Below are 56,605 nucleotides of genomic sequence, written 5' to 3'. Positions count from 1 at the left end.
CTTGTTTCACCTTACCGGTGGAAGTTTGGTACAACTCGAGTCGTTAAAGCTTTTATTGGAGGGGTCGGAAGAGGGACTTAAAGGTGTAGAAGAGTTGATCTTTGTAGTGCAGACAATCCAAAAGCTAGGACTGAAATCCGCCAGTCTGGCCATTGATGTGACCTTGGCCCGGGGACTCAATTATTACACCGGTGCCATCTTTGAGGTCAGTGCTCCTGAAGGGGTAGCGATGGGTTCTATAGGGGGAGGTGGTCGATATGATGATCTGACCGGAATTTTCGGTATGAAAAATACGAGTGGTGTGGGTATTTCATTTGGCCTTGATCGTATCTATTTGGTATTAGAGGAATTGGCCCTTTTTCCCGAGGACATTAAAGAGTCTATTCAGGTACTCTGTGTAAATTTTGGAAATCGAGAATCCATGGCTGCTCTTCAGTTAGTGAGCCAATTAAGGGAAAAGGGAGTGAAAGCAGATCTATATCCATCATCGGCGAAAATGCAAAAACAAATGAAGTATGCCCATAACCGAAATGTACCCTACGTTATTTTGATCGGTGCCCAAGAATTGGAGCAGGGCTCTTTTGTTGTCAAGGATATGAAACAAGGAAATCAAAAAAGTTATTTGCTTCAAGCACCAGAGGAGTTTCTGAAGACCCTATAGCCTTTTTTTAATGGCCTTACTGATAGTCGCGAAATATTCCACGCCATGGGGCACGTAATTCTGGAGTTTGGCCATGCCCCAAGTTTCTTCGGAAAATTGGGTCAATGAGATTAATTTCAAAGCCGCCACTTCACTTTTTTGCAGCGTGAGCTCACCGAAAGGCACTTCCAATTTACATAGGAATACATTATGGAACTCACAATCGATGAGTTGTGCGTGGTGTTCGTGGACTGATTTGAAAACCCCTATTTTTTCAAGATTGTTTGTTGTTATCTTTAGTCCTACCTCTTCCTCTACCTCGCGAAGTGCTGCATCTATAGTCTTTTCTCCGGCCCCAATATGCCCTGCCACGGAAACATCCCATAGCAACGGATGCGTATCTTTTTGACTTCCCCTTTGTTGCAGTAAGATATTGCCATCCGTAGTATACAACCAAATATGTACTGTGGGATGGAACCAACCCTCTCGATGTGCTTTTGATTTTAAGGCCGTCTTCCCGGTAAACTCCCCGTTGGTGTCCAATATGTCGATCAATTCATCCATATAAAAAAACCTCCCAATAGGGAGGTTCTATTTTTTAATCGAAATAACTGAAGGTTTCCCCGGCTTTGATATTGAGTACCGTTTCATAAATCAATCGAATGACATTTTCCACGTCGTCTTGATGCACCGTTTCGACGGTAGTATGCATGTAGCGCAGGGGTAGCGAAATCAATGCTGAGGCGACCCCGCCATTACTATATGCAAAAGCATCGGTATCGGTGCCCGTCGATCTAGAGGCAGCCATGCGCTGAAAAGGTATATTCTTAGCTTCGGCCGTTTCGATAATGCGCTCTCGAAGTTTGTTTTGAACCGCCGGAGCATATGAAATTACAGGGCCAGCCCCGATTTCAGTATGACCTTGTTTCTTTTTGTCGATCATCGGCGTGGTCGTATCATGACATACATCGGTAATGATAGCGACATTCGGTTTAATGGTCTGTGTAATCATTTCTGCGCCACGCAAACCTATCTCTTCTTGCACTGCATTGGTAATATATAATCCGAAAGGAAGCTTCTTTTTATTTTCATGAAGTAGACGAGCTACTTCCGCGATCATGAAGCCGCCGGCACGATTGTCGATTGCACGACACACGAATTTATCTTTGTTCAAAATTTTGAATTCATCAGGATACGTAATTACGCAACCCACATGTACCCCCATTTTTTCTACTTCGGCCTTGTCTTTTGCACCGATATCGATGCAGATATTATCAGGTTTGGGCGGTTCTTCTTTAGCCCGGTTTCTGGTATGAATGGCCGGCCAACCGAAAAGACCCTCTACAATCCCGTTCTTGGTGTGTATGTTCACCCATTTTGAAGGGGCGATTTGATGGTCGCTTCCTCCGTTGCGAATGACATAAAGCAAACCGTTATCGGAAATATAATTGACATACCAAGAAATTTCATCGGAATGCCCTTCAATAACCACTTTGTAGTCCGACTCCGGATTGATGACACCGACTGCGGAACCATAGGTGTCCGTAATAAAAGTATCAACATAGGGTCTGAGATAGTCCATCCAGATTTTTTGACCTTCCCATTCATAACCGGTGGGGGAGGCATTGTTAAGATATTTTTCGAAAAATGTTAAGGACTTTTTAGTGATGATTTTCTTCTTTGCCATGTATTATCGTTTGATAGCGAAGTTAAGAATATTCACTTTTAATTAATAATAAGGAGATTTATTTATCGTTAATTTTGGCAAGGCTTTTGTTTTATGAACCTGATGAAAAAAATCATTCCATTACTTTTTATAGCGCTGATCGGATTTGTCGGTTTTGCACAAATCGAGGACAAACCATTGGATTCGATTACCGAAAAAATGATTATGATAGAGGGTGATTCGGTTTTCAAATCCTCTATTGCCTTGGATGAAGTCTATCTTTTTGGAAAACTTAAATTTCCCGATTACAAGTCTAAGCTGCGTTACTATGTTTTGAGACGAAAGACTTTAAAGGTGTATCCCTATGCGAAGTTGGCCGCAGAACGTTTGGTTGAGCTAAACGATAGTATTGATAAGATTAAGCGGAAATCAAAACGCAAACGGTACACCAAAAAAGTGCAAAAATATATCGAGGAAGAGTTTTCCGAGGAATTGAAAAAATTGACCCGTACCGAGGGGCAGATTTTGGTCAAGCTCATTTACAGGCAAACAGGGTCGACTGCATTTGCGTTGGTGAAAGAACTTCGAAGTGGTTGGCGTGCTTTCTGGTACAGTACCACGGCTAAAATGTTCAAAATAAGTTTAAAGGAAGAGTTCAATCCGAGAATGGTTCATGAAGACTATTTGATCGAGGATATCCTACAGCGCGCTTTCGCCGCAAATCGTCTGGAGCGCCAAGCAACGGTCTTGGACTATGACTATGCAGCTTTGAACAATAAGTGGGGCAATGTTGACAAGAAACGGAAAAGATAATACCATGCTACCGATACTCAGGAAGCCTTTTTCTTGGTGTTAAAAAGCGCATCCATGAGCAGCTTTATGCTGTAGAAGCCGAAACCAATAGCTAGGATGGCCAATAGAAAGCCGAAGATCAAAACAGGCCAAAACCACTGATGTGTTTCATTTTTAAAGGCTTGGTATAGCACTACAGGTGCCGTGAACATCAATGCAACGGTATACGCAATGAATTTTAGTCCTTTTAGCAATAACTTTTTATCCGTGTGCATGTTAATGTCCCTTTTTGGCAATCGAGTATTCAGGTTTGTATGCGGGGTTCAATTTACATTTTCCTGAGTAAGATAGGCGGATATTCGCCCAAACCTATTCCTCCAAAATAATAGTACTTTCAAAAGTTTCGCAAACGGCAAAGTAACCTAAAGCGAAATTATCCGAGTTTTCGACATTGTCAAAGGAATCGATATTATCGATATCCGTGACATTGATGATGTTTCCACGCACTGTGGCCGCAGGGGTCTGAAAGGGGCCTTGATCCCCACCGGCCTGCACAATCAGCTGATTCATGTAATTGTAAAATGGCTCATCGACCCCTAAGAGCGCGATGTCAACCTTTCTACCAGCTCCATCTTCAATGAAATAGGAGAAGTTAAACGACTGTCCCTGATAAAATTCGTCTTCGGTAACCAAGTAATCGCCCCTTCCGAAATCGAATAGGTAAAAGTTATCAATAGCACCATCGTCTGAGAAAGAAATCTTGATTTCCTTATCATTTTCAGAGAATAGGCTGTTATCACCCTGTTCTATAGAGTCGATTCGTGCTGATGGGGCATAGCGCGTCAGCGCTAAATATCTTTGCCCTTCATGCTCAATGACCAATTGCAATTCACCTTCAGTGAAAAATGTCGTGTTCTTTGTACCTTCATAAACTCCAGGAGCTACTTCGGTCAAGGGAATTGATCGTTCATCTAAAGGGGAAGTCGGTACATAATCAGGATTAATTAAGAAGATTTGGTTTAAATCGGTCGGTTCTACTTCTACAAAAAATGAACTCGTGACCCCTGCCTTCACGGATATCGTAGTAGTAGGTTGGCTAGAATCGATTCTGACCAAAGCGTCAATGGTCAATCTTGGGGGGGAACTAGGGGTATCTACTTCAATGACATCTTCACAGGAAAATATCAGACCCGCAAGGAAACAAAAGAGAAGTTTTCTTAAATCATTCATGTGTATATCTTATTGAATGGTAATCGTCTTTTTAAATTCTTGTACTATGCCAAAATAGCCCAAAGGAAAATCATTTGGGCGTTCGGCATTGTCTACGATATTGATATTGTCTAAGCCAGTGATATCAAATACATTTCCTCGAACCGTCGATACCGGGGTTTGAAAAGGTCCTTGCGGTTGCTCGCTCTGCGTAATGAGTTCATCCATATAATTGTAAAAGGTTCTATCGGCTCCTAGAATACTGATGGTAACTTCTTGCCCCGAATTTAGATTCTTATCGTAGAAATAGGAGAATTGAAATTCCTGCCCATTGTAAAACGCATCTTCAGAGACCAGAAACTTATTAAAATCAAGATCGAAAATGTAAAAATTATCGATTGCCGAATCATCTTTAAACGTAATGACAACTTCGGTTTCCTCATCATCGAATAACGTATCTGAGCCCTGAACCACATCTAGTATCTCCGCAGCGGGCACATAGCGTGTCTGTGCAGCATATTTTCGACCCTTGTGCTCCAAAATCAAGGTGAACAGAACGTCATCTTCGCCCAATACCGTTGCGGTCTCAATACCAGGTTCTAAAACATAGACCCCTGAACCCGGATTTACTTCCATTAATGGGACCACGCCAGTTCCGAGCACTAACCCGTCTTTCCTTGTTGTTGTGAATATCATTGTTGCTTCCTCTAGGGTTGTGACCGCTATTTCTTCAAAAAAGTTGGTGGTTTCGCTAACTTTGACCGCTACGTCGAAGAATTGTTGCGTAGTATCGACCCGCATTAATGCATCAACGATCAACCGAGGTTTGGTAGTGGGAACCGCCACTTCAATGACATCTTCACAGGCAAGCACAATGCCTGAAAGGATGAGCAGAAAGAAGAACGGTCTTGACTTTATCATAATGTTAAGCGCTACTCGATGGTAAGCGTACGTTTAAATTCTTGGACAATGGCGAAGTATCCCAATGGAAAATCATTGGGACGTTCAGCATTATCGACGATATCAATATTATCGAGCCCCGTAATGTCAAATACATTACCGCGTACGGTGGTCACTGGTGTCTGAAATGGCCCTTGGGGTTCCTCACTTTGCGTAATGAGTTCATCCATATAGTTGTAAAAGGTACGGTCTGCCCCAAGTATACTCACGGTAATCTCTTGGCCCGCATCGATGTTTTTATCGTAGAAATACGAGAATTCAAATTCCTGTCCATTGTAAAACGTGTCTTCCGTTACAAGAAATTGGTCAAAATCAAAATCGAACACATAAAAATTATCGATATCCGGATCGTCTTCAAAGGCCACGATTACCTCCGTTTCGTCTTCACTGAAAAGAGTTTTATCGCCTTGTGCAAGGCTAATGATCGGTGAAGAAGGTGCATATCTTGTTTGCCCTGCATATTTTCGTCCTTTATGCTCAATAATCAGCGTGAAAAGTACATCCTCCTCTTGTAATAAAACACCTGTTCTAATTCGCTGTTCTGTACTGAAATTAGGATTGGGTACATAGACTCCTGAACCTTCGTCAAGATCAATAAGACTAGAAGTTCCAGTACTTAAAACCAGCCCATCGTCTCTAGTAGTCGAGTAAATGATGGTAATATTTTCAAGGGAAGTAACAGGTAATTCCTCAAAAAAATTATTGGTTTCGGTGACTTTGACTTTAACTCCGATAAATTCTTGAGTGATGTCTACCCGCATCAGTGCATCAATGATCAAGCGGGTTTCCCCCGTAGGCACTTCGACCTCGATAACATCTTGACAAGAGGTGACAAGAATGATAAATCCTAGTAGTATGAAATACAATAATCTCATTCCTAAAATTTAAAATTATAGGTGACGGCAGGCACAATACCGAAGATGGATGTGCGCACTGCTTCATTAACGCCGGTATCTTGATCACGTCTGAAGTTTATAGAGGCCGCATTTCTTCTGTTATAGACATTATAGACGCTAAAGACCCATTCGCCTTGTACCTTTCGGTTTTTGTTTTTGCGAGGAGTCATGGTAGCCGAGAGGTCGATTCTGTGATAATCGGGCAATCGTTCTTGATTTCGTAGTCCGTAATACGGTACTGCCAAGCCTTGAAATTCAAATTGACCTACAGGATAATTCGTAGGCTGGCCGGTCTGATAAACGAAGTTGGTATTGAAGCTCCATTTATCATTGAGTTCATAAGAACCGAATAACGAAATATCATGGGTTTTGTCATAAGGCGTATTGTACCATTCACCAAAATTGATACCCGTTTCTATATTTGAGCGGCCATTATCAACATTCGAAATGCGCCCCGGAGTCCGTTGTTCCGATTTGGAAAGCGTGTACGCCAACCAGCCTTGAAACTTCCCTTCATTTTTTCGAAGCAAGAGTTCGAGTCCATAAGCGCGTGCCTCACCATTCAATATTACGGTTTCAATGGCATCATTCGCAATAAGGTTCGCCCCATCGATATAGTCGATTCGGTTTTGTATGTCTTTATAAAAAACCTCGGTTTCAAGGGAATAGGCTCCCTGATTGAAGTTTTTGAAGAACCCTAAGGCGTATTGATCTAGCAACTGGGGTTCCACAAACGGTCCGCTAGGCGTCCAAACATCAAGTGGGGTCGGCGAGTTGGTATTGGACAACAAATGTAAATATTGGGCCAGTCTAGTATAACTAGCTTTCATCGAACTGTTATTGTTGAAGGTATAAGCCAAAGAGACCCTAGGTTCAAAATTACTGAAGGTCGCCAGACTACCTGATCGCCCGGGTTCACTGACCGCTATAGGATCTGCTTCTTGATAGACCAGTAAAAAGGGGTCGAAAACTACAGGATTATCATTTTCATAGATGTTCAATTCATCTTGGCCCAATCGTATAAAGTTGCTGAAGCGCAAACCGTACCCTAAGCTCAGGTTTTCCGTAATATCATGTTCAACATCAATGTAAGCGGCAAATTCGTTGGCGTACTTTTTTGTTAGGCGTTCCTCGACAATGCCCGATTCGGCATTACTGGGTTCGATTTCGCCCGGATTGAAACTATAGTAAATGTTATTTATGCCATAGTTGATCTGCAGTTTGTCACTTATATAGTGTTTTAGATCGTACTTGACGTTGAAGTTCTGAATCCCTGAATTCCAATTAAACCCTACAAAATCAAGTTTAAGTCCGTAGTAGTAGTCAGAATAAATTAAGGAAAGGTTGGAAAAGAGTTTATCGGAAAACAAGTGGTTCCATCTAAAATTACCTACTGAATTCCCGTAGGTATTTACAAAACTATCACTGATTCCGAAGACATCCCTACCGAAATAGCCCGATAAATAGATGCTATTCTTATCATTGATATTATAGTTTAATTTGGTATTTAAATCATAGAAATAGGCTGTATTGTCCTGGTCGAACAACGGAAGAAAGAGATGTGCGTAAGAACCTCTACCACCTACCAAGAACGCGGCTTTATCCTTAACAATGGGCCCTTCGACCAACAATCGGCTTGCCACCGCTCCGATACCCCCGTTGATCTTTAGTTGTTTACTATTCCCTTCTTTCTGAAAAATATCGAGAACAGACGAAACCCGACCTCCGTATCGCGCAGGTATACCACCTTTGTACAACTTGATATCTTTGATGGCATCTGGATTAAAAACCGAGAAAAAGCCGAAAAGGTGCGACGAATTAAAGATAATGGCCTCATCAAGTAAAATAAGGTTTTGATCAACCGCGCCACCACGGACATTGAAACCAGAAGCACCCTCGCCTGCGTTAGTAACGCCGGGTAGTAGCAGAATAGATTTGATAACATCGGCTTCACCTAGAATGACCGGAATCTTTTTGATGGTCTCCACGGACATGGTGTTGACGCTCATCTGCGGTTTACGGATATCCAAACGCTCTACATCTTCGGTGACGATAACCTCTTCTAACTGTTCGGCTGCCTCAACCATTTGTACATTCAACTTCAAATTGCGATCTAGTGTAATGGTTTGTGTGACATCCTTGAAACCCAAATAACTGATTTGAATGCGGTAATCACCTTCGGGCAGCGTAATCGAATAAAAACCGTATTCGTTGGTCACTACACCTGTTTTCAGTTCAGGAACGGCAATAGTAACGCCAATTAAGGTCTCATTACTAGAGGCTTCGGAAATGGTGCCGCTAAGGGTATATTTTTGTTGTGAAAAACCAAATACTGAGCAGAAAATCAGGCAGAGGAGGAACGTTTGGTTACGGTGGTTCATAAAAGCGATTTTTTATAAAAATAATGAGAAAAAAAAGGATTTATCGGCGGGTTAACATTTATTTAAACGAATGAGGCCCGTAAGCAATGTACGGGCCTGTTATAATCATTCTGATAGCAAAATTTATACCCCCGCTAAGATGTCGTTGAATATTGTACTGGGTCTCATAGCGGTGGCCGCCATTTTCGAATCGGGTAGATAATATCCGCCAATTTCTTGTGTAGCCCCCTGCGCATCACTAAGTTCTGCAATGATTTCCGTCTCATTGGCCTCCATTTTGGAAAAAATCTTTGCAAAGATACGTTGTAGTTCCACATCGGATTCTTGTTGGGCCAAAGCCTCTGCCCAATAAAGTGCCAAGTAGAAATGACTTCCTCGCGTATCCAATTCCTTTACCTTTCTGGAGGGAGATCGGTCGTTGTCAAGAAATTTTTCGGTTGCAGTATCAAGTGCATCCCCTAATACTTTGGCTTTACTATTGTTGTATTTTTCCCCATAGAACTCCAATGATACCCCTAAGGCCAAGAACTCACCTAGCGAGTCCCATCGGAGGTGGCCTTCTTCCAAGAATTGCTCAACGTGTTTTGGTGCGGATCCACCGGCACCTGTTTCAAAAAGACCACCACCGTTCATCAACGGAACAATGGATAGCATTTTAGCACTGGTACCCACTTCCAGAATTGGAAAAAGGTCGGTTAAATAGTCCCGTAAGACATTCCCCGAGACTGATATGGTATCCTTTCCTGCCTTAATCCGTTCCAAAGTAAACAACGTAGCTTCAATGGGAGACAGAATTCTAATGTCTAATCCCGATGTATCGTGATTAGGTAGGTATTCGTTTACTTTTTTGATCAATTCAGCATCGTGGGCACGATTTTTATCCAACCAGAACACCGCTGGGGTCTGAGAAGCTCTTGCTCTGGAAACGGCAAGTTTTATCCAGTCTTGAATGGGTGCATCTTTAACTTGGCACATGCGCCAAATGTCACCCGTTTCTACCTGATGCTCTAATAGCACCGCTCCAGAATTGGAATCGACAACGCGGACCGTTCCATTTGAGGGAATTTCAAAAGTTTTGTCATGTGAACCATATTCTTCCGCCTTTTGGGCCATAAGGCCAACATTGGGCACCGTACCCATGGTAGTGGGGTCGAAGGCTCCGTTGACTTTGCAAAAATCAATAGTTGCCGTATAGATACCGGCGTAACTACTATCGGGAATGACCGCTTTGGTGTCTTGTGCTTTTCCGTCGGCGTTCCACATTTGGCCTGAATTTCGAATCATGGCAGGCATAGAGGCATCGATAATGATGTCACTAGGTACATGAAGATTCGTGATACCCTTGTCAGAATTGACCATGGCCAAATCCGGACCGTCTTCCAGTGCCTTTCGGATATCCAGTTCCACTTCTTTCTTTTTGTCCTCAGGAAGTTCCTCCAATTTGTTGAAGAGACTCTCTAAACCGTTATTGGAGTTGATTCCGACCGCTTCGAACGTTTCGGCGTGCTTTTGAAATACTTCCGGAAAGTATGCTTCCATAGCGTGACCGAAGATAATAGGGTCCGAAACTTTCATCATGGTCGCTTTCATATGCAGGGAAAACAATATTCCTTTTTCTTTGGCATCAGCGATTTGCTCAAGTAAGAAAGCAACAAGGGCTTTTTTGTTCATCACTGTGGCATCGATAATCTCACCTTTCAACAAACCGACCTTTTCCTTTAATACCGTGTTAGAACCATCTGCCTTTTCTAGTTCGATCCGTACTTCCGTGGCGACTTCGATTGTTGTCGATCGTTCATTGGATTTAAAATCACCATGGGTCATGGTCGCAACATGGGTCTTTGAGTCTTCTCGCCAAGCGCCCATAGTGTGCGGGTTTTTCTTCGCATAGTTCTTGATGGCCCGTGGGGCACGTCGATCTGAATTTCCTTCACGGAGCACAGGATTTACGGCACTACCCTTGATTTTATCATAGCGTGATTTGAGTTCCTTTTCTTCGGCAGTGGAGGGTTCATCGGGATAAGAGGGGAGTGGGTATCCTTTTTGTTGCAGTTCTTCTATCGCTTCCTTTAGTTGAGGAATGGAAGCACTGATGTTCGGAAGTTTTATGATATTGGCGTCCGGATCTTTGGCCATGGCCCCTAGTTCTTCGAGGTCATTTGAAATACGTTGGTCTTCCTCAAGATATTCGGGAAATGTTGCTATGATCCTACCTGCAAGGGAAATATCCTTAGTTTCAATAGTAATTCCCGATGGTTTGGTAAAGGCTTTTACAATGGGTAAAAAGGATTGGGTTGCCAGGGCTGGCGCTTCATCTGTTTTCGTATATAAAATCTTCGGCATCTGAACTTTTGGTTTTATTTAAAGCGGTGCAAATATACGATTTTATACCTGTGAAAGGAGGCCGGGGATAGATTTCATTAGAGGCCGATTGAGAAACAATACGCCCTGAAATAACAAAACCCATATCACTGTACAAGTACATTGATATGGGTTTTTAGAAAAAGTTTACAAACTTTTTGTTTTGTTCTGCAACAAAACGGCAACCATTGATTGCATTTGCGTTACTTTTTCAACGTTTGAACCACGGTATAGCTCTTCATTATCAAACCAAGCAGCTATGGTGTGGTTCTTCTTATTGTCTTAATTTTATTTTCGAATCGCCACTGGCCGAAGCCAAATTGCAATCGAAGAATCCATCCACAGGAACGAATGAAAAGCGACAGCCTTTCTCTTTCCTACTCATTAATTCGTTCAGGTAATTGACACGTCAACTACCATACGCCTTAACTGAACAATAATATAAAGAACGTAAACTTTATAGGCGCAATCTAGAGTCTCCATCGGGATACCTCCTTCATAACGTTAGTCTAATATAGAAAATAATCAGGTACTTTAAAAGGTTTGTAACCAATTAATAATCAACCGGATATGAACAATTGAAGTTAACAATTGTTCATAAAAAAACCGTTGCTAGATGAAAATCTAGGAACGGTTTTTGATGCTGATTATTTGGAATTCCGTTATTTTCGGACTTCTTTGATTCTCGCCTTCTTACCGGTAAGTTCCCTAAAGTAGAAAATACGGGATCTTCGAACTTTACCTTTTTTATTGACTTCAATTTTCTGTAAGGCTGGCATGTTTATCGGAAATATTCGTTCTACTCCGATAGTTCCTGACATTTTTCGAATAGTAAAAGTTTCGGTTGCACCGCTTCCTCTTCTTTGTAAGACGACACCTTTGAAAAACTGTGTACGTGTTTTTTCACCTTCTTTAATTTCGTAGTATACGGTTATCGTATCACCTGATGAAAAACTCGGAAATTCTTTTTTAGAAACAAACTCGTTTTCTACGAAGTTTATCAATGAATCCATGTTGCATGATTTTGGATGATGTTTCGACCAACATTCACGATTTTCGTCAGAGGTTGATTTAACAGTGTGCAAAAATAGCCCATAAATTAATATCCACAAGATATTTAATGGAAATTTTTATATCGGAAAAGGAGGCGGTACCGCTATAAGAGGTCGGGTCTTAGTCTTTCCGTTCGCTTTTGCGCCTCTTCTTCCCGCCACTGCTCAATTTTAGGAAAATTACCGCTCAACAGCACTTCAGGCACCTTCATGCCCTTATATTCGGCTGGCCTCGTATATACTGGAGGTGCTAGAAGATTGTCTTGAAATGTGTCTGTCAACGCCGAGGTTTCGTTATTCAGAACCCCGGGAATCAGTCGTATGACCGCATCACATAGAATGGCCGCGCCCAACTCGCCACCAGAAAGTACGTAGTCACCCACGGAAATTTCCTTGGTAATATAGGCTTCCCTTACGCGGTGATCTACACCTTTATAGTGGCCGCATAGAATGATGATATTGTTCAACAGGGATATTCGGTTGGCCATTTTCTGATTCAGGGTCGCTCCATCGGGAGTCATGTAAATCACTTCATCATACGATCGTTGTTCCTTTAAAGCGTTAATACACCTATCAATGGGCTCTATCATGAGTACCATACCAGCCCCGCCCCCAAACTGATAATCGTCCACTTGGTTATAGCTTTTATCAGTATAATCACGGAGGTTATGAAAATGTACTTCTACCAATCCCTTTTCTATTGACCTCTTTAAAATAGATGCTTCAAAAGGGCTTTTTAAAAGCTCAGGAAGTACGGTAATGATATCGATGCGCATGTAAGGATGAATTCTTTAAGGTTCAATCGCACGACCAAAAGTAATGAAAACAAGCGGTATCTTTTGCCCAACCGAGCTTTTCATATAGTCTTTGTGCAGGATTATCAATAGCGGTTTCGAGCAATAGTCCTTTGTATTTGGACGCTCTACAACATTCCTTAGTCCTGTTCAAAAGTGCTGCTCCAATACCATGTCCTCTGACTTTCGATTGAACGAATAAATCGTTTAATATATATACGGGCTGTAGCGATACTGAGGAGTAGGAGGTATATAATTGGGTAAACCCCACAGGCTTTTCTTTGTGATAGGCCAAGAAGATAACTGATTCCCCATTTAGGAGTCTTTGTTCCAAGAAATGCCTTGCTGCGGCTATGTCGGAAACTTGTCCGTAAAAGATGCGATACTCATCGAGTAGGGGAGCGATTTGCGGAATATGTTCGCTAGTAGCCCTGATGATTTCGTACATAGTGAAACTAAAAAAAGCTCCGTGTGGAGCTTTTGGGTTTATTTTGCTTTTTTGTATTTGTTGATCTCGTCTTGCAGTTGCCTGCTGATTTTTTGTTCGCGTTCCAATGCCCTTCTTCTATGATCTTCATATTCTTCCTCTACTTCAGAAAGGGAAGTTTTCGCCTCTTGGGTGAGTATATTGCTTCTCCTGAACTTATATATGAAGAAGAGAAGTAACCCTAGTAGTCCGGCAATGATGGTCCATAATATCGTATTATAGGTACCTTTGGAAACCAAAATTCCTAAGAAGGACATACTATCCTTTTCTTCGGTGACACCCGCTAGATTTTTTGTGGTCTCATCAAGTTTTTCATTCAAGGAAGTGATGGTCGTTTCATGACCCGAAATGGTAGCCTTGAGCTCATTCTCTTTTTTTGCGTAGACCTCTAAGGTATCCAAGACATTTTGACGAAGCTTGTCAAGCGAAATAACTCGGACGACTTCATACCTTTTTCCTTCGGAACGATAATTACCCGATTTTTTATAAATGAAATCGAATTGATTCGTGATAGCCCCCTTGTCAAGGGATAACTCCTCTGATTCGTCTTGTGCATTGGCAAAATGTAGGTTCAATGCCAAGGCTGAAAGTACCAATAGTAGTATTCTAAAACCTTTCATATGTAAGTCTTGTCGTTAAAAATGATTTAGAGGGAACTAAAGTAATTCAATATTGTCAATTACGGAAAAAAAAACTTAGAACGTTGCATTTGTAATTGATGAAGCATCTCCGACATATGGCATTCGACATAGCTCCTCGTTCTGTTAATAATAGGTAAAGCGTCTCACCTTGGCAATATATTTAGCCAAACGAATGACCTGATGCGAATACCCATATTCATTATCATACCAAATATACAAAACTATATTCTTTCCGTTAGGGGATACAATGGTGGCCTTACTATCGTAAATAGATGGGGCAGAGGTGCCTACAATGTCAGAGGAGACCATTTCTTTACTTAGGGAATACTTGATCTGCTCGACCAAATCGCCCTCTAAGGCATACTTTTTCAAAATGGTATTCACACCGCTTAGCGAGGTCTTGTTCTTGATTTCTAGATTCAGAATCGCCAATGAACCGTTTGGAACAGGCACACGAATAGCATTGGAGGTCAGCTTGCCTTCTAGAATGGGTAAGGCTTTAGCGACGGCTACCCCGGCACCGGTTTCGGTAATGACCATATTCAAAGCGGCCGCTCTTCCCCGACGGTATTTGGAATGCATGTTATCTACAAGATTTTGATCATTAGTGTAGGCATGAATGGTTTCCAGATGTCCTTTTCGGATACCCAAAGAGTCTTCGATTACCTTCAAAATAGGGGTAATCGCGTTTGTAGTACAAGAAGCCGCCGAAAAAATCGCAGTATCGTCAGGATCATATGCGGTATGATTGACCCCGTGAACGATGTTGGGTACCTCTTTTCCAGGCGCGGTTAACAGTACTTTGGACGCTCCCTTTGATTTCAAATGACGCTCTAGTTCTACTTTTGTTCGAAATGCCCCTGAATTGTCGATAACAAGCGCATCGGAAATTCCGTATTGGGTATAATCCACGTTTTCGGGCGCATCGGTACTGATGACATGAACCGTAGTTCCATTGATGGTCAATGCGTTTTTTTTCTTGTCTACCTCCACCGTGCCCATAAATTTACCGTGTACGGAGTCGGTGCGGAGTAAGTTCGCTCTCTTTTCCAGTATTTCCATATTGGCCTCTCCCCGGGTGACGATGGCCCTAAGGCGCAGTTGATTTCCTTTGCCCGTCTTTGCCATTAATTCTCTTGCCAGTAAACGACCTATTCTCCCGAAACCATAAAGAACAACATCTCTGGGCGTAATTTCCATGGCATTATCAGCGTCCTTTAATTTTGAAATGACAAAGGCCTTGACATTGTTGAAATTGGCATCGTCTGAATGGTATTCGTAGGTGAGTTTGCCAATATCCAATTTAGAAGGGGGCAATTTGATATCGTTGATGGCCCTTAGGATTTCCACGGAGTCAAAAATGGAAATAGGCTTCTGGACGAATTCTCCAGCATATTCGTGTAAGTGGATGATGTCACCGACATTTTTATCGATAATCTGGTTCTTGAAAAGTACTACTTCAATGGCTTTGTCATACCAGAGATCACTGGTAATCTTAATAAACTCGGTGGTGGCCTTTCTTCTATCTGCCTGAAAAGCTAGCTCTTTTTCGTAAGATTTCATGGTACTCATTGGAATATATCGGTTGTTTTAGAGTGCAAAAATAACAGTTTCCAACGTTTTCGTTACAGAATTAAACAACAAAAAACGCCCCAAAATGGGGCGTTTAATTTGTATGGAGTGTTTTCTACTGAAAAATGAGACGTTCGCGTTCGCCGTCCTCGTCTAACATGGTAATGCTGGTTTTCCCATATCTTGATATTTTACCAAAAACAGTACGTGCCTCTTCGATGTCGTTGATTTCCTCATCGTCTACCGATAGTAATACCTTCCCGTAAAGCCCATAACCGCGATAGGTTTCAGGAACTCCCACGATTTTGACACCTTTTTTGGTTTTGAATTTCTTCTTGTCCTTATCGGTCAAGTTTTTGACTTCCAATCCCAAATGCGGTATGATGGTGGTCTGCCTTTTTTTCAGAACTACAGGTACGGTTATTTCTGCACCCTCTCTGATAAAAGTCACCTCCACCTTATCATCAGGTCGCTTTGTAGCAAGATAACCACTGAGGTCGGGAAACTTTTTGATTTTGATATTATCTACCCTTTTAATGATGTCCCCTTCCCTAAGATCGGCCTCTTCTGCGCCCATGCCTTCTTCAACTTTGGAAACATATACACCCTCTATTTCATCAAGGCCTTTTTCTATTGCCAATGGGGTCTTAGTATTTAAATATTGTATTCCTAAAAGCCCTTTCTGCACATTACCGTATTCCATGATATCCTCCACCACTTTTTTCGCAATATTGCTCGGTACGGCAAATGAGTAGCCCACATAACTTCCTGTCTGTGATGAAATGGCCGTATTGATTCCTACTAAATCTCCATTGGTATTTACCAAAGCACCACCGCTATTGCCCGGATTTACAGCGGCATCGGTTTGTATGAACGATTGGTTTCTCCCCAAATCACGAGCTTTGGCACTTACTATTCCTGCCGTAACCGTTGACGTTAAATTGAATGGATTGCCTACTGCAAGCACCCATTCCCCGATCTTGGTGTTATCGGAATCACCAAAAGCCAGATACGGTAGTTGGCCATCGACTTCAATTTTAATAAGCGCGATATCGGTATTGGGATCCCGGCCTACTATTTCTGCTTCATAACTTTTATTGTTGTTCAGGGTTACCTGAAGCTCATCGGCTTTCTCGATGACATGATTGTTGGTCACGATGTATCCGTCAGAAGAGATAATTACGCCCGAGCCCGTGCCCAATTGCGCCCGTTGACTGTCTCCGCCTGAACCATAGAAAAAATCAAAAATACTTGAGGATTGTCGGCCCTTGACCACACTTGTGACATTGACAACAGCGTTCACCGTGTTTTCGGCCGCAATGGTGAAATCGACATCATTCAAGCCCGAACCTCTAGGTGAGGTAGGGGTCATGCTCGTATCGAAGACTTTGGCCTCATCTTTACCGGCTACAACCGCATACTTCGTGTTTTCAAAAAAAAGCTTGTAAGCCCCAAGGGTAATGGCTCCTGCAAAAAGTGCCACTAACAATAAATTTCCAATCTGCTTCATATAAATTCCAATTTTAATTCTACTATTACAAACGTAAAATTATAGATTTTAACAGGTTTGCACATGAGTTTAACGTCTTTTTAACTGCTAAAAAACGGTTAAATATATCCTATCTTTGCGGTCAATGAAACTATCATTTTATAAATATCAAGGAACTGGCAATGACTTTGTCATCATCGATAACCGAGAACTTTTTTTTCCAAAAGCCAATACCGATTTGATAGCTGGGCTTTGTGACCGACGTTATGGGGTGGGTGCGGACGGACTCATTCTTCTAGAAAAACATGCCTATTCGGATTTCAAGATGGTATATTACAATGCCGACGGAAATGAAAGCACCATGTGCGGGAACGGAGGGCGCTGCTTAGTGGCTTTTGCGAAGTTTCTGGGAATTATTGAAGATAAGACGAGGTTCAATGCTATCGACGGGATGCACCACGCGACTATTGAACATGATGTTGTCAGTTTGCAAATGATCGATGTTGCCGAAATAAAGGTCAAGCCCAATTCGGTTTTTCTCGACACGGGATCTCCCCATCATGTTCAGTTGGTACAGGGGCTCAAAGACTTTTCCGTTCAAAAGGAAGGTGCAAAGTTGCGCTACGGAATCTATGGGGAAACTGGGAGTAATATCAATTTTGTGGAGCAACTGAATGACGACACATTTTCGGTCAGAACCTATGAAAGGGGTGTTGAAGATGAAACCTTGTCTTGTGGCACTGGGGTGACGGCCGTGGCCATCGCCATGCATAAAACCGGTATGACATCAAGTGAAAAAATTACGGTTGAGGCCGTAGGCGGTACTTTGGAAATCGAATTTAAAACCGATGATGTCTATTCCGACGTATATTTAAAAGGTCCGGCCAAGCAGGTTTTTAAAGGGGAATTCGACTATTGAACTTAAAGGGAAAACATATCTATCTCAGGGCAATTGAGCCCAAAGACCTGCAATTTCTGTATGAGTTGGAGAACAATCCCGATATTTGGGAGATTAGCGGCACTACCGCACCATACTCTAGACATGTTCTCGGTAAATATCTCGAAAACGCCCATCGCGATATTTACGAGATGAAACAAGTACGGTTATGTATGTGCACCCATGAACATGAGTTACTTGGACTCATCGACCTTTTTGACTTCGACCCTAAAAACCATAGGGCAGGGGTCGGCATTATTGTATTACAAGGTGAACATAGAAACAAGGGTATAGGCACGGAAGCAATCTCACTATTGTGCGAATACGCTTTTTCGACCTTACAGATGCGACAGTTGTATGCCAATATTCTTGAAGACAATACCGCGAGCATTCATTTGTTCGAGAAATTGGGCTTTCAATTGGTGGGGTCGAAAAAAGATTGGATTTTCGCTGATGGCGCCTATAAAAATGAATTGTTATACCAAAAGATCACAACCTGATGTACATTAAAAAAATTATTCTTTTCATTGTTTTGGCCGGACTTGTTGGTGGTGGATTGTTCGCGTACAAAGTTTATAACGCCATATTTACCCCAAATACCAGTTTCAATAATGAAGAAGCTTTCGTATATGTAGCCTCTGATGCAACTTTTGAGGATGTAAAGGGTTCCCTCGACCCGTTATTGACCGATATGGAAACATTTGAACAGATTGCGGAACGAAAAGGCTATTCAGCAAATGTGAAAGCCGGTAAGTATGCTATCAAAAAGGGAATGAACAATAATGAGATCATCAACACCCTTCGCAGCAGAAATCTACCCATTAAATTGGCTTTTAACAATCAGGAAAGAGTTCACGATCTAGCAGGGCGCATTGCAAGCCAAATCGAAGCGGACAGTCTTTCGCTTTTGCAAGCTTTTCAAGATGAAAAGTTCTTGAGCGATAACGGATTCAATGATGATACCAAATTATCGATGTACCTACCGAATAGCTATGAGTTTTTCTGGAACACCTCCGCAGCAGAATTCAGGGATAGAATGCTCAAGGAGTACAAGGCGTTCTGGAATGCATCTCGTTTGGAAAAAGCGAAGCGTCTAAATCTGAGTCCTAACGAAGTGAGTGCTCTGGCCTCGATAGTCCATAAAGAAACGGCCAAAGTGGATGAAAGACCTAAGGTGGCAGGGCTTTACCTAAACAGAGTGCGCAAGAGGATGTTTTTGCAGGCCGACCCAACGGTTATTTATGCCATTAAGAAAAGTACGGGCAATTACGATACGATAATTAAAAGGGTACTGTACAAAGATTTGGAGGTTGATTCCCCTTATAATACCTATAAATATATAGGCATACCCCCTGGCCCGATTACAATGCCCGATATTTCGGCCATTGATGGTGTTTTGAACGCCGAAAAGCATAATTACCTATATATGGTGGCCAACGTTCAGAATTTCGGGTATCACAAGTTTGCCGAGTCTTTGGCGCAACACAACCAGAATAAGGTGCAGTATATCCGTTGGATCAATGAACAAAATATAACCAGATAGTGCAGTCGTCTTGATTTTAGAACATCTTAACCAAAATCGGGCTATTTTAACAAAATCTTCAAATAGTAGCATAAATTCAGCCCTATCTTTGTCTCTTGTAAAATTTAAGCGAGCCCCAAATTAGCTGTAAGTCTTAAGAAAACGAATGTATGGAAAAGTGGATGCGTTATGCGGGTCCCCTGATCTTTACCTTTATTTTATTGAGTTTCGCATTCAAGCCTGCAGAGGTAAGAGTGCCCGAAGCTCTTAAAATGACAGAACCTACTGAAGTCTTATTCCCCCAGAATGAGGCTGAAAAACGGTCAACCGCCGTTTTTCCAACTGCTATTGTAGCGCCCCCTTTTTTAGGGAGCTCTTTTATTGGTTTCAGGGAGGCCTTGGCCTTCAAGGAATCACAAGGAAATTATTTTACCACCAATACCTTAGGGTATTTGGGTAAATACCAATTCGGTATCGGTACCTTGGAGCTTATGGGTGTCTATAATGCCAGTCATTTCTTAAATGATCCTGTTTTACAAGAGCGGGTCTTTCAAACCAATGTAGCCCGAAATAAATGGATTTTGCGTCGGGATATCAATCGATTTGTTGGAAAACGAATTGCTGGTGTTGAGATTACCGAATCTGGAATGTTGGCTGCCGCCCACTTGGCCGGAGCGGGAAATGTAAAGAAATACTTGCGTACCTATGGCGCGCACAACGTCGCCGATGAATACGGCACGGACATTGCAAATTATATGAAGAAGTTTTCCGGTTACGATGTATCACATGTAATGCCGAAAAGAAATCCGAAAGTATCAAGATAGTGTTCCCAAAGGGGAAATAATTATGAAAATGGCATAAACCCTGGCGCGAGAACCAGGGTTTATTTGTTTAGCCCTGTATGATAAAGATCGCCGGTCTTTTGTGCAGTTCGGGTACTTCTTTCTTCCAATCCGAAACCGTTTTGGTCGCAATGTATTCCGTGTTCAAGGTGATATCACAGGCGATACAGATTTGGGTACCTGGCGCTAGTGATTTTAGCATATCAGCCAGCAGTTTGTCGTTTCTATAAGGGGTTTCAATGCAAAGTTGTGACTGTTGCTGTTCTATAGAATGCCTTTCCATTTTTTTTATAGCCTTTCTCCGTTCGACCGAATCAATGGGCAAATATCCATTAAAGGCGAAGCTCTGCCCATTGAAGCCACTGGCCATCAGTGCGAGTACAATTGATGAGGGACCTACCAAAGGAACCACTCGTATTCTTTTTTCATGTGCCAACTTAACGACTTCAGATCCGGGGTCGGCAATAGCAGGGCAACCGGCTTCCGAAAGTATCCCCACATCAAAACCTTCTAGACAGGGTCGGAGAAAACCGGGTAGCGAAGCGGCTTCCGTATATTTATTCAATGTTTCGATATGAAGGTTGGGCTGTGACTTGCGAGGACTTATTTTTTTAATGAATCTACGAGCGGTCTTCTCATTTTCAACAATATAGTAATCGATGTCCTCAATCGCCCTTTTTATCGAGATCGGTAGTACTTCCAAAGGCTCGTTGTTGCCTAAGGTTGTGGGAATCAAAACTAACTTGCCTCTGGGTTTGTCCTCAGACATATCTTATGTTCTTATAGTGTCAAGTTGGTGACGATGGCTTCACAAGCTTGATCGATTAGATGGTATACCAGTTCAAAACCATCTTCGGAGTTATAATATGGGTCTGGCACCTCGGTCTCGATGGTATTGCCTTCGCTCAATAATAGTTTGACCTTAGCAGAATCCGATGGGTCTCGCGCTTTTTGAACTACATTGATGTAGTTGCTTTGATCCATGACGTATATCATATCGAACTGATCAAAGTCAGCTACCGTGAATTGCCGACACCTTTGAAAGCCGATATCGAGTCCGTATTTTCGGGCTACCGCAGTGCTTCTCGGGTCAGGAGGGTTGCCGACATGCCAGCTACCTGTACCTGCCGAATCTACCAAGACCTTATCTGGGTCTACTTTGCTTTGGAGAATACCTTCGGCCAATGGGGACCGGCAGATATTTCCCAAGCATACCATTAAAACCTTGATTTGCATGGAATGTTAAGAAAACTTTTTGGTCAAATCGTCAATATACTTTCGAAACTGTTTATCAGTTTCGGCAAGATTATCTACGGTCTTACAGGCATGTAATACCGTTGCATGATCTCGTTTTCCTATTTGTGAGCCAATACTGGCCAAAGAGGCCTTAGTGAATTTTTTGGCAAAGAACATCGCCAACTGCCTTGCTTGTACAATATGTCGTTTTCTCGTTTTTGATTGCAAGGTAGCGACGTCCATTTCAAAGTAATCGGAGACTACCTTTTGAATATAATCTATAGAGACTTCACGCTTGGTATTTTTCACGAATTTTTCAACGACACTCTGGGCCAGTTCGAGGGTGACCTCCTTTTTATTGAACGATGATTGGGCAATCAGTGAAATAATGGCTCCTTCGAGTTCACGAATATTGGTTTTGATATGCTTCGCAACATATTCGACAATGTCATTGGGCATTTCGACCCCATCGCGATACAGTTTGTTTTTTAGAATGGAAATTCGTGTCTCGTAATCAGGGTTCTGTAATTCGGCCGATAATCCCCACTTGAATCGTGATAAGAGACGCTGCTCGATATCCTGCATATCTACCGGTGCTTTATCAGATGTTAGAATAACCTGTTTCCCATTCTGATGCAAGTGATTGAAAATATGGAAAAAGACATCTTGTGTACCGGATTTTCCTGAAAGGAACTGTACATCGTCTATAATGAGTACATCGATCAGTTGATAGAAATGGATAAAATCGTTTCTTGTATTCTTTTTGACCGATTCGATATACTGTTGCGTGAATTTTTCGGCAGAGATATATAGTACGGTTCTTTCGGGATATTTGTCCTTTATTTCAACGCCAATAGCATGTGCCAAATGGGTTTTTCCTAAACCTACGCCTCCAAATACCAAAAGCGGGTTGAAGGAGGTACCTCCAGGCTTATTGGCCACGGCCATTCCTGCGGAGCGCGCTAACCGATTGGAATCGCCCTCCAAAAAATTATCAAAGTTGTAATTCGGGTTTAATTGCGACTCGATCTTTATATTTCGAATGCCCGGAATAACAAATGGATTGCGCAATTCTGGGTTTTTCGATTTGATGGGCACATCCATTTCTTGAGGTGTCATTCCTCCGCGGTTGGCACTTGGGATCTTTTCCGTGAAGGGTTCACGATTGCCATACGTATTTTCCATACGGATAATATAGACCAACTTGGCTTTTTCACCCAATTCCTTGGTCAAGGCTACCTTCAATAGTTTGACATAGTGTTCCTCGAGCCACTCGTAGAAAAATTTGCTGGGCACCTGGATGCTCAAGGCATTCTCCGATAGTTTTATCGGCTTGATAGGCTCGAACCATGTTTTGAATGCCTGCGGTTGGATATTATCTTTGATAAAGGCCAAACAATTTTTCCATACGGAACTAGCAGTAACACTCATCCTAAAATTTCTGTTATTCTTTCGGTTAGTTATTTTACACGTAGGTAGGAAATGTAGCTGGAGCGAGCCTTACTTCCTGAGTGGGACAAATATGTGAACAAATTATCTAAAAAAAAAATCAAACAGTCTTGAATTTCCCCTTTTTTTTTCCCATGTTCACCATCCATTTTTCGATCCTCTTTAAATGTATCGTTTTTACTTGATAAATCATGAACTTTAACGAAATTTCTTTTCGAGTTCGCTACAGCGAAACTGACCAGATGGGAGTCGTGTATCACGGCAACTACGCCCAGTATTTTGAAATGGGAAGAGTTGAGTGGCTCCGACAGCTCGGAACATCATATAAAGAGATGGAAAGCACTGGTATCATGCTTCCCGTGATTTCATTGCATGTTGATTTCAAGAAATCAGCGGTCTATGACGATCTGCTCACCGTACGAACCACCTTAAAAAAAATGCCCTCGGTACGCATTGAATTCGACTTCGAAATCAGAAATGAAATAGGTGATGTTTTGGTAACGGCGAACACTGTTTTGGTTTTTATGGATATGGCTAAAAAACGTCCGGTAAAATGCCCGGATTACCTCCTTGAAAAAATCGCTGAAGCCCAATGATCGACCTTGCTAGTCAGCGCTCTTTTTTATGTTGACATCATGCATCGCATCGAACAATTCCCTAATCGTTTCTTCCTCACTTTTTCGTACCGCGAAGGTTACCCAACATGACGTTTCCATATGTTGTGAAACAACCACTAGCTGCTGTTGCTTTATGAAGCGCATCACTTTGTTCAAGACGGCATATTCGAAACGTAGCTCATATTCGATTTTCTGTATTTTTTCGATGATTTTCGATTCGCTTAAGGCCATGTGTGCAGCCGTGCGATAGGCGGTGATTAGTCCGCCGACCCCCAGTTTCGTTCCTCCAAAAATTCGGACTATGGCCACCAATACGTTGGTCACCCCAAAAGATTGAACCTGTCCATAGATCGGCATGCCCGCTGAATTGTTCGGCTCACCGTCGTCATTCGCGCGATACGTTATGTTATCTACTCCAAGTTGCCATGCGTAGCATACATGACCGGCTGTATGGTGTTGTTTTTTGAGTGCCTCAATGATGGGTTTTACTTCCGTACGGTCTTGAATTGGGAAAGCATATCCAAAGAATTTACTCTTTTTATCCTTGAAGAGTATCTGCTTGGATGGACGTACTAGTGTTTTATAGGTATCGTTTGATTTATCCATTTGAACGGGCTACTAGAAGGATGCTTATCACAGCGAGTGCGATGCCAAACCAATTTTTAGGGCTCAGTTTTTCTTTAAAGAGCAAAATACCCAAGAGTGTTGAAAACATAACGATGGCTACATTGTTTATCGTAAAAATTGCCGCACTGCTCAGTGCTTTGTTCTGTAATGCACGCAATAGAAAATAGATAGAAAAATAATTCGGTACGCCTAAGGCGATTCCAGCAATACAGTTTTTTAGGTTGATTTTCAGTGGCTGCTTCAAACTTTTAATGGAGATGTAACCTAGGCCGATGACCGCAGCTGATGCAAAAATAGTAGCGGAAAAAATAGGCACTTCTTTCGGGGCAACGAACTCTTTTTGAAAATAGGCCAAACTAATGTCGATGAACCCCGAACCCAGAAATACCAAAAAGGGTAGTAAAAGAGCACTGAGCTTGAAAATGGCCGTTCTTTCCTTTACGGAAGCGAAGTAGACTGCCGCTAGGGCCATAAGAATACCCATGACCGTAATCGGCCCAAGTACTTCTTGATAGCTATAGACACCGAACAGTACCGGAAGTACCAAAGACATTTTGGTCGCCACGGAGGCTACCGAAACACCTAATCTTTGAGAAGTGGCTGCCATCAAATTAAACACGATTATAAATAGTAGGCCGAGGGCGAAGGATCCCCAAAACCAGGCTTTATTGGGAATTTGTACAACTTCTACAGAACCGCGATAGAGCAGAAGCCCCATGGTACAAGCGACTACATAGTTCGTTATAATCGCATAGAAGGTCTCGATTTTGTATACCGCGAAAAGCTTGAAAATCACAAAAATAAGGCTCGAACAAAGAACGCTTAGGACGAGGTCGAACATATCACAATTTGTCCTTTAAATGGATAATGTCATCGGTGCCCACACGTAAATTCCAACACGAAATTCCCAATTTTTCGGCGGCATCAGTATTCTCTTTGGTATCATCGATAAAAAAGGTTTCCTCTGCAATCAATTCGTTTTCGTTCAGCACATACTCGTAAATCTCTCGATTGGGTTTGCGCAATTGAATTTCATGGGATAAATAGAATCTCTCGAAGAGATTTTTGAATCGCATGAACTTTTGAGTGCCTATTTTCCGTTCAAAATGAGGAATATGCAAGGCATTGGTATTGCTCAGTAAAAAGAGGCGGTATCGGTTTTCGGCAGCTAGGTTTTCGAGAAATTCCAGACGATAATCGGGCAAATCCAAAAGCATGGCATTCCAAGTATGCACTATTTCTTTCGAACTTGCATACGGGTATACTTTTACCAATTGATCGATGAAAGTCTCTGAATCGATGGCACCAATTTCGTACGATTCATTCAGTGCGATCAGCTCTGGCGCCAATTCAAGACGGCCGCCGAACTTTTCGATTTGCCTGAAAATAACTTCCTTGTCCAAATTGATGAAGACGTCGCCAAAGTCGAAAATGATGTTTTTTATCATGGTCTATATAGTTTAAGCCTGTCGTTTTCAATTGTACGTTCCGAGCAAAGTGTTCCGGTAAATCGAGGGGCCTTTAGTCCTTTTTCAAAAGAACTGTTTCCAGTAAATACCCTCGCTTCGTCCCATAAATCGGCATCGATGAATGTTTGAAGCGTTTGAGTGCCACCCTCTACGATCAAACTGGTAATAGATCGTTCAAATAGAAGCTGACACAGTTGTTCGGCCAAATTACGTGAAAAATCCAATCGCACGTATTCCACATTTTTTAACTTTTCCTCCGGTTTTTTCTCAGTGGCTACCAAGCAAGGGGTACTGCCATCCAACACCTTAAAATCACTGGATATTTTCAGGTTCTTATCTAGAAGCACTCGCAACGGGTTCTTTCCTGTCCAATGTCGGATATCCAATTTCGGGTTATCGGCCAAAACAGTGGTCGTTCCAACCAAAATGGCCTGTTCTTGAGCACGCCACTGGTGTACCACTTGACGTGCGTATGTACCTGTGATCCAGTATGGTTGGGCATCCGTATGTCTTTTGTTTTCATCCGGGGCTATAAAGCCATCCGAAGTTTCTGCCCATTTCAAAATGATATAGGGACGTTGTTGTTCGTGAAAAGTCAAAAAACGGCAGTGGTGTTCGCGGCATTCCTGCTCTAAAACTCCCACGGTAACTTGGCAACCAGCGTCCTTCAACCGTTCTATGCCTTTACCCGCTACTTTCTCGTGGGGATCCAGAATGCCAATGACTACCTCCGGTATGCCGTGAGATATAATCAAATCTGCACAGGGCGGGGTATTTCCATAATGTGAACAAGGTTCGAGGGTGACGTATAAAACGGATTCTTTCAGCAGTGCACTATCGGATACGGCCTTGATGGCGTTTACCTCGGCATGATTCCCACCGTATCGGCTTGTATACCCCTCCCCAATAATCTTCCCTTTGTGAACCACAACTGCCCCTACCATTGGATTAGGGGCTGTTGAACCCAATCCGTTCCGTGCGATTTCGATACACCGCTGCATGTAAATTCTATGTATCTTCACCAAGCAAAAATCGGCTTTTTTCAGTGAAATCAGGTGGCCGACCCGAAACTTATTTTAAGACATGCTTTTACGGGAGGTAAAATCAGTATTCCACCGAGAATTGGATGCTAGTTACGGAAGGGACGAGGTGAACAGCTTCTTCGGTATGTTAATCGAACAGCATCTGAATTTACAACGTTTCGTACTGGCACTAACACCGGAACTGACCATAGATAAAGAATCCGAAACCTTTTTTTTTCAAGCATTAAGCCGGTTGCGATTACATGAACCGATCCAATATATTTTAGGGTCCACCCATTTTATGGATTTGGAGTTTCTGGTCAATGAACATGTGCTCATTCCAAGGCCTGAAACGGAAGACCTTGTACGATGGATTCTTTCGGAAACATCACGTCTTAATGATCAGCTGTCGAATGGCGAGCCTATAAAGATTTTAGATTTAGGTACAGGTTCTGGCTGTATCGCGATTGCCCTGGCGAAGCACTTACCAAGAACAATGGTGTACGGGATCGATGTTTCTAAAAAGGCCCTTGAAATGGCTAAAAAGAACGCGAAGAGAAATGGTGTTAAAGTGACCTTTTTTGAGCAGGATATTTTCAAACTTCAGTTGGAAGATCACTTCGACATCATTGTTTCGAACCCACCTTATGTAAGGGAATCGGAGAAAGAAGGCATGAATGCGAACGTATTGCAAAACGAACCGGAAATGGCACTTTTCGTACCGGACGGGAATCCACTTCTATTTTATAGGGCGATTGCCGAATTTGCGGTAGAACGGTTAAAACCCTTTGGCAGCTTATTTTTTGAAATCAATCAATATCTGGCGGTCGAAACCGAACAACTTTTGCATGATCATAATTTTTCGGAAATTGAACACCGAAAAGATTTGTTCGGGAATGATCGCATGTTAAAGGGGACGTTCACCAGGCCCGACTAAAATGACCAACGTTACATGGATATCAAAAAGAAAATAGAAACGCTCAGAACTGCGCTTCGCGAGCACAACTACCAGTATTATGTTTTGGATCAACCCACCATATCGGATTATGAATTCGATATGCAATTGAAGCAATTGCAAGAATTGGAAGGGCAACATCCTGAATTTCATGACCCTACGTCACCTACTTTACGGGTAGGGGGGATGGTCACCAAGAACTTTGAGACCGTTGTTCATGACTTCCGTATGTATTCTTTGGACAATTCGTATTCTAAGGAAGATCTTGAAGATTGGGAAAAACGGATTCAAAGGGTTTTGGGTGACGTTGAAGTTGAATTTACTTGTGAACTCAAATACGATGGGGCCTCGATCAGTCTCACTTATGAGGATGGACAACTAGTTAAGGCGGTAACCCGCGGTGATGGTTTTCAAGGAGATAATGTGACTACAAATATCAAAACAATCAAATCGGTACCCTTAAAATTAAAGGGCGACTATCCTTCGAAATTTGATATTCGGGGTGAGATCGTCTTGCCTTTCGATGGCTTTGCTAAAATGAATGCAGAACGTGTAGCTAATGGGGAAGAACCCTATATGAACCCGAGAAACACCGCCTCTGGAAGTTTGAAATTGCAAGATAGTTCATTGGTCGCCCAGCGACCCTTAGATTGCCTACTCTATGGTATAGTCGGGCGAAACACGGGGATAGAAACGCAATGGCAAATGTTGGACAAAGCGCGTGAATGGGGGTTTAAGGTTCCCACTGTGGCCAAACTTTGCAAATCAACGGATCAAGTCATGGAATTCGTAACCTATTGGGATGAGCATCGCCACGACCTCCCTTACGAGACCGATGGGGTCGTTATCAAGGTCAACGGGTTGCAACAACAAGAGGAACTCGGGCACACGTCAAAATCACCCCGATGGGCCATGGCCTACAAATTCAAGGCAGAACAGGTATCGACCTTATTGAACGAAATCACCTATCAGGTGGGACGTACCGGTGCCATCACACCAGTAGCCAATTTAGAGCCTGTTCTACTGGCCGGTACCACCGTAAAAAGAGCTTCCCTACACAATGCAGACCAAATCGCCAAATTCGATATTCGCGAAGGAGATACCGTTTTTGTGGAAAAGGGTGGGGAAATCATTCCGAAGATCATTGGGGTCGATTTCAGTAAACGCCCCAAAGATTCAACACCCACGGCCTATATCGAAAATTGCCCGGAGTGTCACACCCCTTTGGTACGTACGGAAGGAGATGCTAAGCATTATTGCACGAACTACTATGGTTGTCCCGTGCAGATTACCGGACGTATTCAACACTATATTTCAAGGAAGGCAATGGATATCGAGGGAATGGGAAGTGAGACCGTCACGCTACTTTTTCAGGAAGGCCTTATAACCAATTATGCAGACCTGTATACCTTGACTAAAGAACAGGTCATGCCTTTGGAACGTATGGCGGAAAAATCGGCCGAGAACCTGGTGAACGGGGTTCAAGCCTCGACCGTTATACCCTTTGAGCGCGTTTTATTCGCTTTGGGGATTCGATTTGTCGGTGAGACGGTTGCCAAAAAATTGGCAAAGGCCTATAAAAATATCGATGCCTTGATGGCAGCCACTGAGGAAGAACTGATTGCAGTAGATGAGATCGGCGAGCGTATTGCGCAAAGTGTGGTGGAGTTTTTTCAAAATGATACCAATCAAGAGATCATTGCCCGCTTGAAAACGTATGGTGTTCAATTCGAACTTGCTGCGGAACAGTTGGAAAATCAAACGGAAAAGCTCAAAGGACAGACCTTTGTTGTTTCCGGGGTATTTGAAAAGATAAGTCGTACCGAATTAAAAAAGCTCATCGAGGATAATGGAGGTAAGGTGGGTTCATCGGTTTCTTCGAAAACCACTTACTTGGTCGCGGGGGACAAGATGGGACCTAGTAAACGTACCAAAGCCGAAAGCTTAGGGGTGCAGATCATTTCGGAAGATGATTTTTTGGAAATCTTGAATTAAACCTTTCTTGCGTAAGGAATTTACGGAGCGCTCTAAGTTTTTGAACTTGGTCTCACTTTTTTTTCGGAAATGGACATGACGATGCTTTTGGGAATACCTTGTTTGGTCTTAAGCTCTCCATTCCTTTTTTCGGAGATGCCGACGGCCTCCCAAATCATTCTTTTTATGTCTTGTTCAGGAAAAGATCGGAGGTCTTTTACTGAGATATGTCGTATCAGTTTTCCTTTTCCGTTCAATTTTATGGGTGTATAGGTTAGTTCCGCCCCTCGGTTAAATCCGAAATTTATATGATGGGTGTAGAGGGCCATATGACAAAAGGCATCTTTCAGCTGTTCCGATTTTGAATAGGCTAGGGCAACGGCATTATAGTTGTCCCAAATTAACTCATTGGCTTCCGGGACAAGACCCGTTATGAAATCTCGTAATTCCATGGCCAGCCCTTGAATTTTGCTATTATACGGCGCCATAAATGTTTCAAGTTGCGGATTTGGTTTCATCATGGTGATTTTATATTCGTTTAGCTTTGAAAACAAGACCGAATAGCAGCTGTACTACTTTATATCGTTACGCCGTAAATTCCTATCGTGTTTTCAAGCTATTTTATGCTGTTTCTTTTCTTCTCTTATCTATTTCGATCGCTCTCTGGTAAAAGGTTTTAAATGCCGTTTCGTTGTATTTTACTCGCATTGCGCTTAAAACATCATACAATCCCAAACTACACCATTCCCATAGCATGGTGTCAAAGTTGTATTTGTACATCTGTTTACCTACTTCTTTGCGAATGGTATCCGTCTCCATTTGGTCAATACCAACCTTGTCCAAAGCCATCCGGATTCTATTTTCCCCCTCTTCAGTGAGTTCGGTGTCGAGATACGGTTCTAAAATCCAATCCCAATTCCAACTATGTTCACGAAGTTCGATATTATTTCTTTGAGCAAATTCGGTTAATTCTTCCTTTTTCTCTGCCGAAATGAAAATGATATCATTTTCTATATAGACCTTGCAAATTCCGAAAGCGGTACTTATGGCATTTATTTCGCTTGCGGAAAACATGCGTTCCGGATACGCAAGGGAGGGCTTAAAGGGATATTTCATGACCTTAATTTCATTTTCATGAATGATCGTATCTCCGATACCACAAAAGAAGCTTTTCGTACTCAAGGTACTTGAACTGAAAAACATTTCGATTCTACTTTTCAGTCTTTTAATGAAATTCATAGTGATTGCTTGAAAAGCATGATAAATCTGTATCGGCCCAATAAAGGTAGCTATTGTATACAGGGTTAAGAACTATACCTATATTTTTTATCGAATATCGTATTATAGCGCTTTATTTTTCTAGTCAACATCCAGTGCACCAATGATAGCAGCAAATTTAATGTAAAGTCAATAGGCCCCAAAAACCCCTGCTTCTGGACCATTTTCAGAATGGATAAGAGTACCAAAAAAGACGTTCGCAAGCGGCAGGACATTATTTATGGTCAATACTAGCAGAGTCTTGATTTAGTTTTTTAGAATAGATTTTTATGCGGTCTCCAAAGGCTGTATATCCATTCGCATAATAGTGCCATCCTTTTTTCTCGTAAAAATCGTTTATATCCGTTGAAAGATATAAGCTGTCAAACCCTCTCTTTCGCGATTCATCACAACCATGTTGTATCACTTTGGTTGCTAAGCCTTGATTTCTATAATTTTCATCAACAAATAGGCAAGCAAACCAAGGACATAAATCCTGCCTGCTTATAAGGTCATTTAGTAGTAAGGCATAAGAGCCAATGATTTTTTCATCATCGAGCATTACATAAAATTTCGGTATTGATATATCATTGGAAACTGAGTTTTCAATACAATTTTTATAAAAGTCAAAATTCGATTCATTACCCCATTGTTTCCAGAAGTATTCGATTGCTTTTTCTAAAAGCGCATTTCCCATATGTATTAATTCGATTTTCATTTTTTGATTTTAGCAAACAGTCTTGGATAAAAACGCTTCTATTTGTTTTTCACGAGCAATGGATACACTTCTCCTGAATCGTGTTCGTCAATCAAGAACATGAAATCATTCCTATAGTTGATACATTCCAGTTCCTTTTTTTCGTTCAATTGTAATAGAACATCATGTACTGCGATCATTCCCTCGTATTTATGTAATTCAATCAGCTCATTATATCCCTCGATGAGCTCTATATCATTAAACTCGTCTAGCTCGATGTACTCACGATTTTGCAACTCCTCAAAGTCCACATGAGCTTTGGTGTATTGTTCTGGTAGGTTTGAAGGGGCTATACGCTCAAGACCATCGAAAAAGTTGAGCCTAATTCCGGGACAGGCATAGAGGTCCGTGGTGAAATCATAATCAAGCTTTTTCAGTTGTTACTGGTTTTAGTTCGTGGCGTATAGTTGAAACATAGAAATTTCGGAAATAGGTTAAATGCGTTCTTTGCGGTATTTTTTCCTCTTATTTAATTCCTTCGTTTCGAAAAAAAGGCGTGTTATTCTTCATACCATCTTTAACAAACCAAGTCATTGTGTGCTTTTGTGGAATTCTCTTTATCAAGCTGCCATCCGCTTTGGAAGTCCAAACGGCATCGAATTCGCCCTTTGAGGTCAGTACAACTCGCCATTCTTGATTTAATAGCGTACTATCAGCATAACTTGCGGTAAGGTTCTCCCAATCTGTCTTTGATAATACCTGTGGATCCAAATGGGCTATAACTTCTGTCTCATCTAAGATAGCGATCCAAACAGGTATGGATAAATGTTCGATGGTATGATTCTTTCCCTGAGAACCCCATCCTACCTTAATATCTGCACCTCCTCTGATATGTCGAATTAATTCTTGCTTGCTCCCTAGTAACGTTTTACCGTTCTTATCGTTTTTGTACACAATGTCGTAACCGGACTCTTTTACTTTTGAGGTGCAAGAGAAGAGTAAGGAAACAACGAATAGAATAAAATAGTTGCTCATTTTCATGACTTGAAATTTCTAGAATTTTGCGAACAGTGTAGCTCTGATACGTCGGGCAAATATGCTATCGCTCGTCTTTTTTATAAAACTAAGGATTTCCGTTTAGGTAGGCTGCCCAAATACACTCGTATGGAGTTTATTTTGTCTTCTGCATCAATGCACATCACATCTACCACATGAAGTACTTCAGATATAGAAGACGTATGTCTTTATTGGAATTTTTAATCATAAACCCATTTTTCTCTTCGATTAGCAGTGCTCGTTCTACTAGTTTGGATCTATTTTTATATTCTTTGATTGTTGGTCTACCAATTCCAATCTTTCCACAATAGAATTTTTGGTTAATATGGTTCCTGGGGATAAAACTCCGTTTGCTCCGATTTTGGAATCATCCCCGACCAAGGCACCGAATTTCTCTACTCCGGTATCAATGGATTCCCCATGGTACGTAATCCAGATTCTTTTGTTTTCTCTTTCGTTGTAGTGGTTGGCTGCAATTGAGCCCGCCTCAAAATTCACATTTTGCCCGATAATACTGTTACCGATATAGTTAAGATGTGCAATTGCGGTTCGAGAACATATTAAACTGCTTTTTACTTCTGTACAGGGTCCGATTTTTACTGATTTGCCCAGAAAGACCCCCTCCCGAAAATAGGAGTTGGCTCCAATATGGCAATGCTCCATGGCTATAAATGGTCCTTTGATCGTTACTCCTTTTTCTACAGTAACGGATTTATGAATTGCAACTCCGTTTTCTACTTTGAACTCTGAACCAAGTTCGGGTATTATTCTTTCAATGATTTCTTTCAAATCGGTTGTCAATTCCCAAGGTGCTAGATTTTGGAACGTTTTGAAAACCTCCGGGATATTGGATATGAAATCTTTTAAAGTCAGTTTTTGTTCCATTTGAAATGAGTTTATGCTATGGGTAGTTACTTGCCCCATCAGTGTTCTTATCGATTTAGTTTTCAATGACCACCATTCTATAATCTGGTTTTGATTGATGTCTCGGGTCGGGGTATTCAAATACATCCCGGAATTTTTATACGGGTTTTTATGACCGATTTTCCTATTGTATGGCCCTTTGTGTCCTATTTCCGCTTAATCACTTCCTGCGCTTTTGTAATCTACTCATTCGAAAGACAAGGAATTACATCTTCTTCGAAGTAAGGTTCTTGATTTACCCAAAAGATATAATTGACCTTCAAAAAGTCTCTTGCGAAAGCATGTAACATTGGCACAAGGTTCTTTCTACCTTTAAGGCCGCTATCTTTATTTTCTTCATAATCTTTGTCAGCACCGGTTTTACTGATGTAATTTCCATCTTGGACTGCAATTCCAAGAGGAGCTGTGAATTTCCCTTCGTGCATTTGCGCAAGTGCGTGATTTAATTGCCCTTTTCTGGTGACCATTAAATCAGGTCCACCAAGTCCTACACCAATTTTCTCTCCATATTCGTAAATGCTTTTTAGATATCCCTTGTCGTCAAAAGGTAGCCATTCTCCAGGTATAAAATTGGCATAGAGCATCGTTGTGGCATTTGGAAAAGCTTTTTTAGCAGCCAACATATTGTTTTTGATTCCTTGGAGATAAGTTGCTTCGGTAAAACTAGCGTCCGTTTTACTATTTACACCGATGGCGGTTTCCTGGAGATTAATCCCTTCTATTTTTTTATCGAACTCATCACCTAATGCCTTGAGTAATATCGCAAAACGTTCTTGTACTTTTTTATTCCATCTTTTGGCTGTCCAACCCTCGGGTTCTCCATCATCATTATATTGAAAAACCGCGCCTCCATCATATTCACCGGTCAACAAATAATCGGGCACGGCTTTATATCTTTTGTCAAAGGTGACATCTTGTAACTGAATGAAAAGTCTTTTTCCATATGTACTTAGATAGGCGATATCTTTTCGGATCGGAGAAAAATTGAATTGTCCTTTTTCAGGCTCTAATTCTTTCCAAGAATACATTATTTGTGCGCCTCTAAATCGTGAAGAGAAAAGCAATGGATGATTTACAATAGATGCTCGATCTCTTGAAAAATAAACAAAGTGGCGAATACTATCTTGAGGTATCGGACAGGTGGCGTTGCTATATTTTTTATATGCATCCTTATATTTTTCGGATGGATTGTTCCAATGCTGTGCATGTAATGGCGGGCATATCAATAGTAAGAGGGCAGGAATGAAAAATTGTTTTTTGCTCATATGTAAATATCGGGTACAATTGTCAGTGGCTAAAAAGGAACGGATCTTGAAGGCCATTTCCTCGTTCACGAATAACTGAAAAGTACAAAACTACATATTAAGCTCCTTCCTATTATTTTTTATAGATATTGTTAACAGTTTGATATGCTTTTTTTAAAAGTCAACTAGGCATTGTGCAAGTTCGATACCATACTTAGTTATCTGCTTTACCGTCAAAGGATTTTCTGTGCAATTTTTTTGTGGCCTTTTGCCGTTACATTTCCGCTATAGACTTTAGCTGTGCGCCTTTGGTCGTAATTCACTACAACGTTAAGGCTATGGCTCATCACCATGATTCGTCCGAACCACCATAGTTATTGTGGCAGCCGAACCGAAACCTGCTGACTGGAAGGTGGGTGTCTACGAAATTAAAGCGCAGTTAATTATAGTGATTGTTAGCAACAGTCATTTTCGTTTCCTTGAGTTCTTTTTTCCAAAGAACATACGATATTAAAAGAAAAATCAATGCCATAGGAGGGGAGAAATAATCTGGAATATTAGCATTGATTTCCGCTAACATCGCTAATAGAAAAACAAAGAAAAACCCTGAATACGCCCATTCTTTTAAAAATTGAAATCTGTTTGTCCATAATGCTAGTATGCCGAAGGCTTTTGCGGTCATTAATGGTATGATGAGATACGTTGGAAAACCGATTTCTACAAATCTTTTTGTGAATTCAGGGTTGAATATGCCATTAGCAAGGGTTGCAAGCACCATCAAGGTGAGTAAACTTGTCGCGATTAGGTAAATTATTTTCCTTGTCTTGTTGTTCATTTTCTATTTGGATAAGGTGTCTACTAGTGTTTCCAATCTATCAAAGGCAGAACCCCATCCATTATAGAATCCCATTTCTTCCTGTTGCTTACAATATTCGGGTGTAGGGTGAATAACCTTAAAAATAAATTTTGTTTTGTCACCATCTGCTTCAAAGTAGGTCTGCAGTTCTACATTTTCAGTCATAGGTTTAAAATCAGCAGACGTAATTATTTTCTTCAGTTCTATAATTTCCCTATAGGTTCCTGCTGATATAAATTCGCCTCCATTTGGCATTGACATTGAATATTTCCATTTACCCCCAACCTTAAAGTCGTGTTGAATTACTTTGATATCCATTCCATTTGGCGCCCACCACTTTAAAATGTGCTCTGATTGTGTCCAAGCATCCCAAACAACCTGTATAGGGGCATTAAAAACTTTCTCAATTGTCAATGTTCTGTTCGCTAAATCACTCATTTTTTATCTTTTTTTAGTTGTATTTGATCAATATAATTTTCAAAGGAATCTATTCGGTCTTCCCATAATTTATTGTATTGTTTTATCCATAGGAATGCGGGAATTAGTTTTTGTGGTTGGATTAAACATAAACGTTCTCTCCCGACCTTATTGAAAGCAATGATTCCACATTCGCTTAGTATTTTCAAGTGTTTGGAAATTGCGGGTCGACTAATTTCAAACTTTTCCGCTACCTCATTTACACTTAAAGGCTGCATTGCGAGCAATTCGATAATTTCTCTTCTAACGGGATCCGCGATTGCTTGGAAAACATCTCTTCTCATAAATTAAGTAACTGTTCGGTTACAAATATAAACGTAATCATTCGGTTACGCAAATAATTTTCAAAAACCGATTCAAGATGGCTATTTAGAAAATGAAAATACCTTCCCGTTGTACCTTGTCTTGAATGAATTGGCGAAAGTGAATCTGTAAGAGCGGTAAATCCAAGGCTGTTTAGTTGTTTTCACTTACCGCAAAAAGTTCTTTCTTTTTCAGTCTACCTCTGAGTTCATATGCACCCATTGGTTTGAAATTCAGGTTGTTTTTGGGCAGCAATTTTTTAAGTTGGCCTGAAATTAAAAGATTAACGCCTAAGTGATTACACAATCCTTGAATTCTGGCCGTGGAGTTCAGAACATCTCCGGTATATAAAAGATCTCGTTTGATTTGTCCTATTTGCCCACGAGTGACTTCCCCACAATGCAATCCAGCTTTGAATCCCGGAACCACGCCATACTTTTTCAGATAGTTTTCAGACCTACGTTGAATACCATTTTCAATCAAAAAAAAGCACTTTAAGCAATTCCAATTCCGTAAACCCTTATCCAGTTTCCAAGAAACCACAATTTCATCCCCTACATATTGGTAAATAGACCCTTCTGTCTGTACTATCGCTTCGGTCATATCGCTATAGTATTCATTGATTAGTTGATAGTGCTTTTTATGTCCGATTTTCTCAGCGATTGTAGTCGAGTCTTTCATGTCCAAAAACATAAAAATTCTACTTTCATAGACTGGTTTTGAATAGGTGCCGGAAAAAAAATTACCAACGATATCTAGTCCGAGGTAATCTACGATTTCAGTAAAAAATAGACTTAGTCCAATGAAAAAACTAGCAAAAAGGATAATACTTATAAAGCCATAACTACTAAAAAAAATGAATACAGTTTGATAAACTTCGGCATCAGCTAATGACTTGCCTGTATTTACAATGTTCAAGGCAAGAGAGAAGCCTAATAACGTGATGGCAAAAATGGAAATGTAAAGCAGCGTTTTACTCAGTATTTTTAGGACAAATGGTAATTCTTTAAACCTGTTCTTGAACACCGATTCTTCAATAATACCTAGTACCAGTCCTAAGATAATTGTCATAATGGTCAGCGACAAAACGGAATTTAAGGGGTCATAAACAGCTTCGGAAACCGGATATACGTATGATTCCCCCAGCAAACCATACTCTACATTGGCATAAAGTAGCCCTCCCAACAGAAATATAATAGGGTACGGTACTATTTTTAAGAGAAGTCTCTCTTTTTTTGGATCCATTTGAATCAAAGGTAGTGCTTGGCGTGAGTAAGTTATTTATAAAATCCGTTTTTGGTTCCTCATCACTAGAAAAATCAACTGACATTCACAATGGGCGTCATATGTTACAACGGTTGGCCAGCGACAGGTAGGGTAGGCCAAGGAAACTTTTCGTTTCTGTATGCGCTTGTTGCTATAACTTTTTGACTGCCTGCTGTTAGGGATAGGTTTTTTCACATGATTTCCCTGCCCCTTGGTACAGGCGTTCAGGAAATAACCGTATCCTAACTTATACAAACCGCAAGTTGTATTTTCCACATATTTCACTCACCTTTTCCAAGTCGGGCGGTCCAGCGGGCAATTCCGATAGTTCTTCAAACATGACTTCCAAACCAGCTGGAAAAATGCTCAGCATTGCGCTTGCCTTTTCTTCACCAATTACTTTCCAGGAATGAGGAATACCCCTTGGGCAAAAGATCATGTCGCCAGCCGACAAAGTCGTTAATTCATCACCAACGATCATTTCTACCTTACCTGACAATACGTGAAAAACCTCATCTTCGTTCTCATGTACATGAGGCGGAATTCCCATTCCGGGATTGTTGTTTTGCTCGATAAGTGAGAATTGACCATTTGTATCTTTTGCCGACAATTTGATGACCTGATTATCACCCAGGACATTTAACTTGTGGCCTGTACCACTTTTTATAATTTTTGGATTCATTTTATAATTTGGTTTAGATAGTTGTCAAATTTTTTGTGTACGGTCAGTAACTTTATTTCAATTCTAAATTTAGCAAGTAAATCGTAGATGTGAAGTCCTCGCCCTGATCATTATCGGGATTCATAAATAACTTAGGGACAATTGAGTACCCATACACGGTCTTAACATACGTTTTTATTTTCCATCTGTAAATCCAAATCCAAAGATTGTTCTATGGATTTCATTTTCGACTGCCTCTGATTTAATCGGTAAATTCGATATCTTCTTTTTTTAGGAGGGGAATAAATTCTTCTTGTTGGAATACGGCCATTCGTCTTTATTAATTATGCTTTTAGTAGGTCATAAGCTGTTGTTGTTTCTTAAAAACCCTTGTGCAATTCTGTTTACAATTTCAAGGTTTTGACTCCATGAATCATATACTTTTCGACCCCATTGATCAATCATTTTTTGACAGTTACTTTCGGTAGAAGAATTGTCTAGAACATCGGTTGTTGTGATCCTACCTCGTTTGAGTATTGCGGGGGGCTCTAAATATTCTTCGCTATGGTGAATTTTATAATTATTCAAATGGTCGCTAAGTTTTGGGGAAAGCATGTAGTTCCATTTGATATTATAGTAAAACATTAAGTGTTGCCTTGTCAAATGAAAGTGATTACTCCAACGTCCATGAATTTCAGGGTGCTGCAAGGTATGCGCGTCTACAGAGATAAATCGAAACAGGTGATTCTCAGGTTTTGAGTAATCAATTGCTTGAAATCCAAGGCTAAAAATCTCTACACATTCATGAATTCCTCGTTCTGCTTTAGCACCACAAAATTGACAATCCCCCACACCGATAAGGGACACTCCATTCTTTGCTGCTAGGTCAATATAGTTTTGCATGGTTTTTATCCTGTCCCCAAAGTATTCGTATATGATTTGTTTAGGCTTGTGTGCGTGACAGATCGGTTAAGTTCTTTGGTTGAAAAGTAAGATAATTATTCAACTTGCAATTCCGAATAGGGGATTCCCAATAAGGAGCGCCAGAACAATTCTTTCGGACTTTTGCTTAAATGTCTTTTAGTAAGGTTTGAACTCAAAATTTCTCAAATTAATCATAATGGTTTGACTTAGAAACGGGCGGCTTTCAAACCGAAAACTTCATCACCAAAATACATTTGGTTTGAAAAACGAAACGTCAATGTTTGCCATTCACCATGTATGTTTTCTTGCCCTTTATAGGTGTCGTTTTTATTCATTTCTTAACTGAAAAAGTATATCCATGATTTCAATGGTCGGCACTTCCGTAATATCGTAAGCTTCGGGAATACTTTTTGCCAAATCTGATTCTTGATAAGCTTGGAGTGCTTCTGGGGAATCCCAAACGTATACCCCTCCATATTGCCCTGATTGATCCGTTTTAACATAATATTTCTGAAGCAGCCCTGGAATGGCCTGAAACTGCGGCTCTCTTTCCTTGGCCCGTTTTGACAGTTCTTCTTCAGAAAGGTCCGATTTCAACTTGATTACTTGTAAGATCATAAGCTTCGATTTATTTTATAGATATTTTTGGTGACTATTCGCTAATGCTATGGTATTTAACAGCAGCGCTAAGCCTCGTTCGGAAGCAAGAAAATTTTCCTTTTTCGTCTGCCTGAAGGCAGATTTATACCCGAGGTCCTTATTAGGTTTTTTATCCAACGTTATTTTTCTTGTTCAGCCAGCTAGCCATTCGTTTGTAATTCATCAATAGCAAATATCCCATGACTACATTTATTCCGGAAATTGCCCATTGCGCATAGTCCATTTGACCAAAATTATCATAGCTCTCCAACAAGTTTAGTCCATTTGGAGATACTTCTTTTTTAAAGGCTAAATAGGTATAGTGTAACAGTTTCGGTAAATGGTCAACAACTAAAAACCCACCAATTAGTATTAAGGCCAATTTAAGTACACCAAGTCCATTAAAGTTTCCGATTTCTATTCGATCATCATCGAAACCTTCCTCGATTTTTAACCAGTTAAGAATTTTATCTGTTTTTCTTATCAGCAAAATGTAAAGTCCAATGGCTAGTATAGAAGCACCTAAAACCCATAAAATTATTAGTGGTTCAAACTTATAGAATACATAACTAAAATTAGCTGGGATATAGTTTAGAACAGTAATGATAACTGAATAAAGTCCGAAGAGTTTGAAAATGATTCTAAAAAAGTCTTTTTTACTCATTGATAGGTATTAGGTTGGGTAACGGTTTTGTGTACTAGACGTAGCTTTTCAAAAGATACTAACTTTTTGGACCTACCTGACCTATACATGTTTGCACAGAGCAGATTTCTTATATTTTGCTTTCAAAATGAGTACAAACCTTCAGGTTTAGCACTTATTAGCTATGTTTTATAAACGGTGTTCTCCTTTTTATTGTTCCACCATATCGAATGTCGGAAGGAATATATCATTCAACATTGCAAAGGGTAATTTATCATCTTGAGAATTGTAAGCTCCTCCAGTAAATACAACAACTATATCCAACTCTGGAAGAATCATAATATACTGACCTCCATTTCCGGTTGCAGTTTTGGAAACAACAATTTTGTCGTTTACTTTAAATGGAATGTTCCACCAAAGATAACCATAGTCAATTCCTGTAATTTTGGTTTTCGGTGTAGTTGATTCTTCAATCCAGTTCTCCGATACGATTTTTTTTCCGTTCCATTTTCCCTTATTGAGTACCAATTGTCCAATTTTTGCCATATCCCTTGAAGTCATATATAATCTCTTTCCAGATGGTATGATTTCTTTATCCGACGTATGTCCCCAATTGATATTATCAATTCCCATAGGGCTGAATAAATATTTCTCAGCGAATTTGTCAATTGTCATTCCCGAAGCTTGACTTATTATTTCTGCGATTAAAACGACACCCATTGAACAGTAATTTGATACTGCGCCTGGTTCATTGACCAATGGTAAATCAAGGGTATATTGAAGCCAATCCTTTTTTTTATAGACTTTGTCCTCTTGCCCTTTTGATTTTTTGTTCCAATCGTTACAATCAAGTCCGCTTGACATGGTCAAGAGATTTTTGATGGTGATGTTATTCTTCCTCTTATCGAGATTCTTTTTGGGCATAGGACTTTTGAGATATTTTGACATTGGGTCGTCAATGTCTTCAATAAACCCTTTGTCAATTGCAATTCCCAATAAAATTGACCTGATGCTTTTCGTGGTAGAACGAAGGTCGTGAGGTTGGTCTGCCGAATGCTCTTTAAAATACTCTTCAATAATCAGGCGGTCATTTTTTATCAATAAAACACTGTGTATTTCGTTTTCTTTGTTTTTTAATTGGCCGAATGCTTTATAAATCAAAGTCGTGTCAACGTTTTGAGATTTTAAATTTTCCGTTTTCCATCCGTCCCCAAGTTCTTTCGGTTGGGAATAGGTATAGGGGTCCTGTCCATAACAAAGTGAATTAACGAATAATGCTAGGATTGTTAATGCTGTTATGTTTTTCATAATAAAAGGTAATGTTTAGTATACGAGTAGTAGCGGATTTTGAGGTATGAACCTTTCCTTCTAGAAACGACTTTAAATATAAACAAGCGACTTCGATTAAAAACCGAAACCGCTATTATTTTTATACCCTGTTGTGCGTTCGCATCTTCTTAAGCTGACTTGCTATCCATATTTATTCTCCGTGATATATAGTAGCATACATTTCAGCCAATTTTGAAGGCGCTTCTTTCCAAGCGTTGAACATTCCGAGTCCCATTTCGTCAGGTACAATGTCCAATTCTCCCGCTTCTACTTTATCCAAAATTACGATTGCAATTCCGTCCGCTGCTGGCATATTCCATTCGCTTCCTTTGTTCATATCTGTGTCAATTGCTCCTGGATTTATTGCGTGAACCGTTATTCCTTTTTTGGCAAGTTCAATTCTTACTGAAAGTGTAGCTGAGTACAAAGCCGATTTTGATGCTGAATAACCGGCAATTGAAGGAAGTGGTGAATAAGCTACAATAGAAACAAGATTGACTATTTTTGATGGTGCGTTTTTTTCTAATATCGGTGCAAATGCCCGCATCATATTTATGGTACCATAATAGTTCACTTTCATATCATTTTCTACAGCATCGATTTTTCCCGTTAGAACACTACCTTGACTCAAAACTCCTGCATTGTTTATGAGAACTTCTACGTCTTTTGTTTGTTCTGAAACGTTTAAAATTTCGGCATTATCTGTAATGTCCAACTCCATTGTTACCACTCTGTCGTCTCCAAAATTTGGCATTTTACCTAAATTTCTGGAAGTGGCGTAAATTTTTCTGGCTCCTTTCGCCAAGGATGATTTTACGAGTGATTTCCCAATTCCTCTATTCGCTCCTGTAATGAGTAGTACTTTGTCTTTCAATGTCTGCATATTGCCTGATTTGATTAATAATCGGAATGCAAAAATACATTGACGGTTGTGCTTATAAAGCCCGATACTTGCGGTTTTAAATGTCGATTGTTCTAAAGGTTAAATTTATTCTTGGATGTTTTACTTTTTTGGTTGGGGGCAATCGGTGAAGCCAGTTTGTTTGCGTTTCACCTCTCATAACCAGCAGACTACCTCTTTCTAAATGCACTGAAACAGTGTGTTTTGTTTCTTTATGTTTAAAAGAAAATTTGCGTTCTGCCCCAAAACTTAATGAACCAATTGCACCATTTTTTTTCAAATCTTTTTCACCATCACTGTGCCAGGCCATTCCCTCGTTTCCATTATGATAAAGATTAAGCAAACAAGAGTTAAACTTTTCTCCCGTCTTATTTTCTACAATTTCCTTCAGTTCTAAAAGTTCTTTTGTCCAAGGTAGTGCTGATTTGGTAGTTTTTGAATACGTATAATCAAATGGTTTATCCCCATACCATGCTACTTTACGTTTCGTAATAATCAATTTTCCAAGAATAATAGCTTTGTCGTTTGCCCATTGAATATTCTGTAGCAATTGGTCGAAATAATGTTGCGCTTTTTCGATATTCATTACTGAACCGTAATAATTTACTTCTCCATCAAAAGGTAAGATATTAGCATTTTTTGTGGCATTAAATAAGTCCATTTCTCCAGATTTTATAGTCGGCTCGCAAACAATGTCCACAAGGTCTGAAACCAAGCTCTTTGGCTTCTTCGATTGTATTGAAAAAAATACGGTTTTTTCTTTTCATTCTTTTGCCCGATCGGCATTGCAGGGTTCCGTAGATTTTTAGCTTGAGATTTCCGCCATAAGTAACTTCCTTTTGCCTTATTTTTTGATAAAGTTCGGCATCATCAATTTCGATATGTTTTATCATTTGACTAACTGGTTGCTTCGTGGAATATAACGCCTGAAGTATGTCGTTCTCCACTGATAACTTCACTTACGCCATGTTTCATATGTACTCGATAATAACCTCTAGTTCCTTTAACTGGTCGGAAATTTGTAGTAAAAATGAGTATATCGCTTTTTTTTGGTTTTAAAACTATGGCTTTCGATTGTGCCCTTGGCGTTTGTTCTGTCATGACAAATTCTCCACCTGTAAAATCCGTATCTGGTTCGTTTAAAAAGAGGACACATTGCATGGGGAAATATATCTCTCCATATAAATCTTGATGCAACGTATTAAAACCACCTTTTCCATATTTTAAGATCAATGGTGTTGGTTTTAACTGATTATTTTGTTGACAAAGAGATTGTAATTCCTCAAATGTTTCGGGAAATTTTTTATTGATATTGAGCACTTTCATCCAAAGATTTGCGATAGGCGAAAGTTTAGGATATATTGTTTCCCTTACTATTTGAATGGTTTCAGGAAGTGGATAATCGAAGTATTTATATTCGCCCAGACCAAAACGATAGCGTTCCATTACAACCGTTTTTCGATATAGTTTTTCGTTATTGTATTCCTGTATTAGTTCATTGCATTGTTCGTCTGAAAGCATTTCGGGAATAATGGCATACCCTTTTTCGTTCATTGATTCAGTTACAGATTGCCAATCGGTTGCGGCAAGTTTTGTTTTCAAGTCTTCCATTGCTATACCCAAATATTCGGAGTGTTACTTTTTGATGCTTCCCAACCGATAATTGCTGTTTTACGGGGTGTTCCCCACATATAACTACCGATAACCCCTGTGGACTGAATAACTCTATGACAAGGGATCAAATAAGCAATAGGGTTATTTCCGATCGCAGTTCCGACCGCTCTCGAAGCTTTCGGTTTTTGAATGAGGTCAGCAATAGTACCATAAGATGCTAGATTTCCCGTTGGGATTTTTAAAAGTGCTTCCCAAACTTTCAGCTGAAAATCTGTTCCTTTTAGGTGTAGTTTTATTTTATTGATCTTGCTCCAATCTTGTGTGTAAATTTGTAAGGCATTTTGTTGAATTTCGTCCTTTTTTTGAATAAAACTTGCTTTTGGAAAGCGTTTTTCCAATTCTGAAAACGCAGTTTGTTTATCATCCGAGAAGCCCATATAACAAATTCCTTTGTGTGTTGAAGCGACTAGAATTCGCCCAAATAAACTTTCAGCGAAACTATAGTTTATGATCAGGTTTTTTCCCCTGTTTTTGAATTCTCCAGGCGTCATTCCCTCTATTTTGACGAATAAATCGTGTAATCTTCCGGTTCCCGAAAGTCCTGTTTGGTACGCGGTTTCAAATAGAGTGGATTGTGAATTACGTAGCATCTGTTTTGCGTGTTGAACACTAATAAATTGCAAGAATTTTTTAGGACTAACTCCTGCCCAGTCCGTAAACATTTTTTGAAAATGAAATGAACTTACATGAACATTTTTTGCAATTTCCTCAAGAGTTGGTTGTTTTGTGAAGTTTTGTTGTATGTATTCAATGGCTTCTGCTATTCGAGTATAATTTATGTATTCTTGCTCTTTCATTACGTTCAAATTTTATAAAGTCAAAAATAGAATTGATATCACTCTTAGAAAACCCGAAACTTGCTGAATGCACAACGGTTGGGTAAGTGTAGTGAGAAAGCAGAGAACCTTTTGGTTTTAACAAATAGTCAAAACTTTATGCTCCTGTAGTTGGGCAGGCAAGCCCGAACCCCGAACTATCCATTGGTTATGTTACCACAGATTTTCTGCTCCAGCTAGTTCTTTCATCATTTGATTATATCTATTTACTATTCTTGATTCGGGAACCATAACCAAACAGCCAAATACATAATCATATTCAATCCCATATTTTGCACTTAATTTTTCTCTTTTTTTTATGGTTTCATCCGAGATGAATCCATCTCCTACTATCGGTTTTCTGCCATTTTTAAAATCTAAAATTGCCTGGTTTTCATTTTGGCGGCAGGCGTTTCTTGAGATTACATTCGAATTGAACAAATATATGTCCAAACTATAAAAAGGATTTGTAAAGGGATTCTAAACCACAAATAGGGAAGACCATTTCCGTCAAATGTTCCTTTTTGATAATTCACATTATTAATTGAAGCATAAATATTAGCCGGTAACATGAGCAGCAGAAAAATGATTAGTGTCAACCCGGCTATATACTTAAATCTAAAAGTAACAAGTCCTATTGCCATTAAGATTTCAAATATTCCCGTTAGGTAGACAAAACTTTCTTTGAAAGGAATAAATTTTGGTATCATCATTGACATTCCTTTTGTAAACATAAAATGTCCAATAGCCGTGAATAGGAGCATTGTTGACATAGCAATTCTGGCGGATAGGGCAAAATCATATTCTTTTTTGATGATTTTAATTGCAAAAATGGAGATAGCAAAACTTAACAATAGTACAATTAGTGTTTTCATGTCTTTCGAAATTATTGAAGTGTAAAATTCAGAAAACACCGAAGTAAAAACAATGAACCCAAGTTAAGTAATGCGTCTTCTTATTCTGCTTAATGCTTGTGGAGTTACACCAATGTATGATGCAATATATTTTAATGGGATTTGCTTTAACAATTTCGGTCTGTCAGAGAATAAGTCCAAGTATCGTTCTTCTGCTGTTTTACTCAATAAGGCAAGTTCTCTCTTTGATTTTATTAAAAACATATTTTCGGCCATTTTTCGTCCGATAATATTTCCATTGCTTGTTCTTTCATAGACTTCTTCTAAGTCTTTGCTGGAAATTTTCCATAAAATGGTGTCGGTCAACGTTTCAATTTGATATTCAGAAGGGGTTTGTGTTAAAAATGAATCATAACCTGTTACAAATTCATTGTCAAATAAAAAACCAAAGGTTAAGTCAGATTCTTCTTTTGGAATATAAAGTCTGATCACTCCTTTTGAAACAAACGACAAATAATTTTCAATTTCACCAATTTTTAATATCGTGGTATTTTTTTCAAGTCTTACTTCTTGTAGTTTTGAAGAGAAAAAGTCCCAATCAGAATCGTTCATCGGAGATATAGTGTCAATAAACTTTCTGATTTCGTTCATTTTCTTTTTTTACTTGTGGCTAGCGGTTTTTTCTATGATTTCGTTACATGTTTCAGTAACTAATTTAACAAACGCAAACCAACTAGAAAATCCGCGATGATTTTCCTAAGTAGGGGAGTGCTAGCAGTGAATTATGCACATTGTTAGGCATTGTTTTTTACTCCGCTGTTGTTTTTATTTTCATTTCTTTTTTTCATTGTCTTGCTAAAAAGTAAAACCCCAACCCGACAGCTATCGGGATTGCGACCTCATAAAAATATGCAAACCGATGGTCTAAGTAACGCATCCTGTAGTGTTTATAGGTTGTGTAGAACGTTTTTTCCGTTCCAATCTGACTTCAGAAATCTTAATGCGCTTTCGAGTCATTAAACTGCCATAGCACATTCACAAGTTGCCATTTTCCATTTAGTTTTACAATGTGCATATAATCGATCCAATCGTCTGCTATTAGTTTTACGGAAGCTACCTTATCGAACACATCAAGAATGATCACTTCTTTTTTTGGGTTTTCAGGAAATTTGTCCTTGTCTAGATTATAAGTTTCTGCAAGTAAAATCATAGCATCGGTAAAAGTTTCCCGTAAATATTCCTTACCTGTTTTTTTATTCGTCCAAAAAGTCCTTTTAACCATTCTTGGATGAGCTGCGCCTTCGAACTGTTCAGGCTTTACATTATGTTGGGATTCAATGTAATCCAATGCAACTTGTTTGATGTCTAAAGAGTCCTGTTTGGTTTGTCCCTGAAGGTAAAGCGTTAGGGCGAAAAATAGAGACATTGTAAGGATAATTGATCGTTTCATAATTGATTTTTAAATTGATTAATGCCTTATAAGGGTTGTGTATATGAGCTGTGATGTGTTGGCACAAATCGTTCCAATTGGGTAAAGGTCACGTCATAGCTTATCTACTGTATCGTGTTGAGTATTTTTATTCGTTCATAATCTTTTTTATCAATACAATCTGTCCTAAATGATAATAACTGTGCTCTATCATTCCGTCAATATTTCGTAAATAACTTCCGTATTTTTCGTCAACGAAATTCTCATTAAGTTGTCCTTCAGGCATTTTCTCGATTAATTCAGCAAGTTTTTCCGTGTCGTCCCAAAATTTATTCTTGAATGCGTCCCATTCAGTTTGCGATTCAATGGGTGGAAAGTCGAAACTGTATTTATCCTTAATTTCAAGTTTCCCATGATCAAATACGTTTTTTATTCCCATTATGTAATAATGGATATGTTGAGCCAAAATTGAAATTGAATGTAAAGATCCAACTTTTTTTGTTGAAATTTTCCAATCTAAATTGTCTATTTGGTCTTTAAAATTCGTGTTCGCAATCCAAGTTCCGTTTAGGATTACCTCTTGAAGTCGGTTTGCTAGTTGTTCGCTTTTTGTCATATTGAAGCATGTTTGGTCATATTTCACACCACGGTCTCGGCTAGATACATTTAGATGCTATCGCTTCATAGGTTTTCCACCAAGCACATAACGAAATCTTTTGGTTTTGCCGGTAACCGGAGGGCAGGTTTTTCTTTTTTTGTCCAAAGCTAAACCCTAAAGATTTAGCAATATTATGCAAATTCGCAGAACTTTCGATTTAGCTTTTAAGTGCGTATTACTGTGTATGATTTTTACTCTGTCTACCTTTAGACTTCTTATAATCGAGGGTTTACTAAATCATTCCCAATTCATAATTTCCAATCCAATACCGCCGTTTTTTAGCACTGTTAAACTAAGCTCCATTTCGTGATACTTATCTGGTACGTCTAAACTTTTAAACTCGTCTGGATTTTCTTCTTTAAAAGCTCTCAACCATTTTTCAGATCTATAAATATTGATTATTCCTAAACTGTTGTCAAAAGCCCAGCTGTAATCAGTACGCCCCACATTGCCACAGTACATACGCTCATCGTAGTCGACTAAGCATTCATCAAATTCTAGTAAAGTGATTGTGATAGTAACAGCTGCTCTTCGATTTTCAGACGGTTTCTGCCTTTTGAAAATAAATTCATCGCGCACGGGTTCATTTTTATTAAGCTCGAGGACCCAATTTCCATGTAAATCAGTTGCTGTAATTGTCTTGTTTTGCCCATTCATTAGTAGTCCCAAAGCAAGACCTATCAAAGTAATGAACCCTGTTCTTGTCATACGCTGTCAGGCATCAAAAATTGCTCCATAATTTTAAACACGGCGGTGCGTACAATAATAGCCGACTGCGGTGCATTTTCTTGTCACTACAAAAGAAAGATAAAGCGAGCCACAACTCCTTAATTTACTGTCTCCTTGATGATTTTATGATGCTAGCCTTTCGTCATTCAATCTCCTTTTTAAGGATATAGTAAGCACTTGGATTTACGAAACGATACTCATTATTCTTTATGATTATTCTAGCGTTGTCATCAGCCCAAGTATTGTTGCCCATATATGTTTTTAACGTATCTGCCTTTTCGTCACGTTCTGATTGAATAGTCAAACCGTTCGAAATTGATTTCACTTCTATGGAATAGGTATAAGAACCTCTTACAGCTCCGGTATATTTCCCTTCCAAAAGTTTAGTGTCAATATCTAAATCAATACTTTGTGGTTCATTTTTATCTAGCAATTGCCATGAAATTTCATCTGCAAAATAACTCGCCCCTTTAGGTCCGGTTGTGTTTACTAAGCAAATGATATATAAATCTTCATCCGGATAATATCTGGTATCGGTTAAGAAACCGTTGATACCTCCGCCATGACCAATTCTATGATTCCCAAAATCTGAAGAATTCGTTAAAGCTTTTGCGTAATGGATATTGGAGCCGTCTTTTAGTTGACCAGGAGTAATTAATGATTGATATAGGTTTTCCGATAATACTTTTCCTTGATGTAGCGCAGTCATCCAAATTAATAAATCTTTGGTGCTACTCGAAAGAGAACCAGCAGCATATGGCCATAAATGATTTAAATACCTCTTTTGTTTAAGACCATCAGGAGAATAACCATAGCCATACACTTTATTCTTAGCGATTTCTATGTTGGAGCTATAAGAAGTGCTGGTCATTTCTAAAGGGTCAAAAAAAGTCTCTTTTAAATACGCTTCGTATGTCTGTCCTGTTACTTTTTCAATAACTAATCCCAGAAAAAAGTAAGCCGAATTGTTATATATCAATGCTTCCCCTGGTTCGAACATAAAGGCTTTTGATTCTACTAAACGAACTAATGAATCTCGAGGAAGGTCCTGAATCATTAATTCCCCAAATTCTGCCATAGCGGTATAGCTTGGAATACCTGATGTATGATTCAATAAATTGTCAATGGTCACTTTTCGGCCCTTAGTATCGAATTCCAAGTATTTCGTGAAATCATCATTTAAAGCGAGTTTTTTCTCTTCAACCAATTTAAGTATGGCAGCTGCGGTAAATTGTTTGGTAACGGATCCAATTTCAAAAACACCATCTTCAGGCACAGGAACAGAAAGCTCTAAACTAGCATATCCATAAGTCTTTTTTATCAGTGTTTTTCCGTTTTGATAAACAAGAACGGATGCTCCTGCAATTTGCGAGCTATCTACACCTACTTGAAATAATGAATCAGTATAGGATTGTAATGGCGTTGTCTTTGAAATTTTAGTTTTTTCTTTGCAGCCAATAATGATAAATGCTATTGTTGTAAGAACTATTATTATCTTTTTCATTGGTAATTCGTATTAGAAGATTAATTTTTATGGGCTTCTTTTCGATTTAAATATATACCAGGAGCATTCCCGGTCATTTCTTCATTTTGCAAAACAGGAATTCCATTTACAAATGCATGAATAACCCCACTGGCATATAAATTTGGTTGCTCGAACGTAGAATTGTCAATAATTGTTTCTGGATTAAAAATTACGACATCCGCAGGTAATCCATCTTTAATTCGACCTCTATTTTTAAATCCTATGACATCGGCAGGTAAGGATGTCATTTTGCGTATTGCATCCTCTAATGATAACAGTTTCAAATCACGCACATAATGCCCCAATACTCTTGGAAATGTTCCCGTGTTGCGAGGATGACCTCCAGAAGCTGTTGAATGCTTCACATATAGGCCATCACTAACAATCATATTCCACGGTTGTAATAAAAGGGTCTGCACATCATTCTCATTAATGCCTCCCAAGGTTATTGCTGTGCTTTCTTTGCCCTTAATTAATAATTCACAGACCAAATCAAAGCCACCCATTTTTCTTTCTTCTGCAATTTCTGAGAGATACTTGCCAACTAGTTCAGGATAATCTTTACTATTGGTAATTCTCATACTTGAATAACCAGTAGCCTTTAACCACGCAAAGCCGCCATTTTCCCCGTTTTCACTTGTTTGTTTTATTCGAGATCTTTTGTCTTGATCCGCTAAAGTTAACTTCATCAAACGCATAGCCTCATCTAATTTGTTGTTACTCGCTAGACTATCTATAATTCGACGTTCTTCCATATAAAAAGGTAAAACAATAATGGTTTCCAAATTTTCTACCTGGGCACCATCATAAGGATATTGATCAGATACGATATCGAATCCATCCGCTCTTGATGTTTCAACCATATCTATGATTTCCGATATGGCTCCTTCGTTATGTAAACCAACCGCTTTGAGGTGGCCTAGTTTTCCGGTTATGTTGGCTTGAGTAGCTATTTCAATAACTTCTCTATGTGATTTGACAAAAGCATGTACAGGATTTCGAACATGGGAATCGTAAATTCCATTGTAAGGCGCAACTTCCTTTGCCAATGCTACAATTTCATCAGTGTCACTATAGATTCCCGGTTCGTACATTAAACCAGTTGATAAACCAATGGTTCCCATTTCCATTCCCGCTCTTACTAAGGCTTTCATTTCTTCCAATTCTTCATTCGTGGGTGACCTTTGTTGATCTTCTTTCATTACTTCTTTACGAATACCATTATGCCCTACATAGAAGGCTACATTGGTGCCAATACCATTTTCATTATAGGCATTAATCATTTTAAGTATATCACTCGGAGAATGGTAACCATCAGGTCCTCCAACTACGGTTGTGACCCCTTGTTTAATATAGGTCTCATTTAAGCGGTTGACGGTATCGATTATACTCCAATCCGAATGATTGTGAATATCAAGAAATCCAGGAGCGATAACTAAGCCAGTTGCATCTATGGTTTTTAGAGCATCAACGTTTTCTCCTAGTTTTACTAATTCCATTTTGCCATTTCGAATCAATAGATTCCTTTTAATAGCTGGATTTCCAAGGCCATCAATAATAGTTCCGTTTTGTATGAAGAAATCAGCAGGTTGATGTTGAATACACGAAAAAAAACCTGTAAGACCAATAATTAGGAAAATATATTTTTTCATAGTTCTTAATTTATTTGAGGCTAAGGGTTGCGCCAAGGTTAGATGCTTTAATTAGTTAAAAATCAGATAACTACGGACGAAAGAGCAATGAATTTTAGGGTTCGTTGTGCATGGTTTTTTAATTCGCTACTTCTGCTATCATATAAACGGAAGCTGCAATATTGTGAGGCACACTAACTCCAACTGCTGTTCGAGTGTGTTTTCCGATTTCCCCAAATACTTCCACAATAAAATCGGAAGCACCATTCATTGCATCAGCTTGTTCAGTATTTTCCGAAGTAGAATTTACCAATCCATGCATAGCAACAATACTAGTTACTTTGTCTAGAGAGCAAAGTGTTTTAATTGCCGCTAAACAACCAATTGCACAAGGTTTCGTTGCATATTTACTTTCTTCTAAACTTATATCTTTTCCAAGTCTTCCTTTTTTGACAATTCCATTCTCAACAGGAATTTGTCCAGCTATATAAATCAGATTCCCAGCTTGCTTCGCAGGAACATAATTCGCAACTGGTTTAGGAACTTCCGGTAGTTGAATTCCTAACTCATTTAATCTAGTTTCAATTTTATTCATCGGTTTTGGTTTAAATTATGTCCAACGGTTTGACTTTTAGCAGTAGCATCGCTTAGGATGCACTTGCCTTTGGGTTTTATTGCTGTCATTTTTATAGCGTCTTTCATAGAGCTAAGGCACTCAATTTATTCTATCCAGAATGAAGGCCTGCCATTCCGCCTGTTCCATAATAGCATCGTTTCTTGCACTTGACCCTGTATGACCTGCCCCCATATTCATTCTAAGCAAAGTAAGCCCGTCCTTATCCTTTCGTTTCTCGCGAATGCGTGCTACCCACTTGGTAGGTTCCCAGAATGCAACCCGTGCATCATTAATCCCTTGAATAGCTAGAATATCGGGATAATCAAATTCACCAATATTCTCGTAGGGAGCAAAGGACTTGATCGATTTGTAATAGCGTTCTTCTTTCGGATTTCCGTACTCTGGATAGTCTAGAGTGGTCACTGGAAGGGTTGGGTCCAGCATTGAATTTAGGCAGTCTACGAATGGCACTTGGGCAACCACGACCTTGGCGAGATCGGGCCGAAGGTTAATTGTTGCCGTGACAAGAAGTCCGCCAGAACTACCCCCCACAAGTGCAAGTTTGTTTGGTGAGGTGAATCCGGCATTGAACATGCCTTCAGCAGCTGCCACAAAATCGCTGAAGGTAACACCAGAACGTTCCAATTTTCCTGCATCGTGCCAGCGCTTGCCGTAATAACCTCCACCCCGAGGATGAGCAATGGCAATGGTAAAACCCCGTTCAACTAAACTGGCATACTCCCTAAAGACATCATGTCCCGGCTCCATAATCACACCAACTGCACCATATCCGGTAAGTATGGTAGGTGAACTACCATCAGGGCGCGCATTTTTTGGTCTCAGGTAGGTCACTGGAATTTTTGTTCCATCAGTAGCCGTTCCGAAAATAACCCCTGCCTCTAATTTATCGACATCGTAAGCTGGCTTGCGCTGATAAATGGTTGTCAAACTCCTGGTGCTAGGGTTATATCTATGCACCGTAAAAGCAGACAATGGTCCAGAGGTTATCAGGCAAATATCTTCTCTATCGTATTCCGGGCCAAGATGAAAAGCGGTAAAGCCAGCTCTAGGAGTAGCCTGTATGATATGTTCTTCGCTGCCATCGTGGCGGGCGACCCTGACTACTCGCCGCCCATCTCTTCGTTCTTCAAATACAAGCCAGTCTCGAATCACAGCGAAGGCTCGAATTTGCACGCCTGGTTGTTCAGGGACCAACACTTCCCAACTGTCATTTTCTTCAGCTACTACTTTTCTTCTAACAAGTTGACCATCACGGGCGCCATTACCATCGTTAACACCATAAAACCATCCATCATTTTCACCTGTCCGAAGGTGTTCGATTTCGGTAACCCGAACGCTATCCTGCAGGCTAACAATTTCACGTGGATTGGCTCCTGAATTTATCGCGTCGATGACCAGAATGTGCGAGGCATCATCTGCGAAGGAATGAATGAAGATCCAATCGCCAGATCTCGCCGTTATTAAATCCACCCAGAATTTGCCATCCTTCTCTTGAAATAACAATTTGTCGGTCTCAGGGTCTCTACCAAACTGGTGACTCCAGACTTCACTGGAGCGCTGAGTCTTGTCTGGTCGTGTATAATATAGTGTAGAACCGTCTCGACTCCAGGCCAGACCGTAAGCCGAGACCTTCTCTGGTTGAACTAGGCGGTCAAAAGAACCATCTAGAGCACGAATTCGCAATGCGGCCAGATCATCGCCATTGGTGTCTTCGAGATAGGCCACCAAAGTTCCGTCGGGACTTACCGCATGATGGGTTACATTATAATATTCATGACCATTGGCAAGGACGTTAATGTCGAGAACAACTTCCTCCTTTCCTCCATCTAACGGTCTTCGAAGGTAGATAGGGTATTCTAAAGAGGCTTCTTCTCGGTCGTAATATTCATATTCACCATCTTTTTCGGGCGGAAATTCTTCACTTTCTGGTACTTTTGATTTTATCTCATCATACAGTTTATCCCTCAAAGCCAAATTACCCTCCATAATAGCGTCAGTATATGCATTTTCCCTTTCGAGATGTGCAATAACAGCCGTATCGTTTCGGTTGTGCATCCAGCTGTACTCATCAATTCGGGTATCACCGAAAAGGGTAGTTTCAACTGGTTTTTTTTTGACAAATGGTGAAGAAGGAGTCTTGTCACGGCACGATACCCCTAGCAATAAAATAACGATTAGGCAATACCTTCCAAAATAGTCAACCATGGTCATTCGGTTTTAATTGGCTACAAGGCCCCGTGTATAATATCGTAACATTCCGCAGCGTGCAATGCACTATCCAAAAGGTTAGCACCGGTTTATAGTATTAGTTTTCCTTTCAAAACAATTTGAGCTTTGCTTTTTATCGTCATTTGCTCCTCATTGAGTAACTCAACTTCCATAAACCCACCTCTTTCAGAACATTGAAAAGAATTCATCTTCGATCTCTTTAATTTATCTCCCCAGTATTTTGCCAAAAAAGTATGTGTTCCCCCGGTTACAGGGTCTTCATTCGTTCCGCTCCAAGGCCAAAAATATCTTGACTCAAAATCAAATTCCGCCTTTGTGGAAAGTGCAGTTATAAGCACTCCGTTAATCTCTTTATGTGACTTCTTTAGCTTGTCAAAATTGGGAGTTAAATCTTTCAATATTTCTGCACTCTGAATTTCAAGTAACACTATTTTGGTTTCAGCATTATACACGCTATTATTCACTTCTTCGATTCCAAGTGCTTTAAGTAATTCAAATGGGACTTCAGTAGGGATTGTTCCATAAATTGGGAATCTCATTTTTATAAACCCGTCATTAAGTTCAATTGGTAATTTCAAGTTCTGAATATTCACGAAGGTGAATGAGTTTTGCGCGGTTTTTTCAAAAAGAACCTTAGAGGAGGCAAGAGTAGCATGCCCACATAAGGGTATTTCCATGACAGGTGAAAAGAATCTGATCGGATATTCATTATTCTCATTGAGCTCTCCAATAAATGCCGTTTCTGATAATCCTAGTTCTTTGGCAATTGAAAGCATTTCCGAATCAGAAAGTTCAACCGGTACTATGCAAACACCTGCCGGATTTCCTTTAAAAGGTTGGTCAGTAAATGAATCAACTATATATGTTTCTATATTTTTCATTCTTATTACTTGTCTCTAATTGGCGCCTAACGTTTCATATTAGAGCGGTGTTAGGCATACATAGGATTTCGCACCGCACACCAGACATATTTAAAATGGGCAGATTTTCCGATTGAACAATCCCAAAGTATTAATTTAATACTTTATTAACCTCTTGTTTAGCAATCTTCAATTTAGTTCAAAATTTGGAGAATAGCTTACGATTTAAAGAAGTCAAAAACTTCTGTTTTTTGCATTGATATTATGGCAAATTTGTATCTGTTTGCCATTTGGATAAAACCGCATTAACGCTTGGAGTACTCGTATAGTCATCCCATAGCGGAAGCACCGAGATTATGTGTAAACCTGGGTCATTCTCTTATGCTGCTTGATAAAGCGATTGCAATCCGTTTTCATTTTCTCCTAAGGAAAAATAGATAGAGAAAAGAATCGTAGGGGGAATCCATTTTTCTGAACGTGCCTTTAGCAATCGTTGTAAATATGTTCTTGTTACTTCTTTGAAGCCCAATCGGGCAGCAATAACATAGCTATCCGCTCCATACAGGTCCAAACCAATTGATTGATTGTACGTCTTCGAACGAATGTGGACTAGCCCAGCCCAAAGTTAAGTCATAGTTTCAACTTTTGAATTTTGTGCTCTTTCCTTTTTTTGAGCATCGTTCTTTTCTCTATCATTGTTGTGGTCTATTACCAACCATTTAATTCGGTTTCTTTCTTTTAGTGGGGTTGAGTGTTTAATTTGCAGCCAGGTGTTCGTATAGGATTTGCGTGGTCCA

Annotated in this window: 63 protein-coding genes (1 of these 63 running past the window's edge); 9 read left to right on the top strand and 54 right to left on the bottom strand. The window is 40.0% G+C overall.

What is annotated here, in order from left to right; all coding sequences use genetic code 11:
- Nucleotides 1–661, top strand: partial view of a histidine--tRNA ligase gene (gene hisS, locus ACKWCA_RS18000; RefSeq protein WP_413979618.1) — the final stretch only. 716 nt of this gene lie to the left of the window's left edge; only the last 661 of its 1,377 coding nucleotides appear in the window; the start codon falls outside the window, past its left edge; its stop codon occupies nt 659–661.
- On the opposite strand, the gene ACKWCA_RS17995 is transcribed toward hisS, so the two are convergent.
- Entirely contained in the window at nt 656–1,204 is a 549-nt protein-coding gene (locus ACKWCA_RS17995; protein ID WP_413979617.1) for an NUDIX hydrolase, read from the bottom strand. The genes hisS and ACKWCA_RS17995 overlap by 6 nt on opposite strands.
- A gap of 34 nt (nt 1,205–1,238) precedes the next feature.
- Nucleotides 1,239–2,327: a M42 family metallopeptidase gene (locus ACKWCA_RS17990; RefSeq protein ID WP_413979616.1), complete on the bottom strand. Its 1,089-nt coding sequence runs from the start codon at nt 2,325–2,327 to the stop codon at nt 1,239–1,241.
- 102 nt (nt 2,328–2,429) lie between these two features.
- Here ACKWCA_RS17990 and ACKWCA_RS17985 point away from each other — a divergent pair, with 102 nt between their 5' ends.
- Nucleotides 2,430–3,119, top strand: coding sequence for a DUF4294 domain-containing protein (locus tag ACKWCA_RS17985; RefSeq protein ID WP_413979615.1), 690 nt, complete (start codon nt 2,430–2,432; stop codon nt 3,117–3,119).
- Nucleotides 3,120–3,136: 17 nt separating this feature from the next.
- Here ACKWCA_RS17985 and ACKWCA_RS17980 read toward each other — a convergent pair whose 3' ends face one another.
- The 12 genes from ACKWCA_RS17980 to ACKWCA_RS17925 form a co-directional block, all read right to left on the bottom strand.
- The gene (locus tag ACKWCA_RS17980) at nt 3,137–3,373 is read right to left on the bottom strand and encodes a DUF6095 family protein (protein WP_413979614.1); all 237 of its coding nucleotides are present in this window, start codon (nt 3,371–3,373) and stop codon (nt 3,137–3,139) included.
- A 94-nt stretch (nt 3,374–3,467) separates the two neighbouring features.
- Nucleotides 3,468–4,328, bottom strand: coding sequence for a DUF4249 family protein (locus ACKWCA_RS17975; protein ID WP_413979613.1), 861 nt, complete (start codon nt 4,326–4,328; stop codon nt 3,468–3,470).
- Between the two features lie 9 nt (nt 4,329–4,337).
- Nucleotides 4,338–5,228 (bottom strand): DUF4249 family protein, encoded by an 891-nt coding sequence (locus ACKWCA_RS17970; protein ID WP_413979612.1) that lies wholly within the window; start codon nt 5,226–5,228, stop codon nt 4,338–4,340.
- An 11-nt stretch (nt 5,229–5,239) separates the two neighbouring features.
- Nucleotides 5,240–6,142, bottom strand: a complete 903-nt coding sequence (locus tag ACKWCA_RS17965; RefSeq protein WP_413979611.1) for a DUF4249 family protein — start codon at nt 6,140–6,142, stop codon at nt 5,240–5,242.
- Nucleotides 6,143–6,144: 2 nt separating this feature from the next.
- Complete coding sequence (locus ACKWCA_RS17960) at nt 6,145–8,544, bottom strand: TonB-dependent receptor (RefSeq protein ID WP_413979610.1); 2,400 nt, start codon at nt 8,542–8,544, stop codon at nt 6,145–6,147.
- Between the two features lie 123 nt (nt 8,545–8,667).
- Nucleotides 8,668–10,887 (bottom strand): NADP-dependent isocitrate dehydrogenase, encoded by a 2,220-nt coding sequence (locus ACKWCA_RS17955; protein WP_413979609.1) that lies wholly within the window; start codon nt 10,885–10,887, stop codon nt 8,668–8,670.
- A 680-nt stretch (nt 10,888–11,567) separates the two neighbouring features.
- Nucleotides 11,568–11,918, bottom strand: a complete 351-nt coding sequence (gene rplS, locus ACKWCA_RS17950; protein WP_413979608.1) for a 50S ribosomal protein L19 — start codon at nt 11,916–11,918, stop codon at nt 11,568–11,570.
- 143 nt (nt 11,919–12,061) lie between these two features.
- Entirely contained in the window at nt 12,062–12,733 is a 672-nt protein-coding gene (gene trmD, locus ACKWCA_RS17945) for a tRNA (guanosine(37)-N1)-methyltransferase TrmD (protein WP_413979607.1), read from the bottom strand.
- A gap of 22 nt (nt 12,734–12,755) precedes the next feature.
- Nucleotides 12,756–13,199 (bottom strand): GNAT family N-acetyltransferase, encoded by a 444-nt coding sequence (locus tag ACKWCA_RS17940; RefSeq protein WP_413979606.1) that lies wholly within the window; start codon nt 13,197–13,199, stop codon nt 12,756–12,758.
- A gap of 38 nt (nt 13,200–13,237) precedes the next feature.
- On the bottom strand, nt 13,238–13,858 hold the full coding sequence (locus ACKWCA_RS17935; protein ID WP_413979605.1) for a tRNA (guanine-N1)-methyltransferase: 621 nt from the start codon (nt 13,856–13,858) through the stop codon (nt 13,238–13,240).
- Between the two features lie 144 nt (nt 13,859–14,002).
- Nucleotides 14,003–15,451, bottom strand: coding sequence for a glyceraldehyde-3-phosphate dehydrogenase (locus ACKWCA_RS17930; protein WP_413979604.1), 1,449 nt, complete (start codon nt 15,449–15,451; stop codon nt 14,003–14,005).
- 115 nt (nt 15,452–15,566) lie between these two features.
- Nucleotides 15,567–16,961, bottom strand: coding sequence for a S1C family serine protease (locus tag ACKWCA_RS17925; RefSeq protein WP_413979603.1), 1,395 nt, complete (start codon nt 16,959–16,961; stop codon nt 15,567–15,569).
- A 124-nt stretch (nt 16,962–17,085) separates the two neighbouring features.
- Here ACKWCA_RS17925 and dapF point away from each other — a divergent pair, with 124 nt between their 5' ends.
- The 4 genes from dapF to ACKWCA_RS17905 all read left to right on the top strand — a co-directional run bounded on the left by dapF (nt 17,086) and on the right by ACKWCA_RS17905 (nt 20,223).
- Nucleotides 17,086–17,859 (top strand): diaminopimelate epimerase, encoded by a 774-nt coding sequence (gene dapF / locus ACKWCA_RS17920; protein WP_413979602.1) that lies wholly within the window; start codon nt 17,086–17,088, stop codon nt 17,857–17,859.
- A complete protein-coding gene (locus ACKWCA_RS17915; RefSeq protein ID WP_413979601.1) occupies nt 17,856–18,377 on the top strand; it encodes a GNAT family N-acetyltransferase in 522 nt (173 codons plus the stop codon). The genes dapF and ACKWCA_RS17915 overlap by 4 nt, the downstream gene beginning before the upstream one ends.
- Complete coding sequence (gene mltG / locus ACKWCA_RS17910; protein ID WP_413979600.1) at nt 18,377–19,420, top strand: endolytic transglycosylase MltG; 1,044 nt, start codon at nt 18,377–18,379, stop codon at nt 19,418–19,420. Before ACKWCA_RS17915 ends, mltG begins: the two co-directional genes overlap by 1 nt.
- Nucleotides 19,421–19,569: 149 nt before the next feature.
- On the top strand, nt 19,570–20,223 hold the full coding sequence (locus ACKWCA_RS17905) for a hypothetical protein (RefSeq protein ID WP_413979599.1): 654 nt from the start codon (nt 19,570–19,572) through the stop codon (nt 20,221–20,223).
- Between the two features lie 67 nt (nt 20,224–20,290).
- On the opposite strand, the gene ACKWCA_RS17900 is transcribed toward ACKWCA_RS17905, so the two are convergent.
- Genes ACKWCA_RS17900 through dnaA form a run of 3 tightly spaced genes read right to left on the bottom strand, consistent with a single transcriptional unit; the run spans nt 20,291 to nt 22,908 of the window.
- On the bottom strand, nt 20,291–21,010 hold the full coding sequence (locus tag ACKWCA_RS17900; RefSeq protein WP_413979598.1) for an SAM-dependent methyltransferase: 720 nt from the start codon (nt 21,008–21,010) through the stop codon (nt 20,291–20,293).
- Between the two features lie 11 nt (nt 21,011–21,021).
- Entirely contained in the window at nt 21,022–21,477 is a 456-nt protein-coding gene (locus tag ACKWCA_RS17895) for a low molecular weight protein-tyrosine-phosphatase (RefSeq protein WP_413979597.1), read from the bottom strand.
- Nucleotides 21,478–21,483: 6 nt separating this feature from the next.
- Nucleotides 21,484–22,908, bottom strand: coding sequence for a chromosomal replication initiator protein DnaA (gene dnaA / locus ACKWCA_RS17890; protein ID WP_413979596.1), 1,425 nt, complete (start codon nt 22,906–22,908; stop codon nt 21,484–21,486).
- Between the two features lie 209 nt (nt 22,909–23,117).
- Between dnaA and ACKWCA_RS17885 the strand changes: the two genes are divergently transcribed.
- Nucleotides 23,118–23,522, top strand: coding sequence for an acyl-CoA thioesterase (locus tag ACKWCA_RS17885; protein ID WP_413979595.1), 405 nt, complete (start codon nt 23,118–23,120; stop codon nt 23,520–23,522).
- Nucleotides 23,523–23,531: 9 nt separating this feature from the next.
- On the opposite strand, the gene ACKWCA_RS17880 is transcribed toward ACKWCA_RS17885, so the two are convergent.
- From ACKWCA_RS17880 to ribD, 4 genes are read right to left on the bottom strand one after another with little or no spacing between them, the layout of a single operon-like run.
- Nucleotides 23,532–24,149, bottom strand: coding sequence for an IMPACT family protein (locus ACKWCA_RS17880; RefSeq protein ID WP_413979594.1), 618 nt, complete (start codon nt 24,147–24,149; stop codon nt 23,532–23,534).
- Complete coding sequence (locus ACKWCA_RS17875; protein ID WP_413979593.1) at nt 24,142–25,011, bottom strand: EamA family transporter; 870 nt, start codon at nt 25,009–25,011, stop codon at nt 24,142–24,144. The genes ACKWCA_RS17880 and ACKWCA_RS17875 overlap by 8 nt, the downstream gene beginning before the upstream one ends.
- A gap of 1 nt (nt 25,012) precedes the next feature.
- A complete protein-coding gene (locus ACKWCA_RS17870) occupies nt 25,013–25,618 on the bottom strand; it encodes an HAD family hydrolase (protein ID WP_413979592.1) in 606 nt (201 codons plus the stop codon).
- Nucleotides 25,615–26,640 carry a bifunctional diaminohydroxyphosphoribosylaminopyrimidine deaminase/5-amino-6-(5-phosphoribosylamino)uracil reductase RibD gene (gene ribD / locus ACKWCA_RS17865; RefSeq protein ID WP_413979591.1) on the bottom strand — a complete coding sequence of 342 codons (1,026 nt, stop codon included), beginning with the start codon at nt 26,638–26,640 and terminating at the stop codon, nt 25,615–25,617. Before ribD ends, ACKWCA_RS17870 begins: the two co-directional genes overlap by 4 nt.
- Before the next feature lie 82 nt (nt 26,641–26,722).
- Here ribD and prmC point away from each other — a divergent pair, with 82 nt between their 5' ends.
- Both prmC and ligA read left to right on the top strand, forming a co-directional pair.
- Complete coding sequence (prmC, locus tag ACKWCA_RS17860) at nt 26,723–27,598, top strand: peptide chain release factor N(5)-glutamine methyltransferase (RefSeq protein WP_413979590.1); 876 nt, start codon at nt 26,723–26,725, stop codon at nt 27,596–27,598.
- A 15-nt stretch (nt 27,599–27,613) separates the two neighbouring features.
- Nucleotides 27,614–29,611 (top strand): NAD-dependent DNA ligase LigA, encoded by a 1,998-nt coding sequence (gene ligA, locus ACKWCA_RS17855; RefSeq protein WP_413979589.1) that lies wholly within the window; start codon nt 27,614–27,616, stop codon nt 29,609–29,611.
- Between the two features lie 32 nt (nt 29,612–29,643).
- Here the strand turns inward: ligA and ACKWCA_RS17850 are convergent, their stop codons facing one another.
- The 33 genes from ACKWCA_RS17850 to ACKWCA_RS17690 form a co-directional block, all read right to left on the bottom strand.
- Nucleotides 29,644–30,111, bottom strand: a complete 468-nt coding sequence (locus ACKWCA_RS17850) for a hypothetical protein (RefSeq protein WP_413979588.1) — start codon at nt 30,109–30,111, stop codon at nt 29,644–29,646.
- A 100-nt stretch (nt 30,112–30,211) separates the two neighbouring features.
- Nucleotides 30,212–30,829 carry a hypothetical protein gene (locus ACKWCA_RS17845; RefSeq protein WP_413979587.1) on the bottom strand — a complete coding sequence of 206 codons (618 nt, stop codon included), beginning with the start codon at nt 30,827–30,829 and terminating at the stop codon, nt 30,212–30,214.
- A gap of 253 nt (nt 30,830–31,082) precedes the next feature.
- A complete protein-coding gene (locus tag ACKWCA_RS17840; RefSeq protein ID WP_413979586.1) occupies nt 31,083–31,565 on the bottom strand; it encodes a GNAT family N-acetyltransferase in 483 nt (160 codons plus the stop codon).
- Between the two features lie 38 nt (nt 31,566–31,603).
- Complete coding sequence (locus ACKWCA_RS17835; protein ID WP_413979585.1) at nt 31,604–31,855, bottom strand: hypothetical protein; 252 nt, start codon at nt 31,853–31,855, stop codon at nt 31,604–31,606.
- 214 nt (nt 31,856–32,069) lie between these two features.
- On the bottom strand, nt 32,070–32,579 hold the full coding sequence (locus ACKWCA_RS17830) for a hypothetical protein (RefSeq protein WP_413979584.1): 510 nt from the start codon (nt 32,577–32,579) through the stop codon (nt 32,070–32,072).
- 267 nt (nt 32,580–32,846) lie between these two features.
- The gene (locus tag ACKWCA_RS17825; protein WP_413979583.1) at nt 32,847–33,611 is read right to left on the bottom strand and encodes a DapH/DapD/GlmU-related protein; all 765 of its coding nucleotides are present in this window, start codon (nt 33,609–33,611) and stop codon (nt 32,847–32,849) included.
- 95 nt (nt 33,612–33,706) lie between these two features.
- Entirely contained in the window at nt 33,707–34,789 is a 1,083-nt protein-coding gene (locus ACKWCA_RS17820) for a hypothetical protein (protein WP_413979582.1), read from the bottom strand.
- A gap of 418 nt (nt 34,790–35,207) precedes the next feature.
- Entirely contained in the window at nt 35,208–35,603 is a 396-nt protein-coding gene (locus tag ACKWCA_RS17815; protein ID WP_413979581.1) for a DoxX family protein, read from the bottom strand.
- A 3-nt stretch (nt 35,604–35,606) separates the two neighbouring features.
- Entirely contained in the window at nt 35,607–36,062 is a 456-nt protein-coding gene (locus ACKWCA_RS17810) for an SRPBCC family protein (protein ID WP_413979580.1), read from the bottom strand.
- Nucleotides 36,059–36,385, bottom strand: a complete 327-nt coding sequence (locus tag ACKWCA_RS17805; RefSeq protein WP_413979579.1) for an ArsR/SmtB family transcription factor — start codon at nt 36,383–36,385, stop codon at nt 36,059–36,061. Before ACKWCA_RS17805 ends, ACKWCA_RS17810 begins: the two co-directional genes overlap by 4 nt.
- Nucleotides 36,386–36,557: 172 nt before the next feature.
- Complete coding sequence (locus tag ACKWCA_RS17800; RefSeq protein WP_413979578.1) at nt 36,558–37,649, bottom strand: adenylate/guanylate cyclase domain-containing protein; 1,092 nt, start codon at nt 37,647–37,649, stop codon at nt 36,558–36,560.
- A 268-nt stretch (nt 37,650–37,917) separates the two neighbouring features.
- Complete coding sequence (locus ACKWCA_RS17795) at nt 37,918–38,352, bottom strand: cupin domain-containing protein (RefSeq protein WP_413979577.1); 435 nt, start codon at nt 38,350–38,352, stop codon at nt 37,918–37,920.
- 339 nt (nt 38,353–38,691) lie between these two features.
- Complete coding sequence (locus ACKWCA_RS17790; RefSeq protein ID WP_413979576.1) at nt 38,692–39,234, bottom strand: DUF5946 family protein; 543 nt, start codon at nt 39,232–39,234, stop codon at nt 38,692–38,694.
- Between the two features lie 348 nt (nt 39,235–39,582).
- Nucleotides 39,583–39,873: a YdhR family protein gene (locus ACKWCA_RS17785; protein ID WP_413979575.1), complete on the bottom strand. Its 291-nt coding sequence runs from the start codon at nt 39,871–39,873 to the stop codon at nt 39,583–39,585.
- 151 nt (nt 39,874–40,024) lie between these two features.
- Nucleotides 40,025–40,558, bottom strand: a complete 534-nt coding sequence (locus tag ACKWCA_RS17780; protein WP_413979574.1) for a hypothetical protein — start codon at nt 40,556–40,558, stop codon at nt 40,025–40,027.
- A 189-nt stretch (nt 40,559–40,747) separates the two neighbouring features.
- Nucleotides 40,748–41,845: a serine hydrolase domain-containing protein gene (locus ACKWCA_RS17775; protein WP_413979573.1), complete on the bottom strand. Its 1,098-nt coding sequence runs from the start codon at nt 41,843–41,845 to the stop codon at nt 40,748–40,750.
- 172 nt (nt 41,846–42,017) lie between these two features.
- Nucleotides 42,018–42,749, bottom strand: coding sequence for an SDR family NAD(P)-dependent oxidoreductase (locus tag ACKWCA_RS17770; RefSeq protein WP_413979572.1), 732 nt, complete (start codon nt 42,747–42,749; stop codon nt 42,018–42,020).
- A gap of 76 nt (nt 42,750–42,825) precedes the next feature.
- Nucleotides 42,826–43,428 carry an alpha-ketoglutarate-dependent dioxygenase AlkB family protein gene (locus ACKWCA_RS17765; RefSeq protein ID WP_413979571.1) on the bottom strand — a complete coding sequence of 201 codons (603 nt, stop codon included), beginning with the start codon at nt 43,426–43,428 and terminating at the stop codon, nt 42,826–42,828.
- A complete protein-coding gene (locus tag ACKWCA_RS17760) occupies nt 43,415–43,660 on the bottom strand; it encodes an Ada metal-binding domain-containing protein (RefSeq protein WP_413979570.1) in 246 nt (81 codons plus the stop codon). The genes ACKWCA_RS17765 and ACKWCA_RS17760 overlap by 14 nt, the downstream gene beginning before the upstream one ends.
- A 4-nt stretch (nt 43,661–43,664) precedes the next feature.
- Nucleotides 43,665–44,378: a 2OG-Fe(II) oxygenase gene (locus tag ACKWCA_RS17755; protein ID WP_413979569.1), complete on the bottom strand. Its 714-nt coding sequence runs from the start codon at nt 44,376–44,378 to the stop codon at nt 43,665–43,667.
- A 2-nt stretch (nt 44,379–44,380) separates the two neighbouring features.
- On the bottom strand, nt 44,381–45,238 hold the full coding sequence (locus tag ACKWCA_RS17750; protein ID WP_413979568.1) for a bifunctional helix-turn-helix domain-containing protein/methylated-DNA--[protein]-cysteine S-methyltransferase: 858 nt from the start codon (nt 45,236–45,238) through the stop codon (nt 44,381–44,383).
- 192 nt (nt 45,239–45,430) lie between these two features.
- Nucleotides 45,431–45,709: an FEKKY domain-containing protein gene (locus ACKWCA_RS17745; RefSeq protein WP_413979567.1), complete on the bottom strand. Its 279-nt coding sequence runs from the start codon at nt 45,707–45,709 to the stop codon at nt 45,431–45,433.
- Nucleotides 45,679–46,131: a DoxX family protein gene (locus ACKWCA_RS17740; RefSeq protein WP_413979566.1), complete on the bottom strand. Its 453-nt coding sequence runs from the start codon at nt 46,129–46,131 to the stop codon at nt 45,679–45,681. Before ACKWCA_RS17740 ends, ACKWCA_RS17745 begins: the two co-directional genes overlap by 31 nt.
- A 63-nt stretch (nt 46,132–46,194) precedes the next feature.
- Nucleotides 46,195–46,761 carry a Crp/Fnr family transcriptional regulator gene (locus tag ACKWCA_RS17735; protein ID WP_413979565.1) on the bottom strand — a complete coding sequence of 189 codons (567 nt, stop codon included), beginning with the start codon at nt 46,759–46,761 and terminating at the stop codon, nt 46,195–46,197.
- Nucleotides 46,762–47,107: 346 nt separating this feature from the next.
- Nucleotides 47,108–47,560 (bottom strand): nuclear transport factor 2 family protein, encoded by a 453-nt coding sequence (locus ACKWCA_RS17730; RefSeq protein ID WP_413979564.1) that lies wholly within the window; start codon nt 47,558–47,560, stop codon nt 47,108–47,110.
- A gap of 127 nt (nt 47,561–47,687) precedes the next feature.
- Nucleotides 47,688–48,155 carry a DUF1572 domain-containing protein gene (locus tag ACKWCA_RS17725; RefSeq protein ID WP_413979563.1) on the bottom strand — a complete coding sequence of 156 codons (468 nt, stop codon included), beginning with the start codon at nt 48,153–48,155 and terminating at the stop codon, nt 47,688–47,690.
- Nucleotides 48,156–48,434: 279 nt separating this feature from the next.
- Entirely contained in the window at nt 48,435–48,905 is a 471-nt protein-coding gene (locus ACKWCA_RS17720) for a hypothetical protein (RefSeq protein WP_413979562.1), read from the bottom strand.
- Nucleotides 48,906–49,068: 163 nt separating this feature from the next.
- Nucleotides 49,069–50,430, bottom strand: coding sequence for a serine hydrolase domain-containing protein (locus ACKWCA_RS17715; protein ID WP_413979561.1), 1,362 nt, complete (start codon nt 50,428–50,430; stop codon nt 49,069–49,071).
- A gap of 20 nt (nt 50,431–50,450) precedes the next feature.
- Nucleotides 50,451–52,103: an N-acyl-D-amino-acid deacylase family protein gene (locus ACKWCA_RS17710; RefSeq protein ID WP_413979560.1), complete on the bottom strand. Its 1,653-nt coding sequence runs from the start codon at nt 52,101–52,103 to the stop codon at nt 50,451–50,453.
- A 118-nt stretch (nt 52,104–52,221) separates the two neighbouring features.
- Entirely contained in the window at nt 52,222–52,677 is a 456-nt protein-coding gene (locus tag ACKWCA_RS17705) for a RidA family protein (protein ID WP_413979559.1), read from the bottom strand.
- Between the two features lie 120 nt (nt 52,678–52,797).
- Nucleotides 52,798–54,924, bottom strand: a complete 2,127-nt coding sequence (locus ACKWCA_RS17700; protein WP_413979558.1) for a prolyl oligopeptidase family serine peptidase — start codon at nt 54,922–54,924, stop codon at nt 52,798–52,800.
- 92 nt (nt 54,925–55,016) lie between these two features.
- Nucleotides 55,017–55,829, bottom strand: coding sequence for a PhzF family phenazine biosynthesis protein (locus ACKWCA_RS17695; protein WP_413979557.1), 813 nt, complete (start codon nt 55,827–55,829; stop codon nt 55,017–55,019).
- A gap of 358 nt (nt 55,830–56,187) precedes the next feature.
- Nucleotides 56,188–56,379 carry a hypothetical protein gene (locus ACKWCA_RS17690; protein WP_413979556.1) on the bottom strand — a complete coding sequence of 64 codons (192 nt, stop codon included), beginning with the start codon at nt 56,377–56,379 and terminating at the stop codon, nt 56,188–56,190.
- Between the last annotated feature and the right edge of the window lie 226 nt (nt 56,380–56,605).

Source organism: Maribacter corallii, from assembly GCF_047345415.1.
GTDB lineage: Bacteria > Bacteroidota > Bacteroidia > Flavobacteriales > Flavobacteriaceae > Maribacter_C.
The sequence above is the reverse complement of the archived record's forward strand: the minus strand, read 5'-3'. Positions and strand labels throughout refer to the sequence as shown.

Coding starts and splice junctions, on each gene's coding strand:
- ACKWCA_RS17995 (WP_413979617.1), bottom strand. CDS start 1,204: ATGGATGAATTGATCGACATATTGGACACCAACGGGGAGTTTACCGGG.
- ACKWCA_RS17990 (WP_413979616.1), bottom strand. CDS start 2,327: ATGGCAAAGAAGAAAATCATCACTAAAAAGTCCTTAACATTTTTCGAA.
- ACKWCA_RS17985 (WP_413979615.1), top strand. CDS start 2,430: ATGAAAAAAATCATTCCATTACTTTTTATAGCGCTGATCGGATTTGTC.
- ACKWCA_RS17980 (WP_413979614.1), bottom strand. CDS start 3,373: ATGCACACGGATAAAAAGTTATTGCTAAAAGGACTAAAATTCATTGCG.
- ACKWCA_RS17975 (WP_413979613.1), bottom strand. CDS start 4,328: ATGAATGATTTAAGAAAACTTCTCTTTTGTTTCCTTGCGGGTCTGATA.
- ACKWCA_RS17970 (WP_413979612.1), bottom strand. CDS start 5,228: ATGATAAAGTCAAGACCGTTCTTCTTTCTGCTCATCCTTTCAGGCATT.
- ACKWCA_RS17965 (WP_413979611.1), bottom strand. CDS start 6,142: ATGAGATTATTGTATTTCATACTACTAGGATTTATCATTCTTGTCACC.
- ACKWCA_RS17960 (WP_413979610.1), bottom strand. CDS start 8,544: ATGAACCACCGTAACCAAACGTTCCTCCTCTGCCTGATTTTCTGCTCA.
- ACKWCA_RS17955 (WP_413979609.1), bottom strand. CDS start 10,887: ATGCCGAAGATTTTATATACGAAAACAGATGAAGCGCCAGCCCTGGCA.
- rplS (WP_413979608.1), bottom strand. CDS start 11,918: ATGGATTCATTGATAAACTTCGTAGAAAACGAGTTTGTTTCTAAAAAA.
- trmD (WP_413979607.1), bottom strand. CDS start 12,733: ATGCGCATCGATATCATTACCGTACTTCCTGAGCTTTTAAAAAGCCCT.
- ACKWCA_RS17940 (WP_413979606.1), bottom strand. CDS start 13,199: ATGTACGAAATCATCAGGGCTACTAGCGAACATATTCCGCAAATCGCT.
- ACKWCA_RS17935 (WP_413979605.1), bottom strand. CDS start 13,858: ATGAAAGGTTTTAGAATACTACTATTGGTACTTTCAGCCTTGGCATTG.
- ACKWCA_RS17930 (WP_413979604.1), bottom strand. CDS start 15,451: ATGAGTACCATGAAATCTTACGAAAAAGAGCTAGCTTTTCAGGCAGAT.
- ACKWCA_RS17925 (WP_413979603.1), bottom strand. CDS start 16,961: ATGAAGCAGATTGGAAATTTATTGTTAGTGGCACTTTTTGCAGGAGCC.
- dapF (WP_413979602.1), top strand. CDS start 17,086: ATGAAACTATCATTTTATAAATATCAAGGAACTGGCAATGACTTTGTC.
- mltG (WP_413979600.1), top strand. CDS start 18,377: ATGTACATTAAAAAAATTATTCTTTTCATTGTTTTGGCCGGACTTGTT.
- ACKWCA_RS17905 (WP_413979599.1), top strand. CDS start 19,570: ATGGAAAAGTGGATGCGTTATGCGGGTCCCCTGATCTTTACCTTTATT.
- ACKWCA_RS17900 (WP_413979598.1), bottom strand. CDS start 21,010: ATGTCTGAGGACAAACCCAGAGGCAAGTTAGTTTTGATTCCCACAACC.
- ACKWCA_RS17895 (WP_413979597.1), bottom strand. CDS start 21,477: ATGCAAATCAAGGTTTTAATGGTATGCTTGGGAAATATCTGCCGGTCC.
- dnaA (WP_413979596.1), bottom strand. CDS start 22,908: ATGAGTGTTACTGCTAGTTCCGTATGGAAAAATTGTTTGGCCTTTATC.
- ACKWCA_RS17885 (WP_413979595.1), top strand. CDS start 23,118: ATGAACTTTAACGAAATTTCTTTTCGAGTTCGCTACAGCGAAACTGAC.
- ACKWCA_RS17880 (WP_413979594.1), bottom strand. CDS start 24,149: ATGGATAAATCAAACGATACCTATAAAACACTAGTACGTCCATCCAAG.
- ACKWCA_RS17875 (WP_413979593.1), bottom strand. CDS start 25,011: ATGTTCGACCTCGTCCTAAGCGTTCTTTGTTCGAGCCTTATTTTTGTG.
- ACKWCA_RS17870 (WP_413979592.1), bottom strand. CDS start 25,618: ATGATAAAAAACATCATTTTCGACTTTGGCGACGTCTTCATCAATTTG.
- ribD (WP_413979591.1), bottom strand. CDS start 26,640: ATGCAGCGGTGTATCGAAATCGCACGGAACGGATTGGGTTCAACAGCC.
- prmC (WP_413979590.1), top strand. CDS start 26,723: ATGCTTTTACGGGAGGTAAAATCAGTATTCCACCGAGAATTGGATGCT.
- ligA (WP_413979589.1), top strand. CDS start 27,614: ATGGATATCAAAAAGAAAATAGAAACGCTCAGAACTGCGCTTCGCGAG.
- ACKWCA_RS17850 (WP_413979588.1), bottom strand. CDS start 30,111: ATGATGAAACCAAATCCGCAACTTGAAACATTTATGGCGCCGTATAAT.
- ACKWCA_RS17845 (WP_413979587.1), bottom strand. CDS start 30,829: ATGAATTTCATTAAAAGACTGAAAAGTAGAATCGAAATGTTTTTCAGT.
- ACKWCA_RS17840 (WP_413979586.1), bottom strand. CDS start 31,565: ATGAAAATCGAATTAATACATATGGGAAATGCGCTTTTAGAAAAAGCA.
- ACKWCA_RS17830 (WP_413979584.1), bottom strand. CDS start 32,579: ATGAGCAACTATTTTATTCTATTCGTTGTTTCCTTACTCTTCTCTTGC.
- ACKWCA_RS17825 (WP_413979583.1), bottom strand. CDS start 33,611: ATGTATTTGAATACCCCGACCCGAGACATCAATCAAAACCAGATTATA.
- ACKWCA_RS17820 (WP_413979582.1), bottom strand. CDS start 34,789: ATGAGCAAAAAACAATTTTTCATTCCTGCCCTCTTACTATTGATATGC.
- ACKWCA_RS17815 (WP_413979581.1), bottom strand. CDS start 35,603: ATGAACAACAAGACAAGGAAAATAATTTACCTAATCGCGACAAGTTTA.
- ACKWCA_RS17810 (WP_413979580.1), bottom strand. CDS start 36,062: ATGAGTGATTTAGCGAACAGAACATTGACAATTGAGAAAGTTTTTAAT.
- ACKWCA_RS17805 (WP_413979579.1), bottom strand. CDS start 36,385: ATGAGAAGAGATGTTTTCCAAGCAATCGCGGATCCCGTTAGAAGAGAA.
- ACKWCA_RS17800 (WP_413979578.1), bottom strand. CDS start 37,649: ATGGATCCAAAAAAAGAGAGACTTCTCTTAAAAATAGTACCGTACCCT.
- ACKWCA_RS17795 (WP_413979577.1), bottom strand. CDS start 38,352: ATGAATCCAAAAATTATAAAAAGTGGTACAGGCCACAAGTTAAATGTC.
- ACKWCA_RS17790 (WP_413979576.1), bottom strand. CDS start 39,234: ATGCAAAACTATATTGACCTAGCAGCAAAGAATGGAGTGTCCCTTATC.
- ACKWCA_RS17785 (WP_413979575.1), bottom strand. CDS start 39,873: ATGATCTTACAAGTAATCAAGTTGAAATCGGACCTTTCTGAAGAAGAA.
- ACKWCA_RS17780 (WP_413979574.1), bottom strand. CDS start 40,558: ATGAGTAAAAAAGACTTTTTTAGAATCATTTTCAAACTCTTCGGACTT.
- ACKWCA_RS17775 (WP_413979573.1), bottom strand. CDS start 41,845: ATGAAAAACATAACAGCATTAACAATCCTAGCATTATTCGTTAATTCA.
- ACKWCA_RS17770 (WP_413979572.1), bottom strand. CDS start 42,749: ATGCAGACATTGAAAGACAAAGTACTACTCATTACAGGAGCGAATAGA.
- ACKWCA_RS17765 (WP_413979571.1), bottom strand. CDS start 43,428: ATGGACTTATTTAATGCCACAAAAAATGCTAATATCTTACCTTTTGAT.
- ACKWCA_RS17760 (WP_413979570.1), bottom strand. CDS start 43,660: ATGATAAAACATATCGAAATTGATGATGCCGAACTTTATCAAAAAATA.
- ACKWCA_RS17755 (WP_413979569.1), bottom strand. CDS start 44,378: ATGGAAGACTTGAAAACAAAACTTGCCGCAACCGATTGGCAATCTGTA.
- ACKWCA_RS17750 (WP_413979568.1), bottom strand. CDS start 45,238: ATGAAAGAGCAAGAATACATAAATTATACTCGAATAGCAGAAGCCATT.
- ACKWCA_RS17740 (WP_413979566.1), bottom strand. CDS start 46,131: ATGAAAACACTAATTGTACTATTGTTAAGTTTTGCTATCTCCATTTTT.
- ACKWCA_RS17735 (WP_413979565.1), bottom strand. CDS start 46,761: ATGAACGAAATCAGAAAGTTTATTGACACTATATCTCCGATGAACGAT.
- ACKWCA_RS17730 (WP_413979564.1), bottom strand. CDS start 47,560: ATGAAACGATCAATTATCCTTACAATGTCTCTATTTTTCGCCCTAACG.
- ACKWCA_RS17725 (WP_413979563.1), bottom strand. CDS start 48,155: ATGACAAAAAGCGAACAACTAGCAAACCGACTTCAAGAGGTAATCCTA.
- ACKWCA_RS17720 (WP_413979562.1), bottom strand. CDS start 48,905: ATGACAAGAACAGGGTTCATTACTTTGATAGGTCTTGCTTTGGGACTA.
- ACKWCA_RS17715 (WP_413979561.1), bottom strand. CDS start 50,430: ATGAAAAAGATAATAATAGTTCTTACAACAATAGCATTTATCATTATT.
- ACKWCA_RS17710 (WP_413979560.1), bottom strand. CDS start 52,103: ATGAAAAAATATATTTTCCTAATTATTGGTCTTACAGGTTTTTTTTCG.
- ACKWCA_RS17705 (WP_413979559.1), bottom strand. CDS start 52,677: ATGAATAAAATTGAAACTAGATTAAATGAGTTAGGAATTCAACTACCG.
- ACKWCA_RS17700 (WP_413979558.1), bottom strand. CDS start 54,924: ATGGTTGACTATTTTGGAAGGTATTGCCTAATCGTTATTTTATTGCTA.
- ACKWCA_RS17695 (WP_413979557.1), bottom strand. CDS start 55,829: ATGAAAAATATAGAAACATATATAGTTGATTCATTTACTGACCAACCT.